The sequence below is a fragment of the Streptomyces sp. NPDC059169 genome (assembly GCF_042755225.1).
Taxonomy (GTDB): Bacteria; Actinomycetota; Actinomycetes; order Streptomycetales; family Streptomycetaceae; genus Streptomyces.
Genome location: NZ_JBHZCF010000012.1, coordinates 61,981 through 119,651 on the forward strand (window position 1 = coordinate 61,981; position 57,671 = coordinate 119,651).

General features: G+C 69.2%; 50 protein-coding genes and 1 pseudogene (1 of these 51 running past the window's edge). 27 read left to right on the plus strand and 24 right to left on the minus strand.

The window, feature by feature from the left end; translation table 11 throughout:
* Positions 1-49: 49 nt before the first annotated feature.
* Positions 50-808 (minus strand): SDR family NAD(P)-dependent oxidoreductase, encoded by a 759-nt coding sequence (locus tag ACFXOM_RS22320; RefSeq protein ID WP_384939931.1) that lies wholly within the window; start codon positions 806-808, stop codon positions 50-52.
* Positions 809-861: 53 nt separating this feature from the next.
* Entirely contained in the window at positions 862-2,061 is a 1,200-nt protein-coding gene (gene rocD, locus ACFXOM_RS22325; protein WP_384939933.1) for an ornithine--oxo-acid transaminase, read from the minus strand.
* A gap of 364 nt (positions 2,062-2,425) precedes the next feature.
* On the opposite strand from rocD, the gene ACFXOM_RS22330 reads away from it, so the two are divergent.
* The 4 genes from ACFXOM_RS22330 to ACFXOM_RS22345 all read left to right on the plus strand — a co-directional run bounded on the left by ACFXOM_RS22330 (position 2,426) and on the right by ACFXOM_RS22345 (position 5,277).
* Positions 2,426-3,301 (plus strand): diiron oxygenase, encoded by an 876-nt coding sequence (locus ACFXOM_RS22330; RefSeq protein ID WP_384939935.1) that lies wholly within the window; start codon positions 2,426-2,428, stop codon positions 3,299-3,301.
* 11 nt (positions 3,302-3,312) lie between these two features.
* Entirely contained in the window at positions 3,313-4,137 is an 825-nt protein-coding gene (locus ACFXOM_RS22335; RefSeq protein WP_384939937.1) for an aminoacyl--tRNA ligase-related protein, read from the plus strand.
* 11 nt (positions 4,138-4,148) lie between these two features.
* The gene (locus ACFXOM_RS22340; protein ID WP_384939939.1) at positions 4,149-4,379 is read left to right on the plus strand and encodes an acyl carrier protein; all 231 of its coding nucleotides are present in this window, start codon (positions 4,149-4,151) and stop codon (positions 4,377-4,379) included.
* Positions 4,380-4,566: 187 nt separating this feature from the next.
* Positions 4,567-5,277, plus strand: a complete 711-nt coding sequence (locus tag ACFXOM_RS22345) for a 4'-phosphopantetheinyl transferase family protein (protein ID WP_385038964.1) — start codon at positions 4,567-4,569, stop codon at positions 5,275-5,277.
* 108 nt (positions 5,278-5,385) lie between these two features.
* Here the strand turns inward: ACFXOM_RS22345 and ACFXOM_RS22350 are convergent, their stop codons facing one another.
* Complete coding sequence (locus ACFXOM_RS22350; RefSeq protein WP_385038966.1) at positions 5,386-6,168, minus strand: SAM-dependent methyltransferase; 783 nt, start codon at positions 6,166-6,168, stop codon at positions 5,386-5,388.
* Positions 6,169-6,416: 248 nt separating this feature from the next.
* On the opposite strand from ACFXOM_RS22350, the gene ACFXOM_RS22355 reads away from it, so the two are divergent.
* The 9 genes from ACFXOM_RS22355 (at position 6,417) to ACFXOM_RS22395 (ending at position 15,481) form a co-directional block, all read left to right on the plus strand.
* Complete coding sequence (locus ACFXOM_RS22355; protein WP_384944152.1) at positions 6,417-7,388, plus strand: alpha/beta hydrolase; 972 nt, start codon at positions 6,417-6,419, stop codon at positions 7,386-7,388.
* The gene (locus ACFXOM_RS22360; RefSeq protein ID WP_384944154.1) at positions 7,369-8,406 is read left to right on the plus strand and encodes an NAD(P)/FAD-dependent oxidoreductase; all 1,038 of its coding nucleotides are present in this window, start codon (positions 7,369-7,371) and stop codon (positions 8,404-8,406) included. Before ACFXOM_RS22355 ends, ACFXOM_RS22360 begins: the two co-directional genes overlap by 20 nt.
* Before the next feature lie 38 nt (positions 8,407-8,444).
* Positions 8,445-8,720, plus strand: coding sequence for a 2Fe-2S iron-sulfur cluster-binding protein (locus ACFXOM_RS22365; RefSeq protein WP_384939948.1), 276 nt, complete (start codon positions 8,445-8,447; stop codon positions 8,718-8,720).
* Between the two features lie 131 nt (positions 8,721-8,851).
* Positions 8,852-10,081, plus strand: coding sequence for a fatty acid desaturase (locus ACFXOM_RS22370; RefSeq protein WP_384939950.1), 1,230 nt, complete (start codon positions 8,852-8,854; stop codon positions 10,079-10,081).
* 31 nt (positions 10,082-10,112) lie between these two features.
* Positions 10,113-10,586 carry a cobalamin-dependent protein gene (locus tag ACFXOM_RS22375; protein ID WP_385038969.1) on the plus strand — a complete coding sequence of 158 codons (474 nt, stop codon included), beginning with the start codon at positions 10,113-10,115 and terminating at the stop codon, positions 10,584-10,586.
* Positions 10,583-12,052 (plus strand): methylaspartate mutase, encoded by a 1,470-nt coding sequence (locus ACFXOM_RS22380; protein ID WP_384944158.1) that lies wholly within the window; start codon positions 10,583-10,585, stop codon positions 12,050-12,052. The genes ACFXOM_RS22375 and ACFXOM_RS22380 overlap by 4 nt, the downstream gene beginning before the upstream one ends.
* Entirely contained in the window at positions 12,052-13,014 is a 963-nt protein-coding gene (locus ACFXOM_RS22385) for a quinone oxidoreductase family protein (protein WP_384939955.1), read from the plus strand. The genes ACFXOM_RS22380 and ACFXOM_RS22385 overlap by 1 nt, the downstream gene beginning before the upstream one ends.
* On the plus strand, positions 13,011-13,973 hold the full coding sequence (locus tag ACFXOM_RS22390) for a DMT family transporter (protein WP_384939957.1): 963 nt from the start codon (positions 13,011-13,013) through the stop codon (positions 13,971-13,973). Before ACFXOM_RS22385 ends, ACFXOM_RS22390 begins: the two co-directional genes overlap by 4 nt.
* Complete coding sequence (locus tag ACFXOM_RS22395) at positions 13,970-15,481, plus strand: pyridoxal phosphate-dependent decarboxylase family protein (RefSeq protein ID WP_384939959.1); 1,512 nt, start codon at positions 13,970-13,972, stop codon at positions 15,479-15,481. The genes ACFXOM_RS22390 and ACFXOM_RS22395 overlap by 4 nt, the downstream gene beginning before the upstream one ends.
* Positions 15,482-15,668: 187 nt before the next feature.
* Here ACFXOM_RS22395 and ACFXOM_RS22400 read toward each other — a convergent pair whose 3' ends face one another.
* The 8 genes from ACFXOM_RS22400 to ACFXOM_RS22435 form a co-directional block, all read right to left on the minus strand.
* Complete coding sequence (locus ACFXOM_RS22400; protein ID WP_385038972.1) at positions 15,669-16,994, minus strand: PLP-dependent aminotransferase family protein; 1,326 nt, start codon at positions 16,992-16,994, stop codon at positions 15,669-15,671.
* On the minus strand, positions 16,991-18,274 hold the full coding sequence (locus tag ACFXOM_RS22405) for an acetyl-CoA carboxylase biotin carboxylase subunit family protein (protein WP_384939963.1): 1,284 nt from the start codon (positions 18,272-18,274) through the stop codon (positions 16,991-16,993). Before ACFXOM_RS22405 ends, ACFXOM_RS22400 begins: the two co-directional genes overlap by 4 nt.
* Positions 18,275-18,303: 29 nt before the next feature.
* The gene (locus ACFXOM_RS22410; RefSeq protein ID WP_384939965.1) at positions 18,304-19,260 is read right to left on the minus strand and encodes a transketolase family protein; all 957 of its coding nucleotides are present in this window, start codon (positions 19,258-19,260) and stop codon (positions 18,304-18,306) included.
* The gene (locus tag ACFXOM_RS22415) at positions 19,257-20,099 is read right to left on the minus strand and encodes a transketolase (RefSeq protein WP_384939966.1); all 843 of its coding nucleotides are present in this window, start codon (positions 20,097-20,099) and stop codon (positions 19,257-19,259) included. The genes ACFXOM_RS22410 and ACFXOM_RS22415 overlap by 4 nt, the downstream gene beginning before the upstream one ends.
* Positions 20,096-21,391: a DegT/DnrJ/EryC1/StrS family aminotransferase gene (locus ACFXOM_RS22420; protein WP_384939968.1), complete on the minus strand. Its 1,296-nt coding sequence runs from the start codon at positions 21,389-21,391 to the stop codon at positions 20,096-20,098. The genes ACFXOM_RS22415 and ACFXOM_RS22420 overlap by 4 nt, the downstream gene beginning before the upstream one ends.
* A 43-nt stretch (positions 21,392-21,434) precedes the next feature.
* Complete coding sequence (locus tag ACFXOM_RS22425) at positions 21,435-22,487, minus strand: BtrH N-terminal domain-containing protein (RefSeq protein ID WP_384939970.1); 1,053 nt, start codon at positions 22,485-22,487, stop codon at positions 21,435-21,437.
* 1 nt (position 22,488) lies between these two features.
* Positions 22,489-23,058 (minus strand): hypothetical protein, encoded by a 570-nt coding sequence (locus ACFXOM_RS22430; RefSeq protein ID WP_384939972.1) that lies wholly within the window; start codon positions 23,056-23,058, stop codon positions 22,489-22,491.
* A gap of 134 nt (positions 23,059-23,192) precedes the next feature.
* Positions 23,193-23,924 carry a sulfotransferase family protein gene (locus ACFXOM_RS22435; RefSeq protein WP_384944167.1) on the minus strand — a complete coding sequence of 244 codons (732 nt, stop codon included), beginning with the start codon at positions 23,922-23,924 and terminating at the stop codon, positions 23,193-23,195.
* A gap of 249 nt (positions 23,925-24,173) precedes the next feature.
* On the opposite strand from ACFXOM_RS22435, the gene lysX reads away from it, so the two are divergent.
* The 5 genes from lysX to ACFXOM_RS22460 are packed head-to-tail and all read left to right on the plus strand — an operon-like array spanning position 24,174 to position 32,501.
* On the plus strand, positions 24,174-25,052 hold the full coding sequence (lysX, locus tag ACFXOM_RS22440; RefSeq protein ID WP_384939975.1) for a lysine biosynthesis protein LysX: 879 nt from the start codon (positions 24,174-24,176) through the stop codon (positions 25,050-25,052).
* Positions 25,049-26,173, plus strand: a complete 1,125-nt coding sequence (locus ACFXOM_RS22445) for a M20/M25/M40 family metallo-hydrolase (protein WP_385038975.1) — start codon at positions 25,049-25,051, stop codon at positions 26,171-26,173. Before lysX ends, ACFXOM_RS22445 begins: the two co-directional genes overlap by 4 nt.
* A 5-nt stretch (positions 26,174-26,178) precedes the next feature.
* Positions 26,179-30,261 carry an amino acid adenylation domain-containing protein gene (locus ACFXOM_RS22450; RefSeq protein ID WP_385039046.1) on the plus strand — a complete coding sequence of 1,361 codons (4,083 nt, stop codon included), beginning with the start codon at positions 26,179-26,181 and terminating at the stop codon, positions 30,259-30,261.
* 10 nt (positions 30,262-30,271) lie between these two features.
* On the plus strand, positions 30,272-31,426 hold the full coding sequence (locus ACFXOM_RS22455) for an acyl-CoA dehydrogenase family protein (RefSeq protein WP_384939979.1): 1,155 nt from the start codon (positions 30,272-30,274) through the stop codon (positions 31,424-31,426).
* Between the two features lies 1 nt (position 31,427).
* Positions 31,428-32,501, plus strand: a complete 1,074-nt coding sequence (locus tag ACFXOM_RS22460; RefSeq protein WP_384939981.1) for an acyl-CoA dehydrogenase family protein — start codon at positions 31,428-31,430, stop codon at positions 32,499-32,501.
* 4 nt (positions 32,502-32,505) lie between these two features.
* Here ACFXOM_RS22460 and ACFXOM_RS22465 read toward each other — a convergent pair whose 3' ends face one another.
* From ACFXOM_RS22465 to ACFXOM_RS22480, 4 genes are all read right to left on the minus strand, one after another.
* Positions 32,506-33,219, minus strand: a complete 714-nt coding sequence (locus ACFXOM_RS22465) for a response regulator (protein WP_384939983.1) — start codon at positions 33,217-33,219, stop codon at positions 32,506-32,508.
* Positions 33,220-33,364: 145 nt separating this feature from the next.
* Positions 33,365-33,538 (minus strand): hypothetical protein, encoded by a 174-nt coding sequence (locus ACFXOM_RS22470; RefSeq protein ID WP_384939985.1) that lies wholly within the window; start codon positions 33,536-33,538, stop codon positions 33,365-33,367.
* A 125-nt stretch (positions 33,539-33,663) separates the two neighbouring features.
* A complete protein-coding gene (locus ACFXOM_RS22475) occupies positions 33,664-36,669 on the minus strand; it encodes a BTAD domain-containing putative transcriptional regulator (RefSeq protein ID WP_384939986.1) in 3,006 nt (1,001 codons plus the stop codon).
* A gap of 173 nt (positions 36,670-36,842) precedes the next feature.
* On the minus strand, positions 36,843-37,811 hold the full coding sequence (locus ACFXOM_RS22480; RefSeq protein WP_384939988.1) for a phosphoribosylglycinamide synthetase: 969 nt from the start codon (positions 37,809-37,811) through the stop codon (positions 36,843-36,845).
* 554 nt (positions 37,812-38,365) lie between these two features.
* On the opposite strand from ACFXOM_RS22480, the gene ACFXOM_RS22485 reads away from it, so the two are divergent.
* Complete coding sequence (locus tag ACFXOM_RS22485) at positions 38,366-38,914, plus strand: DUF1062 domain-containing protein (protein WP_384939990.1); 549 nt, start codon at positions 38,366-38,368, stop codon at positions 38,912-38,914.
* A gap of 103 nt (positions 38,915-39,017) precedes the next feature.
* Positions 39,018-39,500, plus strand: a pseudogene (locus ACFXOM_RS22490) (carboxymuconolactone decarboxylase family protein); the annotation flags it as partial.
* Between the two features lie 185 nt (positions 39,501-39,685).
* On the opposite strand, the gene ACFXOM_RS22495 reads toward ACFXOM_RS22490, so the two are convergent.
* From ACFXOM_RS22495 to ACFXOM_RS22515, 5 genes are all read right to left on the minus strand, one after another.
* A complete protein-coding gene (locus ACFXOM_RS22495; protein ID WP_384939992.1) occupies positions 39,686-39,952 on the minus strand; it encodes a metal-sensitive transcriptional regulator in 267 nt (88 codons plus the stop codon).
* 55 nt (positions 39,953-40,007) lie between these two features.
* Positions 40,008-40,904 carry a sulfite exporter TauE/SafE family protein gene (locus ACFXOM_RS22500; protein WP_384939994.1) on the minus strand — a complete coding sequence of 299 codons (897 nt, stop codon included), beginning with the start codon at positions 40,902-40,904 and terminating at the stop codon, positions 40,008-40,010.
* Entirely contained in the window at positions 40,901-41,485 is a 585-nt protein-coding gene (locus ACFXOM_RS22505; protein ID WP_384939996.1) for a rhodanese-like domain-containing protein, read from the minus strand. Before ACFXOM_RS22505 ends, ACFXOM_RS22500 begins: the two co-directional genes overlap by 4 nt.
* Positions 41,486-41,655: 170 nt before the next feature.
* Entirely contained in the window at positions 41,656-43,044 is a 1,389-nt protein-coding gene (locus ACFXOM_RS22510; protein ID WP_384939998.1) for a rhodanese-like domain-containing protein, read from the minus strand.
* A gap of 101 nt (positions 43,045-43,145) precedes the next feature.
* Complete coding sequence (locus ACFXOM_RS22515) at positions 43,146-43,472, minus strand: rhodanese-like domain-containing protein (protein WP_384939999.1); 327 nt, start codon at positions 43,470-43,472, stop codon at positions 43,146-43,148.
* 190 nt (positions 43,473-43,662) lie between these two features.
* Here ACFXOM_RS22515 and ACFXOM_RS22520 point away from each other — a divergent pair, with 190 nt between their 5' ends.
* The 3 genes from ACFXOM_RS22520 (at position 43,663) to ACFXOM_RS22530 (ending at position 45,031) form a co-directional block, all read left to right on the plus strand.
* On the plus strand, positions 43,663-44,034 hold the full coding sequence (locus ACFXOM_RS22520; protein WP_384940001.1) for a thioredoxin family protein: 372 nt from the start codon (positions 43,663-43,665) through the stop codon (positions 44,032-44,034).
* Positions 44,035-44,221: 187 nt separating this feature from the next.
* A complete protein-coding gene (locus ACFXOM_RS22525; RefSeq protein WP_384940003.1) occupies positions 44,222-44,620 on the plus strand; it encodes a DUF302 domain-containing protein in 399 nt (132 codons plus the stop codon).
* A 201-nt stretch (positions 44,621-44,821) separates the two neighbouring features.
* Positions 44,822-45,031, plus strand: coding sequence for a carboxymuconolactone decarboxylase family protein (locus tag ACFXOM_RS22530; RefSeq protein WP_384944172.1), 210 nt, complete (start codon positions 44,822-44,824; stop codon positions 45,029-45,031).
* Here ACFXOM_RS22530 and ACFXOM_RS22535 read toward each other — a convergent pair.
* Positions 45,019-45,189 (minus strand): hypothetical protein, encoded by a 171-nt coding sequence (locus ACFXOM_RS22535; protein WP_384944174.1) that lies wholly within the window; start codon positions 45,187-45,189, stop codon positions 45,019-45,021. The genes ACFXOM_RS22530 and ACFXOM_RS22535 overlap by 13 nt on opposite strands.
* A 289-nt stretch (positions 45,190-45,478) precedes the next feature.
* Between ACFXOM_RS22535 and ACFXOM_RS22540 the strand changes: the two genes are divergently transcribed.
* From ACFXOM_RS22540 to ACFXOM_RS22550, 3 genes are all read left to right on the plus strand, one after another.
* Positions 45,479-48,514 carry a type I polyketide synthase gene (locus ACFXOM_RS22540; RefSeq protein ID WP_385039050.1) on the plus strand — a complete coding sequence of 1,012 codons (3,036 nt, stop codon included), beginning with the start codon at positions 45,479-45,481 and terminating at the stop codon, positions 48,512-48,514.
* Positions 48,515-49,299: 785 nt separating this feature from the next.
* Complete coding sequence (locus tag ACFXOM_RS22545; RefSeq protein ID WP_384944176.1) at positions 49,300-50,877, plus strand: MFS transporter; 1,578 nt, start codon at positions 49,300-49,302, stop codon at positions 50,875-50,877.
* Positions 50,878-51,346: 469 nt separating this feature from the next.
* Positions 51,347-53,374, plus strand: a complete 2,028-nt coding sequence (locus tag ACFXOM_RS22550) for a HelD family protein (RefSeq protein WP_385038978.1) — start codon at positions 51,347-51,349, stop codon at positions 53,372-53,374.
* A 40-nt stretch (positions 53,375-53,414) separates the two neighbouring features.
* Here ACFXOM_RS22550 and ACFXOM_RS22555 read toward each other — a convergent pair whose 3' ends face one another.
* Positions 53,415-53,882 (minus strand): hypothetical protein, encoded by a 468-nt coding sequence (locus ACFXOM_RS22555; protein ID WP_385038980.1) that lies wholly within the window; start codon positions 53,880-53,882, stop codon positions 53,415-53,417.
* A 743-nt stretch (positions 53,883-54,625) separates the two neighbouring features.
* On the opposite strand from ACFXOM_RS22555, the gene ACFXOM_RS22560 reads away from it, so the two are divergent.
* Positions 54,626-55,201 carry a LuxR C-terminal-related transcriptional regulator gene (locus ACFXOM_RS22560; protein WP_384943283.1) on the plus strand — a complete coding sequence of 192 codons (576 nt, stop codon included), beginning with the start codon at positions 54,626-54,628 and terminating at the stop codon, positions 55,199-55,201.
* Positions 55,202-55,908: 707 nt separating this feature from the next.
* Here the strand turns inward: ACFXOM_RS22560 and ACFXOM_RS22565 are convergent.
* Complete coding sequence (locus ACFXOM_RS22565) at positions 55,909-57,237, minus strand: class I SAM-dependent RNA methyltransferase (protein WP_384944179.1); 1,329 nt, start codon at positions 57,235-57,237, stop codon at positions 55,909-55,911.
* Between the two features lie 87 nt (positions 57,238-57,324).
* Positions 57,325-57,671 carry the end of an APC family permease gene (locus tag ACFXOM_RS22570; RefSeq protein ID WP_384938447.1) on the minus strand. Its footprint extends 1,702 nt past the window's final position, so the window shows 347 of its 2,049 coding nt (coding positions 1,703-2,049); its start codon lies off the right edge, out of view — the gene reads right to left on this strand; its stop codon occupies positions 57,325-57,327.

Genomic DNA, 57,671 nt, shown 5'->3' on the forward strand with positions numbered 1-57,671 from the left:
GGGGTTCTCTTCCCCTGCGGCCCGCGGCGGCATGTTCCGGCCCGCCGGCCTATTCCTGGCTCCGGGGTCGCAGCCGCAGGCCGTGCATGCCGTTGTCCACGGCGAGCACCGTGCCCACCGAAGCGCTCGACAGCGGGCTCGCCAAGTAGGCGATGGCGCCCGCCACCTCATCGGCCGTCACCAGCCGACCCGTGGGCTGGAACGCGTCGAGCGCGGCGCGGGCAGCCACCGGATCCGCCGCCTGCTCCAGCGACCTGCCGATCCACGGGGTGTCCGCGGAGCCGGGGGCGACGCAGTTGACCCGGATGCCCTCGCGGGCGTGATCCGCCGCCATGGCCAGCGTCAGCGCGTACGTGGCCCCCTTGCTGGCCGAGTACAGTGCCCGCTGCTCCACCCCGGCCCACGCCACGATGGAGCAGGTGTTGACGATCGACGCGGCGGGTGAGCGCCGCAGGTGGGGTATCGCGTGCCGGGCGACCCGGACCATCCCGACCACGTTGACGTCCAAGACGCGCAGCCACTCGGCGTCACCGTTCGCGGTGACGTCCCCAACGGCGCCGATCCCGGCGTTGTTCACCAGGACGTCCAGCCTGCCGAACCGTTCGACCACGGCATCGACGGCCGCTTTGACCTGGACGTCGTCGGTGACGTCTGCCTGGACGCCCAGGATGCCGTCCGGGAGCCCCTCAGGCTTCAGATCAAGAGCGGCGACCCGGGCTCCCCTGCTGCTGAGCAGATTCGCCGTGGCCAGACCTATCCCCGACGCACCGCCGGTAACGATCGCCACCAGTCCTGCGAAGTCACTCATGAGTTCTCTCCAGTCCACTCGATGGTCAAGTCGGCCCGAGACGGCGATCGGGTTCAGGCCAGCACGTCGGCGATCATGTCGATGCCGAGGTCGATCTCCTCGCGGGTCACGACCAGCGGGGGTGCCACCCGGAGGTGTCCCTTGGCCTCCTTGCACAGCAAGCCGCGCTCGGCCAGCCCCTCGGTCACCCGGCGCCCGGCCACCCGCTCTTCGCTGAGCTGCACACCGGCCCACAGTCCGCGCCCACGAACCTCGGTGACGCCGTCCAGTTCGTTGAGACGGAAGTGCAGGTGCGCGCCGAGTTCGCGGGAGCGCTCCTGGAACTCCCCGGTGGCCAGCAGCCGCACGGTCGCGCGGCCGACCGCACACGCCAGCGGGTTGCCGCCGAAGGTCGAGCCGTGGTCGCCGGGCGTGATCACACCGAGGACATCCGCACGGCCGATCACCGCGGACAACGGCAGGAGTCCGCCGCTCAGACTCTTGCCCAGGGTGTACATGTCCGCCCGGACACCCTCGTGGTCCAGCGCCAGGGTCGTGCCGGCGCGGGCCAGTCCGCACTGGACCTCGTCGGCGACGAACAATGTGTCGGTCTCGTCGCAGAGTTCCCGGACCTCGGCGAGATACCCCTTCGGCGGGACGATCACGCCGGCCTCGCCCTGGATCGGTTCCAGCAGGACCGCCGCCGTGTTGTCGGTGATCGCCGAACGCAGCGCCTCGATGTCGCCGAACGGCACCACCGTGAAGCCGGGCGTGAACGGGCCGAAGCCGGCCTGGTGGTTCGGCTGCGTGGAGAACGACACGATGGTCGTGGTGCGGCCGTGGAAGTTCGCGCCCGCGACGATGATCTCGGCGGCTCCGTCGGGCACGCCCTTCACCTGGTAGGCCCACTTCCTGGCGATCTTCACCGCCGTGTCGACGGCCTCGCCGCCGGAGTTGGAGGGCAGGACCATCTCGGTGCCCGTCAGCTCGGCCAGTTCGCGGCAGAACGGCGCGTACTGGTCGTTGTGGAAGGCACGGGTGCTCAGCGTGAGCCGGTCAAGCTGTGCCTTCGCCGCGGCGACGAGGTCGGGGGGCTGGTGGCCGAAGTTGACTGCGGAGTAGCCCCCGTGGAAGTCGAGGTAGCGCCGGCCGTCCAGATCGGTCATCCAGGCGCCTTCCCCATGAGTGAGCACCACGGGGAAGGTCACGGAGTCATGAGCCCCCCAGCGCGCGGCAAGGTCCATGTGGTCCTGAGAGGAGAGGTCCACGGTCATGGCGATACTCCTTTTACAGGCTCCCTGACGGGGCCGTTGTCGTCGACAATCTGTGCCACATAGGGAAACTACGAACTCACCCGCGACGCACGCGTCCGCGGCAAACGCACCGCGACTACCCACTCCGATTACTCGCGGCGAATACGTGGTGTGCGCCGGGACGGACCGGCCGCGCAGAGAGTGAACCGACGCCCACCACCGTAAGCGAGATGTTCAGTCGCCGGAGAGAAATGTCAGCGGGATGTGTCCCCGGGTATGGCATTGCCGCGGACGCACATGGTGTCGCCGCGGTCATAAGGTCCTTCGTGGCGCGGCAGACCGGTCGTGTCGGCCCATCAACTCATGGTCCTATTACGGAGGTCACGTGTCTGCAGTGTCGACGATCGAGTGGACCGAAGAATTCGCCAGGGCTGTACGCAGACTCATTGACGTCTCCGTCGACGACTACTACAACCCGTACCGGACCTTTGACTGGCCCGAGACCATCACACCGGACGGTCTGTGGATGAGCCGGGAGCTGCTGTCCGTCTACGGCACCGCCGCGGAGAAGCAGCTGAGCCACGAACAGCTCGTGGAGCTCTCGCGCTGGGAGAGCGTCAACCTCTACAGCCTGATCGCCCACGGCATCAGGGAGCTGCTCATCGAGGTGATGCGTCGCATCCACACGCCCGGCTATGAGATCCCCACGCCGTACTTCCACCACTTCATCGGCGAAGAGAACGAGCACATGTGGTTCTTCGCCGAATTCTGCCTTCGCTATGCCGGCCGCATCTATCCGGACCGGCGGATGGTGTTCCCGACGGAAGAGCGGGCGCCGGAGATGAACAACTTCATCGTCTTCAGTCAGATCCTCATCTTCGAGCAGATCGGCGACTACTTCAACGCCCACATGGCGGCCGACGAGAAACTCCCTGACACGGTGCGGGCGGTCAACCGGATCCACCACCGCGATGAATCCCGGCACATCGCCTTCGGCGGCAAGCTCGTGAAGGCGCTGTTCGACGAGGTTCGCCGGACTCACTCCGCCGAGGAGGTCGAAGAAGTCGGCCGCTATCTGCGCGGCTACATCGACCTGATCATCCAGATGCTGTACAGCCGCGACGCCTACCAGGATGCCGGTATCCCAGACTCGGCGCGTTTCCGTGCCTCCGTCATGGCCGATCCGGCGAGGGCGCCGATCAATGCTCGCATCATCGAACGAACCAACAACTTCTACCGACGCATCGGCCTGTTCCACTGACGGGAGATCTCATGCCGACGTTTGTCGCCCCTGGAATCGCGGTCCTCGAATCCGAGGAAGCCGCCCTGTTCGACGCCCTTGAGGCCCGATTCCAGGACATCGCTCTCGCGCTGGGGGCCCGACCGGTGGCCGGCCCGGCCCTACTCCCCGAGGAGGACCTGGTACGCCTCGACTTCTTCCGCAACTTCCCCCACCTCGGGCTGCCCGTGGCCACGCTCACGGACCAGGCCCGCGGGGAACTGGCGCGCGGGGAGGTCACGACTCCGTCCCCCGAGCACCCTCTCGTCTCGACCGGCTGCTACCTGCCCACGGCGACCTGCTACGGCCTGCTGGCGTCGCGGCAGCGGCGGGACATCGAGACCCCCGAGGTCATCACGGGGATCGGTCGCTGCTTCAGGAACGAGGAACACTACGACGGCCTGCGGCGGCTCCGTGCCTTCCACATGCGCGAAGCACTGTACATCGGCAGCCAGGACGGTGTGGTGGACCACCTGAGCCGTTCGACCGAACTCGTCCTGGGACTGGCCGACCGGCTCGGAATCAAGATGCGCAAGGAGCCCGCCACCGACCCGTTCTACCTCGGTGACGGCGCGCGGTCGGTGCTCAACCAGCTGGACCCGGTGAAGTTCGAGTTCGTGTCGGACGACGGTACCGCCATCGCGTCGGTCAACCGCCACCGCAACTTCTTCGGTGAGCGCCTGAACATCTCCTTCGGGGGCGAGCCCGCCTACAGCGGGTGTCTGGCGTTCGGTGTGGAGCGCTGGGTCCATGCGCTCCTGCAGGTGCACGGCGACGCTCAGCGGGCGCTCGCCGCAGTCAACGAATCAGCAGCCTAGGAAGGTTGGACATGGAGGAAATCGTCACCTGGATCCGGTCCAAGAACCCGGATCTGGACGGAGAGATCGCCTACGACACCGATCTCATCGAATCCCGGCTCATCGCGTCGGTGTCGTTCATGGAGTTCATCGGTCTTCTGGAGGAACTCACCGGAAGGAGCATCGACGTCAGCAAGTTGAGCGTGGCCGACTTCCGCACCCTCGATCGGATCAACGACAACTTCTTCGCACCGGTGGCTTGACCCGCCGACCCGAACGAGAGGAAACGGAGGAGCGTCGTGCAACGTGAGCCCTGGGGCCGGCTGGTGCGCTCCCCCGGTGCCTCGCCGTGGCGGCCCGGGTCGGTGTGCGAAGGAAGGGGCGGGATCGTCGGGTCGAGCGCCGGGCCCGGACCCGACGGTCCGCACCGCACGGTGGAGCTGAGCGTCCGTGACTGACGTCTGGTACGTCGGCGTCGACCAGGTGCCCGAGTCGCTCGCCGTACTCCTGGACGGGCGCGACCGCGCCCGCCGTCGACGGATTCTGCGGCAGACGGACCGCAACCGCGCTCTGGCCGCATGGGTGCTGGCGCGACTCGTCCTCGGCGAGAAGCTGGGCCGGGATCCGGCGGGCTTGAGCTTCGACCGGACCTGCGCCCACTGCGGTGACCCGGGGCACGGGAAACCGGTCGTGGAGTCCGCCGACCCAGGTCTGGACTTCTCGCTCTCGCATGCCGGAGGGCTCGCCGTGGTCGCCGTCTCGGACCGGACCGTCGGGCTCGACATCGAGGACGCCTCGGCCGGGGTGCGGCCGCCGGCTGCGGCGCTGACGGAGCGGGAACGCGCGGTCTGCTCGGACTATGGCGACTTCGCACGGCTGTGGACGTGCAAGGAAGCCGTACTCAAGGCCGCCGGCAAGGGACTTCAGATCCATCCGTCGCGCCTGGAGGTCCTCGGCTCCACGCTGCGTGCGCTGCCCGAGGAACTCGGCCGCCCGGAGGACTACACGCTCCGGGACCTCCCGCTGCCCGCCCCGTACGTGGGCACGCTCGCGTTGCTCGGACCCGCGCCCGCTCCTTCCGTCCGCAGCGGCGCGGATCTCGTCGGGGCCGCCGCGCAGGTGTTCCCGTCGCCGCGCCCTCGCCCGCCCATACACCGGTAGCCGTCCGTGGACGCATCCATCGCGTGGTCGCACGAAAGCACCGCGGGACGCAGGGAGGAATCCCTGCGTCCCGTTTCCGTGTTCCTGCGGCTCGTTCCGCCCGGCGGCTCAGATCTTGCGGGCGACTCCGCCGTAAAGGGCGGCTTCGGGAGACCCGGCGGTCTGCCCCGTGGGATGCCATTGCGACGCCGGCACGACGCCGGGCGCGACCAATTCCCAATCGCCGAAGAAGCGAGCGACCTGTTCACGGGTCCGCGGATACATGTCCTCGAAAGCGCGCTTCAGTGTCTCCTCGTTGTTGGAGTCCCCCCAGGGAATGTCGCCTGCGATGTGGGAGACGACGAGATAGCTGCCCTGGGGCAGGGCTTCGCGCAGGGTTGCGGTGATCCGGACCGGATCCGCGCTTTCCGGCACGAAGTGCAGGACCGCGCCCAGCACACAGGCCACTGGACGGCCGGAACGGATCAGCGCCTGGACGGCCGGCCGGGCCAGCAGCTCGTCGGGGTTCTGGATGTCGCCCGGGGCGAAGTCGACTCTCTCCTGGCCGGCGATGAGTTCACGCGTGCGCCGCCCGACCGCGGGATCGATGTCGCAGTAGACGACGGAACCCGAAGGGGACTCCTGCAGGACGATCTCGTGCGTGTTCGGCGACACGGGGAAGCCGGAACCGATGTCGATGAACTGGTCGACGCCCTGCTGGGCCAGCCGGCGCACCCCTCGTGACAGAAAGGCGCGGTTCGCCTGCATCGTCGTCAGCAAGTCGGGTGCCTGCATACCGATCCAGGTGCCTGCCGCCCGGTCGGCCTCAAGACCGTTCTCGCCGCCTATGAAGTAGTCGTAGACCCGTGCGGCGTGCGCATCCGGGCGTTTCTCAAGGTTGTCGATGGTCATGGCTCGGCGTACTTCCCCTCGATTCCGTATGACGCTTTGGACCGCTGCCGAGGAAAGGGTGGCAGGGAGGGAGCCCACACCGGAATAAGCAGCGCGCTTAGACACGGAGACAAAAGATCAACACGATGTGCCCCGCACCTGAACTTGTCGCGGACGCGCACGGTGTCGGCGCGATCATAACGTGCTTCTCGGTGCGGCTCCCGTACCTCGTTCTGCACCGTCAACACCGAAGAAATGGGGGCGCTTCAATGCCGCTTCATCCCGTCGTTGAGGGCATCAGAAACTACCGTCTGGCAACCGGCTTCACCCCGCTCTACACCATGTCGGTGGAAGAGGCCCGGAAAGCGGACGCCGCGACGGAAGCCTCGGTCTGGGACTGGATCGAACAACCCGAGGAAATATTCGACATGGATATCGCCGGTCCGGCCGGACCGATGACGCTCAGGGTTTACCGCCCGCCGACCGAAAGTGAGGACCCGCTCCCCGTACTGGTCTATTTCTTCGGCGGCGGTTTCGCCGTCGGCTCCCTGGACACGTCCGAGGCGTTCTGCCGTGCGCTGTCCAGCATGGTTTCCTGCGTGGTCGTCTCCGTGAGCTACCGACTGGCGCCCGAGCACCCGTTCCCGGCAGCCATCGACGATTGCTACGCCGCCGTGACTTGGGTGGCGGAGAACGGGTCCCGGATCGGCGTCGACGGTTCACGCATCGCCGTCGCCGGGGACAGCAACGGCGGCACCCTGGCCGCAGCGGTCTCCCTGATGGCCAGGGACCAGGACGGACCGGGGATCAGCGCCCAGGTGCTCGTCTACCCGGCGATGCGCTACGGCTCGGAGACGGATTCCATGCGTGAGAACGTGGATCCGATGTTCTTCAACGGCCACTCGGTCCCCTGGTTCTGGGACCTCTACCTCGCCGATCCCGCCGACGGTGACTCGCCCTACGCCTCACCGCTCAACGCGACCGACCACGGTGGACTCCCCCCCGCACTCATGATCACGGCCGAGTTCTGCCCACTGCGCGACGAGGGCAACGCCTACGCGGAGGCACTCGCACGCGCCCAGGTTCCGGTGGAGCACCGCCAGTACGCGGATCTGCCGCACGGTTTCCTGTCGATGGCGAGCGTACTCGACGTTGCGCGGGAGGCACTGGACGGGATCGTCGCATTCCTGCGCCTGCGGCTGGGACTGAACGAACGGGGAAGTGAGCACAGTGGCACCTGAGACACCGGCGCCATCCGGGCCGGAAGACGGCCTGGCCGCCGTCGACCTCGCCATCGTCGGTGCCGGCCCCACCGGCCTGTACGGCGCGTACTACGCGGGCTTCCGCGGCCTGAGCACCGCGGTCGTCGACGCGCAGTCCGAACCGGGCGGCCAGGTGGCCGCGATGTATCCCGAGAAGCCGCTGTACGACATCGCCGCGCACCCCGCCGTCACCGGCCGCGAACTCATCGACAACCTGGTCCGCCAGGCGGCGCCCTTCGAACCCCGTTACCTGCTCGGCCATACGGCCACCACCCTGGAGGCGGACGGCACCCGCTGGATCCTCGGCACCGACCACGGTGCCCGGATACACGCCGGGGCCGTCCTCGTCGCTGCCGGTCTGGGCAGGGTCACCCCCCGCAAGCTGCCCTGTGCCGTTGCGTACGAGGGCCGAGGCGTCGTCTACCACGTACCGCGCCTGGAGGAGCACCGGGCCCGCGACGTGGTGATCACCGGCGGTGGGGACAGCGCGGTGGACTGGGCACTTGCGCTGGCCCCGATCGCCCGGTCGGTCACCATCGTCCATCGCCGGGCGTCCTTCCGCGCCCATGAGCACAGTGTGCGGCAGCTGTACCGCTCCCCCGTACGCGTCCTCACCGACGCCCAGGTGGTCGCCTGTTACGGAACCGGCCGCCTGGCCTCCGTGGACGTCCGCACCGAGAACGGCGGCACCCTGAACCTGTCGGCGCACACACTGATTACGGCACTGGGCTTCGTCACCAACCTCGGTCCCCTGGCCGGATGGGGGATGGAGCTGGAGTACCGTCAGATTCGCGTCGACGCCACCATGCGCACCAGCCTTCCCGGGGTGTACGCCGTCGGTGACGGGTGCACCTATACGGGCCGTGTTCCCCTCATCTCGGTCGGCTTCGGCGAGGCCGCCACCGCCGTCAACCACGCCGCCGTGGCACTGCGCCCCGGCGCCCGCCTCGCCCCCGGCCACTCCTCTGACGCCCATCCCGCACTGGTCCCTGCGTAGGAGCTGAGACAGCGTTGGTTTCGCACAAACTCACCCTGATGCCACATGGCCTGGAGGTCCTCCTCCCGGCCGGCGCACCGCTCACCGACCTGGAGAACGAGACCTCTCACCGGGTCATCCCCTTCGGATGCCAGTCGGGCGCCTGTGGCGCCTGCGTCATTGAGGTGTTGGACGGGTCCGACTCGCTCGGGGAGATGAACGCCGACGAGCAGGACTTCCTGGAGGACCTGGGACGGACAGGCGGTGCTTTCCGTCTCGCGTGCCAGTGCCGCCTCATGGACGCCGCGACCGTCCAGGTCGCGGCGGAACAGTAAGGACCCGGCGGGGCGGCGGCACGGGTTCCGCTCCGCCGCGTCGTTCTCCGCGGCACGGTCCGCCTCGTCCGTCCCGGCTCGCACGACCACACCACCTTCACGTCTGATCTTCTGCAAGCAGAGGAGTTTCCATGAGTCTGCTCGACTCGTCGACCCCCAGGGTGGCCACCACCGCACCGCCGGCGTCGCCGCCGGCCACGTCGTCCGACCCCCGGGAGACCATGCGGCGCCTGCCCCGGCTGCTGCAGCTCCCGGCCACGCTGTTCACCGGCAAGGCGCTGCCGGAGCAGCGCTCCCCGGGCTGGACACCCGGCTTCCACCTGGTCACCGCCACGGTTTCGCTGGTGCTGGGAACGCTGGTCAGCGTACTCGCCTACACCCTCGGCCACGGCCTGCTGCTACCTGTTGGCTGGGCGGTGACCCTGCACGGGATGCGCAACCTGCGCATGATGGTCTACCACCAGTGCTCGCACCGGAACATGTACCGTCGGCGGCGAGTGGACCGGGCCATCGGCCACGCCATCTCCAGCGTGCTCATCATCCAGAACTTCCAGCGCTACAGCCGGGAGCACGTCCGCGACCACCACGCGGCGCAGCACATGACGCTCAAGGACCCCACCGTCCAGGCGTTCCTGGTCAGCCTCCAGATGCATCCAGGCATGACACGCCGGCAGATGTGGCGCAGGCTGCTGCTGAAGCTCGTCTCGCCGCGGTTCCACTTCAGCTTTGCCGTGTCCCGCGTCCGCTCCTTCTGGAGCGAGTCGGCCCGCAGCGAGCGGAGGTCGGCGCTCCTGCTGTACGGCACGACCGTCACCGCCACCGTGCTCACCGGCACGTGGCAGGCCCTGCTCGTCGTCTGGTTCGTGCCGCTGTTCCCGTTGTTCCAGGTCAGCAACACCCTGCGACTGTGCGTCAAGCACACCTTCCCCGTGCCGGGCACCGCGATCCGACACGGCCGCCCGTACTTCTCCAGCCTGACCAACGCCATCTTCATCGGTGACGCGCTGCCCTCCCCGGACCTGCCCCTCGCCCGCCGCGCCGGCGCCTGGGCCCGCTGGACACTGCGCCTGGTCTTCCTGCACGCCCCGTCGCGCTACCTGGTCCTGACCGGTGACACCGTTGTCCACGATTTCCACCACCGCTACCCGGCCGCCCCCCAGTGGGCGGACTACATCTTCGCCCGGCAGCAGGACATCGATTCCGGACACCAAGGCTGGCCGCCCTACCACGAGGTCTGGGGGCTGATCCCGGCGATCTCCCACGTCTTCGACTCGCTGGCGTCCGCCGATGCCGAGGAGTTCGACGTGAAGCGGCTGAAGGCGGTCAGCAAGCGCGAGCTGTTCGCGGCCTTCGACGACTGACGCATGCGACCCGGACGATGAGGAGCTCCTGATGTCTTCGGTACCGAACCAGCTCACCCGCTCGACAGCCGCCCGCAAGGTCATCCTGGGCGTGGCGGCCAGCGACAGCCACGCCGTGGCCAACCACCTGATCGCCTTCTTTCTGCGCGGCCTCAGCTTCGACGTCGTCAACCTCGGCACCTGCACCTCCGTCGAGGAGTTCGCCGAGGCGTGCGTCCGCCATCCCGAGGCCGAGGCCGTCATCATCGGCAGCCTCAACGGCCACGTCCACGAGGACCTGCGCGGACTCGACCGGGCCAAGCAGTCCGGCCAGATCACCTGCCCCGTGATCGTCGGCGGCAACCTGTCGGTCGGCAGTCACAAGGACGGCTCCTCGCACGACCGCCTCTACGCTGCCGGCGTGGACCACATCCTGGTCGACCCGTCCGAACTCCCGGACATCCTGGACACGTTGCACGCCGAGCGCGAGCGCGCCGCGGCGGCTCTCGGTCTGGCGGCGTCATGAGCCTGACGTCGCTCCCGGCACTCGGCACTGAGTCGCGCCCCGACCCGACGGCGGGGGCTCTGCCGACGCCGGCCGAGTCCGCTGCGTACATCACCTCGCTCGGCAAGCCCACCGCTGCCGAGGTCCTCGACCGGTGTCGCGCGCAGGGCAGGGTGGCGATCCAGCCACGCTGCGGCGTTGGCGGGCACGAGGAGATGAAGGCCCTCCTCGCCACACTGGAAGCCGAGGTCGCGCCCGACATCCTGACCCTGACCATCGACTCGCACACCCGGCTGCTGCGCTTCGAGGAGGCGCTGCGCACCCTCAACCTCCGCCCCGCCGACCTCAACGGATACCCGATGGTGGCGCACGGCTGGCGGCGCGGTCGCGAGCTCAACGAGCTGATCGTGGCGCCGCTGGAGATACGGCACGGCTCACCGGACGCCCGCGTCCTGTTCGACGTGTCCGTGGCCTCCGGCGTCACCTCCTTCGAGGGCGGCGGAATCTCGTACAACCTGCCCTACTCGAAAGCCGTGCCGCTCGCCGCGTCCCTCGGCGCCTGGCAGGACGTGGACCGGCGATGCGGAGAACTCGCCGAGCACGGGGTGGTCATCGACCGTGAACTGTTCGGCACGCTCACCGCCGTACTCGTACCCCCCTCCATCAGCCTCGCCATCAGTGTCCTGGAAGCGGTGCTCGCCGCCCGCGCAGGTGTCCGCTGCATCTCCGTCGCCTATCCGCAAGGCGGCCATCTCGCCCAGGATGTCGCGGCCCTGCGGAGCATCCCCGTGCTGGCCGAGCGCTACCTCCCCGCTGGCAGCACCGTCCACGCGGTGCTCCACGAGTTCATGGGCGTCTTCCCCCGGCAGCGCGACAACGCGGAGGACCTGATCTTCTACGGCGCGCTGGTCGCCCGGCTCGGCGGCGCCTCCAAACTGATCACCAAGACCCACCAGGAGGCCTACGGGATCCCCGACACGACCGCGAACGTGGAGGGCCTGCGGCTCGCCGCCCGCGCCAACTCACCGCTCCTCGACTTCATCACCGTCGACGAGGACCAGGTGAGCCGGGAGATGGAGTGGATCCTCGACGAGGTCGCCGACCTCGTCGAGCCGCTCCTCAGACAGCCCGATCTGATCGGGGCGATCGTCGAGGCGTTCGCGGAGGGACGCCTCGACATCCCCTTCAGCGCCAGCCGGTACGCCCGCTCCGACCTCATCCCGCGACGCGACCGCTCCGGCGCCATCCGCTACCTGTCGACGGGGGCGCTGCCGTTCTCACCGGCCCATGTCCGCCGCAACACCGAGCTGCTGCAGGTGATCGACGGCCCGGAATCCGGCCTGGAGGGGTTGATGGGGGGCCTCACCAACGACATCAACCACTTCCGCCGCGTGTTCCAGGAGCAGGAGCCGTCCACCGCTCCGTCCCGTTCCACCCCCGCGCCCGTCTCCGCCCTCCACACCCCGCGAATCGAGGAACAGATCTGATGCGAGCCGTCCACGTCACCGAGGCCGGTGCCCCCTCCGCCCTCGCCCCGACGCAGCTCCCCGAACCGGTCGCCCGGCCCGGCCAGGCCGTCGTCCGCAACGCCGCCATCGGCCTCAACTTCATCGACGTCTACTACCGCAACGGCACTTATCCTGCCCCGTACCCGCTCGTCCCCGGCCAGGAGGCCGCCGGCGTCGTCACCGCCGTCGGCGAGGGCGTCGACGACGTCGCCCCGGGCGACCGCGTCGCCTATGCGACCCAGCTCGGCGCCTACGCCGAGTACACCGCTGTCCCCGTGGCCAAGCTGGTGCCCGTCCCCGAGACGGTGCCCCTCGAAGACGCGGCCGCCGTCCTGCTCCAGGGCCTCGCCGCGCACTACCTCAGCCACACCACCCACCCGGTAGCACCCGGCGAGACCGTCGTCGTCCTCGCCGGTGCCGGCGGACTGGGCCAGCTCCTCGTTCAGCTGGCCGCGCACCGCGGCGCAAACGTCGTCGCCGTCGCGTCCAGCAAGCAGAAACGGGAGACCGCCCTGGCTGCCGGCGCCCACCACGCCGTCCCCTACGAGGGGTTCGCGCAGGCCGTGCGTGAACTCACCGGCGGCAAGGGCGCACACGTGGTCTACGACTCGGTCGGCGCTGCCACCTTCGAGACCAGCGTCAGGGCCCTTCGCCGGCGCGGCACCCTCGTCGTCTGCGGCCTGTCCAGCGGCCCCGTCCCGCCCATCGACGTGGAACTGCTGCGTACCTCCGGGTCGCTCTACCTGACCCGTCCCACACTCGCCGACCACGTGCCGGACGCACCGTCCCTGCGGGCCGCGGCCGCCGACCTGTTCCGCTACGTCGCCCAGGGCGTCGTACGCCCGGACGTGCGGGCGCGGCTGCCGCTGGCCGAAGCGGCTCGGGCCCACGAGCTGCTCGAAGGCCGCGGTACCACCGGCAAGGTGCTGCTCACGCCATGAACGTGGACACCGCAACGCGCGCGAGTGCTGTGACGAGCCCGAACGCGGGCGTGGGAACGGGCGCCGTCGCCCGCCCGGGCATCGGCGTGGTCCCGGCGCCGGCGCTGATGCTGATCGGCATGGTCAGCACCCAGCTGGGCGCCGCCTTCGCCAAGCACCTGTTCGGCACGGCCGGCCCGGCAACGGTGACCCTGATGCGGCTCGGCTTCTCCGCCCTGGTGCTCCTGCTGTGGTGGCGGCCCTCCGTGCGCCTCGACCGGCGTACGGCGGGCGCCGTGGCCGCCCTCGGCGTGGCCATCGCGGGCATGAACATCTGCTTCTACCTCGCCATGGCCCGGATGCCGGTAGGGGTGGCGCTCACCGTCGGCATGGCGGGACCGCTCGCGGTCGCGGGCCTGTCCTCGCGCCGGGCCGGCGACCGGCTGTGGATCGTGCTCGCGGCCTCCGGCATCGCGCTCCTCGGCTGGCAGGGTGGCGCGGCGGGGCTCACCGGCCTGCTGATCGCCCTCGCCTGTGCCGTCTTCTGGGGCTCGTACGTGCCGCTGTCAGCCAGGGTGGGGGCGGTACTGCCCGGCGGGGGGCTTGCGCTCGCCATGGCCTTCGGCACTCTGTGCTCCCTGCCGGCCGGGCTCGCGGAGGGGGCTCAGGCGCTCGCCCGTCCCGAGGTGCTCGCCTTCGGCTTCGGTGTCGCGATGCTGTCCTCGCTCGTCCCGTACACCTGCGAGATGGAGACCCTGCGCCGGGTGTCCACCCTGGTCTTCGGCGTGCTGCTCAGCCTGGAACCGGCGATCGGCGCCCTGGTCGCCCTGGTCGTCCTGCGCGAGACCCTCTCCCCGGCCCAGGTGACGGGCCTTGTCGCGGTCGTGGCCGCCTCGATCGGCGTCATCCGCGGCTCCCCCGCCCCCGACCCGGCCCTCACATCCTCTCCCACCCTCAGCGAAGGAACCCGGAAGTCATGATCTCCACTGGCACGAACGCAGCCCTCGCAGGCCGTCCGGAGGGTCTGGAGCAGCTCAGGAGCCTCCTGGACACGGCCCTGTGCGCGCTCGGCGACGCCGCTCTCAAGCGGAACGGCCCGGTGGCACCCGGCGGGCCCGAGGCGGCCGTCGCCGCGGTGCGCGAGGTGCTGGGCGGCGGGCGCTTCCTCGCCGACGAGCCCAGCGCACAGCGGGTGCAGGCGCTCTTCGAGGCGTACGCGACGTGGTCCGTCGACCTCACCCACCCCTCGGCCGTGGCCCGGATGCAGTGCGCGCCCACCGCCGCGTCCGCCGCCGCCGAACTGCTCGCCGCCACGCTCAACCAGTCCCTGCACGCCTGGGAGAGCGGCCCGTTCGCGCTGGAACTGGAGCGGCGGCTCATCCAGGAGATGGCCTCCTGGATCGGCTTCGACGCGCAGGCCGACGGGACGCTGACGCCCGGCGGCTCCATCTCGAACCTGATGGGCCTGCTGTTCAGCCGGGACCGTGCGCTGAAGGACACCGGAGAGGTGTCGGCGACGGGGCTCGCGGGGCGACCGGTCCGCCCCCGGATCCTGTGCTCCGAGGCCGCTCACTTCTCGGTCGCGCGGGCCGCCGGTTTCCTGGGGCTCGGCCGGTCCGCCGTGATGAAGGTGCCGGTGGACGACCGGGGTCGGATGCTCGCCGCCGAAGCCCGCCGGATCGTCGAGGGCTTCGACGCCGACGAGGTCCCCGTCGCCGTCGTCGCCACGGCCGGTACCACGGACCATGGCTCCTTCGACCCGCTGCCCGAACTGGCGGACCTCGCCGCCGAATACGGGATCTGGCTGCACGTCGACGCCGCGTACGGCATCGGCGCGCTGTTCTCGCCGAGGCTGGCCCCGCTCCTGGACGGCCTCGACCGGGCCGACTCGATCGCCTTCGACCTGCACAAGTTCGGCTGGACCCCGGCCTCTTCGAGCGTGATCGTGGTCCGTGACCGCAAGCACATGGAGTGCCTTGACGAACAGGCCGTCTACCTGAACCCGTCCGACGACGAGACGTTCGGCTTCACGTCCCTGCTCGGCACCTCGCTCCAGACCACCCGCCGCTCCGACGCCTTCAAGATGGCCGCCACGCTCCTCACGGTCGGCCGGGAGGGCATGGGCGACTGGGTGGACACCTGCCACGAGCTGGCGCGCTACGCCGCGAGCCGGATCGCGGCCACCGACGGCCTGGAGCTCGTGGCGGAGCCGCTGCTCACCACGGTCATCTTCCGCTGTACTGCCGAGGACGGGACCACGGCGGCGGACGAGAGCGCCTTCAACGCGGCGCTCCGCCGCAAGCTGATGACAGACGGCCGCGCGCTGCTCGCCCGTACGAAGATCGCGGGACCGGACGGCACACCGCGGGTCCATCTGAAGCTGGTCTTCCTCAATCCGACAACGACCGAGGCCGACGTCGACGCCCTGCTCACGGACGTCACCGCCATGGCCCGGGAGCTCGGGCGGCAGGAGACGGCGGAGCGTTAGCGGCACACGGACGGGGCCGCGCCGGAAGGCAGGGCCGGCACCGGACGCATCGCCGGCCGGTCCTGTTCACCACCGCCCGGTCGCGGTCACCAACCGCGGTACGTGCACGACGCGGAAGCCCCGGAGGTCGTAGACCTGCGGGGCTTTCCGGTGCAGGGGGTCGCCGGCGGGACCCGCCGCCGGACGATCAGGCCGTGCGGTCGCGGACAAGGGCGGCGAGCCGTGCGAGACCCTCCTCGATCCGTTCGGGGGTGAGCACGCTGAAGGAGAGGCGGATCTGGTGCGTACCTCCGCCCTGGGGATAGAAGTAGCGCATCGGGGTCCACAGCACCCCGAACCGGCTCGCCGAGTACTCGAGCATCGCGGCGTCGGCTTCGAAGGGCAGGGAGACCACCGCGAACATGCCACCGCCCGGAACGTTCCATGTCGTTCGGCGACGCGAGCCGTCGTCCGGAGCGGGGAAGTGCCTGTCCAGACCCGCCAGGACCGCGGCGAGGTTGCGGCGGTAGATCTCCGCCTCGCGCTCGGTGGCCCTGGTCATGCTGCAGTCGTTCGCCAGCAGCTTTCCGCCGATCACGGCCTGGGAGACGGTCGACGTGTTCAGCGTGAGCATGCTCTTGAGCTTGGCGAGCTGGTCGGCCAGCAGCGGGCCCTCGCCTGCGCCGGTGCCCGTGACCGGTTGGTCGGCGACCAGATAGCCGACGCGAGCACCCGGGAAGGCCGTCTTGGCGAACGAGCCTACGTAGACCACGCGTTGAGCGGTGTCCAGCGACTTGAGCGAGGGCGGGCGCCGGCCGTCGGCGTTGAACAGGGAGTACGGGTTGTCCTCGATGATCAGGACGTCCTCCCGCTCCGCCACGTCGAGGAGCCGCCGGCGGTCGGCGAGGCTCATGCTGAGCCCACTGGGATTGGCGAAGTCCGGCACCACGTAGCAGGCGCGCGGATTCAATCCCCGCCGCCGGGCCCGGCCTATCTGTGTCACCAGGTCCTCGACGTCGATGCCCCCGTCGCCCTCCGCGACGGGCAGGACCGGCATGTCCATCAGGCGCGCCGCCCCGAGGAAACCCACGTAGGTTGGTGCCGGAGCCAGGATGACGTCCTCGCTGCCCGTACACAGGGCGCGCAGCAGCAGGATCATCGCCTCCTGGCAACCGGTGGTCACCACGACGGACTCGGGGACGACGCGCACCCCCTCGTCGGCGGCCAGGTGCCGCACCAGGAGGTCCGTCAGCAGCCCTTTGGTGTGTCCGTACTGGAAGAGCGCTGTCCGTACCTGGTCGGGGTCGAGGCCGCGTTCCACTTCGAGATACTTGCGGAACCGCTCCAGGTGGTCGTGGATCTGCAGCGGATCGTAGAACTCCTCGTAGGGCCGCCCGGCCGCGAAGGAGACGGCCTCCGGGAATCGCCCCGTGATCTCGTTGAGGAGCGTCATGGAGCTCAGTACCGGGTCGGACAAGGAGCCGTGCAGATCCTCCAGTCGCAACGTGGCACCGCTGGCAAGGCCTGTGCTCATGATGGGATCCTCCGGGGAGTCGTCTCGAGGGAGTAGGAGGCGGCCAAATGCCGTATGTCCCGCTCGACTTCCGCCGTGGTCGCTCCGGCGAACGCGAATTTGCCGGCGGTGGGGAAAACCGTGATGTCGTCGTTGAGCGTCTGGCCGATGTTGGGAGTGTCGGACAGCACCACGGACTCCGGGCACGTGTCGAGGCCCCGGATGCGCCTGACCACGCAGGGATCGCTCTCCGGCAGTGCCGAGTACAGCCAGCCGGAGGCGCCGACGCCCTCGTGGTCCAGGATGCCGGTGACGGCCCCGACCTCGGACGCCAGGCCCATGCAGGCGAGGACGGATTCGCGGACCAGATCGACGCCGTAGGCCGCGCGGATGGAGTCGCTGATGTAGGCGCCGCCGAAGCGGTTGCCGACCTCGAGGAAGACCAGTTCGTCGTCGGGGGTGAGAAACAGCTCCAGGTGGAAGGTGCTGTTGTGCAGCCCCAGTGATTTCAGCACGCGTGCGGTGAAATCGGTGATCTGTGCCAACGTCGAGGCGTCGTCGAAGGTGACGGCCGAGAGATGCTGCTCGCCGTTTTGGAAGGTCAGGCAATCGCCGATGTATCGGGAGGCGCTGATGAAACGGATCTCGTCATCGCGCACCACTCCGTCGACGTGGCAGACGTCGCCTTCGATGAACTCCTCGACCTCGTGATCGTCGGGGATCCCGTGGGCCCGGGCGTGCGCGAGGAAGTCCGTTCCGTCGCGGAAGACCAGGATGCCGAAGCTACCGGCCTGCCGTTGCGGCTTGAGCACGATCCGACCCGGCACCGCCTCGGCGATCTTCTCGAGGTCGGCGTACGGAGTGCTCGCGTCCACCGCCCAGAACGCGGGGACGCGTATGCCGCCGCTCCGCATGGCCTTCTTCATCCGGACCTTGTCACGGCAGAGCAGTGCGGTGTCGGTGTCGACTCCCTGCACACCGAAGTGGTCGCGCAGGCGCGCCGCGGGCAGAGTGACCTGTTCGTACATGGCGACGACGGCGGTCGGCGTGCCGAGTTCCGTGGCGAACTCCTCGACCAGACGGATCATCTGGTCAAGGGCCCGGTCGTAGTCTTCGAAGTCCAGTGTGTGTGGCACGTCGAGAACGCCGATGCGGGCGAACCGCTCCCGCGCCGCGTGTGACATGCGCTCGGCGACATGCCGGTGCACCAGCAGGGACACCTGGTGCTCGCCGAACTCGATCGAGTCGATGTGTTGCTCGGCGAAACCGATATGGACTACATGGCTGCGCGTGGTGTCCACGGCACTTGCCTCCTTCGGGTGTCCACGTGTCACGAGGGGGAGGGGACGAGGTCGGCGCGGCCGTGGTCGAGGGCGGTACGTACCGTCCTCACCACCCGCTCCGCGGTGAGGTCATAGTGGTTGACGAGGTGTTCGTGGTTGCCGACCGTGTCGACGAACTGATCCGGCATGCCGAGTCGCAGCACTCTCGTGGGCACCGTCTCCGCCAGCGCTTCGGCCACTGCGCCACCGAGACCGCCGCCGCGCCAGTGCTCCTCCAGCGTCACTACGAGCGAGGCCGGTCGGGCGGCCGCCACCAGCGTCTGCGTGTCGAACGGCCGCAGGGTGTGCATGTTCAGCACGGTCGCCTCGACCCCTCGTGCGGCCAGGACTTCCGCCGCGGCGAGGCAGGCGAGCACGGGGTACGGACCACAGCTCGCGAGCACCACGTCGCCGCCCTGCCGCAGCGTCTGCGCCTTCCCGATGACCGGCGGCGGGGCCGCGGGCAGGTCCGGCGTCGGTTTGCGGCCGAGTCGGACGTACAGGGGTCCGGGCAGGTCGAGGCTCTGCTCGACGAACGCCTCCGTGGCGGCGGCGTCGGCGGGCACCACCACGGTCATCCCTGGTAGTACACGCATCACGGCCAGATCCTCCAGGGCCTGGTGCGTCGGACCGAGATGGCCCGCGGCGAGACCGCCATGGGTGGCCATGACGCGGACCGGCAACCGGTTGTAGGCGATGTCGATCTTGATGGCCTCCAGCGCCCGGGACGTGGCGAAGGCGGCCATCGTGTTGACGAAGGGGACCCGCCCGCACGCCGCCATCCCGGCGGCGATGCCCATCAGGTTGTGCTCGGCGATGCCGAGGTTGAGGTACTGCTCGCCCGCCGCCTCGGCATACGCGGAGTTGAACAGGCCGGTGTCGGAGTCCAGGCACATCAGCTCGGGATGCCGCTGCAACAGCGGCACCAGACTGTCCCGGTACGCCTCCCGGGTCGCGCGGCTCATCCCGTTGCCTCCGTGTCTCGCAGTGCGCGGACCGCACGCGCGTGGTTGCGCGCCGACAGCGTCACGTAGTGGCTGACAGGGCGGCCCGCGAGGAATGGCAGTCCGTGGCCCTTCACCGTGCGGGCGATCAGCACGCTCGGCTTGCCCGGCTCCCACGGCGCAGCGCTCAGGTGCTCCGCCAGCCGGTCCGGGTCGTGGCCGTCCGCGTCGCGGACCGCCCAGCCGAAACTGCGCCAGCGATCGGCCAGCGGTTCCATCGGCGCGATGCCGTCGGTGGAACCGGTCAGCTGCAGACCGTTGCGGTCCACCACCACGACCAGCCGGTCGAGGCGGAGCGACGCGGCCGCGATGGCCGCCTCCCAGACCGAGCCCTCCTGGAGCTCGCCGTCGCCGAGCAGGACGAAGGTGCGCGCGTCCCGTCCGGCGTACCGGGCGGCGAGCGCGAAGCCGCAGCCCAGCGCGAGTCCGTGGCCCAGCGATCCGGTCGGCAACTCCACACCGGGCACCGCGCGCACCGGATGGCCCATCAGTCGGGAGCCGGGGCGGCCGTATCCGGCGAGCTCCTCCACCGGGAGGAAGCCGCGTTCGGCCAGCGTCGCGTAGAGGCCGACGGCGGCGTGGCCCTTGCTGAGCAGGAAGCGGTCGCGGTCCGGGTCGTCCGGCTGCAGCGGATCCACGTTCAGCACCGAGAAGTACAGCGCGGCGAGCACGTCGGCGCAGGAGAGCGCACCGCCGAGATGGCCGCCTTCGGGCCCCGCGCACATGTCGACGACATGGGAGCGGATACGTGCGGCGACCGTGCCCAGGGTGTCCCTTTCCAGGACCGGGGTGACGGTCATGAGGCCGCCTTCGCGAGCGTGGCCACCATGTCCCTGCTCGCCCACACCTTCTCGAAGGCGTCCGCGTACATGCCGAGCAGTTCGCCGGCCGCCGGGTGGAGGTGACGCTTCTGGATGGTCAGGGAGTCGGCGATGACCGCCCGGGTCACCGGGTAGCTCGCACCCGCGACCGTTCCGGGGGCACCGGTCACGGACCACGGGTAGCCCGAGCCGAAGCCAACGCGTTCCACGAACACGTTCTGGTCGGGCAGCGGCATGAGCTGGTACTGCGACACCGGTACGCCCTCGGCGCGCAGCAGTCGTCGCAGCGCCGAGCGCAGCGCCTCCGGCCGCACCCCGTCGAGGCCGAACGCGGCCGGGTCGAACCGGAAGCGCAGGATGTGCCAGGCGTGGGTGGTGTCCGGCAGCGCGGTGGGCACCTGCAGGCCGGGCAGCCGTGCGAGCCGCGCGAGGAACTCGGTGACGTTGTGCTGCCGCGCGCGCTCGTAGTCGTCGTACCGGCCGAGCTGCGCGTTGGTGAACGCGGCCTGGAGGGCGTTCATCTTGTAGTTCCAGCCCAGGCCGTAGGACACGTAGTCGCGCTCGCGGCCGGCCTCGATCACCTCGCCGAACTGTCTGCCGCGGCGCACCGCCTCGGCCAGGTCGGCGTCGCGGGTCACGAGCAGGCCGCCCTCGCCGCAGGTCGGTATGTTCTTGCTGACCTGGAGGCTGAAGGTCCCCGCATCGCCGATCCCGCCGACCGGCCGCCCGCGGTGGGTGGCCCCGGGAGCCTGTGCGGCGTCCTCGAGCACCGCGAGGTCGTACCTGCGCGCGATCGCCGTGATCCGGTCCATGTCGGCGGGCGCGCCGTGCAGGTGCACGGGGATGATCGCCTTGGTCCGGGGTGTGATCCGGCGCTCCACGTCGTCCGGGTCGATGTTGAAGGTGACCGGATCGATGTCGGCGAAGACCGGAACGGCCATCTGGTGCACGGGGGCGAGACCGGTCGCGATGAAACTGAGCGCCGGCACGATCACCTCGTCACCTGGTCCGACGCCGAGCGCGGCGAGTGCCAGGGCCAGGGCCGCGGTGCCGTTGGACACCGCGACACAGTGCTCGAAACCGAAACGGCGGGCCCAGTTCTCCTCCAAGTCGGACACCGGATTCACTCCGTCGGTGTCGGACACCAGCCGTGCGCCGTCGAGCGCGTCGAGGACGGCCTTGCGGTCCTCTTCCTCGACCAACGGCCATGGCACACGGCGCCGGTCTCTCGGCACGGCCGCCGTGCCGCCGAACGCTGCCAGCTTGCTCATCACTCTCCACTCCACAGGGCCACGATGGTCGAAATGTGTGCGGTCACAGCCGCACCGCCGCCGCTCCGACGGCGGCGACCGCACGCTCGTACGCGCCGCGCAGCGTCCTGGCGTGGTGCGTGATGTCGGAGGCGGCCGCGCTCGGGTCCGCCAGTCCGTGTGCACCGGTGAACCGCAATCCGGTCCACGCGTGTGCGACGGCTTCGACCGCGCGTCCCGCTCCGGCGAGCGCCGGGTCGTCCCATGCGCGGCCGCAGCGGCGCAGCAGCTCGCCGTGGAGCGACGCCTGCGCCTGCATGGCCCAACCGAACGGGTACAGCTCGCGCAGCGAGCCGGCGTCCCCGGCCCTGCACCGCTCCAGCAGTTCCGCGGCGAACGCGTCGTATCCGGAGAGACCGGTACGGGCGGAGCCGGCCGTGGTGAAGCCGTCGACGTCGGTTCGCAGGTAGCCGCCGAGCAATTCGGGCGTCAACGGCGCCGGCGGGGTGCCGAGGCGGACGTCGAGGCAGCGCCGACCGATCCGTGAGTCGCTGAAGAACGCGTCCTGGACGTCGGTCGGGTTGGCCGAACCCCAGCTCAGCAGGAACTTCTCGATCGGGACGGCACCTCGGAACGCGGGCGGCATGGCGTCCGAGACGTAGACCACCCCCCGGGTCTCGTCGAGGCCGTAGACCACCACCAGGTGCGCGGCGTGCACGTCTCCGTACGCGGGCCGGAACGGCAGGTGGAAATTGTCCACGGCGGCGATGACCAGACGGTCGTCGGCCAGCGCCGCACGCATCTCTCGCCAGACGTCGTTCTCGTCGGAGGGCTGCCACCAGCGCGCGTGCAGGTCGTGGTGGGGTGCCAGCGCGGCGCCGAGGTCGATGTCACCGGATTCGTCGGTGGGGCACGGGTAGTAGAACTCCTCTGACCTGACGTCACCCGGCAGGTGCAGGAACCGCCACCCTGCGCCGAGTACGGCCAGCGGGTCGGCGCCCTCCCGTATCAGGACCGAACCGAACGTCGACTGGAGGCAGCTGACGAGGTCGCGGTACCACCACTCGGGTTCCGGACCGGTGATCATGTAGGTCCTTGTCGTCACGTCGACGGCCATGTCAGGTCTCCGTCCGCTGGAGGGTGACCGCGAAGATATGCACCGCGACGTTGCGGGGCAGCAGGATGCCGGTGAGGCCGGCTCGCCGGGTGACCGGCACCCGCTGCGCCCACATCACTGCTGGAACACCTCGTTGCACGTGGTGCGGGTAGTGCATGACGAGGCTCTCGAACGCCTTGACCTCGCCGAACCACGCGGGTGCCGCCCAGAAGTCGGAGACCCGCAGCGGTTCCGTGTCGACCGAGCCGTCTGCGAAGCTCAGCTCGGCGGTGTCCTCGCAGCGCCGTTCGGACGCCGCCAGAACATGGATCCAGTCGTAGCGGCCCTCGGGGACACGGATGAACTGTCCGGCGCAGCGGACGTTGTCCGGCCCGTCGCAGACCGGTGGAAATTCGAAGGGCACACCGTCCACGTGGACGAGGCTCCCGCCGACGGGCAGATATTCGGCCGCGAACGAATTTCTCCATACATTGAACGCGCCCGCTCCGGTCTCCGTCGCCGCGGAGATAGCCGTGTTGTTGCGATGACCGGAAATGTCGACCGGTTCGTACATGCTTGTTCTGACACTCACTGAAACACCGCCTTACATTCCAAACCTAGCCCGGTCGTCCAGACCCTTCGTCCGCGCGGTAACTACCCTGAATAGCCGAATCCCCGTCAGGCGCATCCGCCGGGTAATCATGTCGACTATTCCGGTCCGAGCGGTCATGGCCGCAGCGCGAAGGCGCGCAGCTTCTCGTAGTACGGCTGGTGGTAATCGCGGTAGGCGCTCAACACCGGGTCCGCCGCGACCGTCTCGGCTCCGGCGCTCCCGTTCCGGGTGAAGCCGGTGGTCTCACTGGTCGACCGGTGCCACTTGCTGGTCGATCGCCATTCGGACCGCATGCCCGACTCCCAACTCAGGGCGTCCGGAAGGAAGGGGATGCCCACCGCCGCGCAGTACGCCCGCACCGTCTCGGCCGGCCGGTCAAGCAGGTCGTCGCTGTCGATCACCACCGGCGTGGTGCCGGTGGCGGCCTGTACCGCGGTGAAGATCTCGTGCAGGCGGACGAAGCCGATCTCGTCGCGGCCGAGGTCCGGGTTGAGCGCATGGTGCGATGCGATGGCCTCGGCCGGGTCGCGGACGATGAAGGTGTGCGTCGCGGCCGAGAGGAACTCCTCGTCGGCGAGGAGCGCCGGGTAGTGGAAGTCCGTGGTGTCCTTGAAGAACACCGGTTTCTCGGCCGCGGTGGCACGCAGCGCCGCGAGCACCTCCCGCTCGTTGCGCGCGATCCGGTCGCCGACCTCCACCTCGCCGAAGTCGACCACGCGGGACAGCGGTTCGTGTACGACGACCCGGTCGTCCCGCTCCGTCATCATCCGTGCGAACGCGGTGGAGCGGCAGCGTGGTGCGCTCCACAGGGCGAGCACCGGGATCCGCTCCGATTCGTGGCCCATATTTGCCCCTCTTCATCTGCCGGCAGCGAACTATTGCGGCAAGTATTCGAAACCACTCAAGAGTGGCACGGCGACCTCCGGAGCCAGGTAATCAGAATTCGCAGCAGCAGCGAGAGGAGCCAACGCTCTGAGCACCCGTGCATAAACTTCCCGCGGACGCACCCGGTGCCGGCTAGCGCGTAATTTCCTTTCTACGAGGAAGGCCGGTCATGCCGTCCGACCAACCAGTGATTCCAAAACGGAGGTCACGTGACAGCGACACCGGAGCGCCCAGGTGACCGCAGGATCGCGGTGCTCGCCAGCAGGGTCGGCGCGGACGAGAAGAGGTTGTTCGACGCGTTCGACCGGCGAGGCGTCCCCTTCGACCATGTCGACACGCGCCAGCAGTGGTTCCTGGCCGGTCAGCGCGACCAGCCCTGGAGTCTCGCACTGAACCGGGAGATCGGTCAGGTCCGCGCGGCGTACGCGGCCCGCTGCCTCACCGCCACGGGGGTCGACGTGGTCAACAGCGCGGACGCGACCGAGGTGTGCGGCGACAAATGGCGCACCACCGTGGCCCTGGAGGCGGCCGGGGTACCGACTCCGCGCACCGCGCTCGCCCTCACCCCGCAGGCCGCGCTGGCCGCCCTGGACTCCATCGGCTACCCGGCAGTGATCAAACCGCTGGTCGGCTCATGGGGACGGCTTGTGGTCCAGTTGCCCGACAGGGCCAGTGCGGAAGGGGTGCTGGAGTACGCCGCCGCGCTGCCCGGCCCACAGTCGCACCTCGGGTACGTGCAGGAGTTGATCCGGAAGCCCGGCCGGGACATCAGGGTGATCGTGGTCGGTGGCCAAGTGCTGGGCGCCGTCTACCGGACCGGCGAGTCCCTACGCACCAATGTGGCACTCGGCGGGCAGACCCTGCCGTGCGAGGTGACACCGGAGATCGACAAGCTCTCCCTCAACGCGGCCGCCGCCGTCGGCGCCGACATCGCCGGGGTCGATCTGATCGAGGACCGCGACGGCCGACTGCTGGCCCTGGAGGTCAATCACCGGGTCGAGTTCTCCGGTTTCCAATCCGCGCTCGCCGACCGTGTCGACGTCGCGGACCACATCGTCGACCACCTACTGGAACGAGTGCAACGATGAACTGGGCGTTCACTTCTTCCGGCACCGTCACCGAGACGTACGCCGCCGGACTGCTGCGCGAGATGCTGGAGATCCCCTCCTCTTCCTACCAGGAACGCGAGCTGGCCGACTACCTGGCCGAAGCGATGTCGGGCCTGGGCTTCCGGACGCACATCGACGGCGTGGGCAACGTGATCGGCGTGATCGAGCGCGGCGACGGCCCGACCGTGATGCTCCTCGGGCACCTGGACACCGTCTCGGGCCAGTTCCCGGTCCGCTCCGAGGACGGCCGACTCTACGGCCGCGGCGCGGTGGACGCGAAGGGACCGCTCGCGGCGATGATCTGTGCCGCGGCCGGCGCGGTGGACTTCCCCGGCCGGATCGTGGTGGTCGGCGTGGTCGAGGAGGAGACCCCTCGCTCGCGTGGCGCGATGGCGATCCGCGCGACCCACGCCCCGCCCGACGCGCTGATCATCGGCGAGCCCAGTGGCTGGTCGAGCGTTGTACTCGGCTACAAGGGCAAGCTGGACCTGCGCTACACCGTCAAGTGTCCCGCTACCCACCCGAGCAACCCGGTGCCCAAGGCGTCCGAACTGGCCGTCGCCTGCTGGGACACGCTGGTCGATCTGCTCGGGCCGGACGCGAGCCACGGCGTGTTCGACCAGCCGGGTGCGACCCTGTGCCGGCTCAACGCCGATCTGACCGCGGCGTCGGCGGACCTCAGCATCCGCATTCCCCCGGGATTCGACGTCGACAAGCTGGTGAGCGGGTTGCGTGACCGACTGCCGGCCGGTCACCTCGACGTGGTGAACGCGGTGGCAGCCTGCCGGGTGGGCCGGGCCGACCCGGTGGTGCGCGCGCTGGTGTCCGGCATCCGGCAACTGCACGCCCGGCCACGCCTCGTGGTGAAGACGGCCACATCGGACATGAACACCCTCGCCGAGGTCTGGGACATCCCGATGGCGACCTACGGCCCGGGCGACAGCAGCCTCGACCACACCGACGACGAGCACATCGTGCTCTCGGACTACCTGCGCGGCATCGACGTACTGACCACCTCCATCTCGGAGTTGGCTCGCGTGCCCGTGCGCTCGGACGACCGGGTGGCCGACGCACCGCTGCCCGTGAGGAGTCTCAGGTGACCGACATGACCCAGCGTCTCGCCGCGCTGCCCGCAGAGCGCCGCGCGCGCTTCCTCACCCGACTGAGGGAGCATGTGCAAGCGGGGTCGACGCGAGGCCCCACGTCGCGGGGCACCACAGGTCCGGCGCCCCTGTCGTACGCCCAGCAGACCCTGCGGTTCTTCGACGATTCCGTGCCGGACCGCCCGGCCTCCGGCACGCCGCTGTGCCTGCGTCTGCGGGGCGGACTGGACACGGCCGCGCTGCGCTCGGCGTTGGCCGCGGTCGTGTACCGGCACGAGGCGCTGCGCACCACGATCACGGCACGTGAGGGCGCCGCGATGCAGGTCGTCGCCACCGAGGTCCCGGTCGAACTGCCGGTGGTCGAGATGGCGGGGGACGACCACGCGCAGCGGCTGGCCGCCGCGCGAGCACTGGTCGAGCGACGGGTCGACGAACCGTTCGACCTGGGCCGGACGCCGATGTGGCGTGCGATGCTGATCAGAGTGGCGCCGGACGACCACCTCTTCCTGTTCCACGCACCCACCCTCGTCTGCGACGCCTGGTCGCGCGGCGTGCTGGTGCGTGACCTCGCCGAGTTCTACCGGTCGTCGCGCGACGGCGACGCACCACGGTTGCCCGGCCTTCCCGTGCAGTACCCGGACTACGCGGTGTGGCAGCGCGACCGGCTCGGCGGCCTGGAGCTGGACGAACTCGCCTCGTACTGGCGGGACAAGCTGGCCGGGGCCGAGGTACTGGAGTTCCCGACCGACCGGCCACGGGGCGAGACCCGGACCTACACTGCCGACACGGTCCGATGCACCGTCGCACACGAGGCCCTGGAGCAGGCGGGGGAGCTGGCCCGGCAGGAGGGCACGAGCTCCTGCGACGTCCTCCTCGCCGCCTTCTTCACGCTGCTGCACCGCTACTCCGGCCTGGACGACCTGGTGATCGGTTCCCCTGACGCGAACCGGCGGCACGACGCCGTGTCCTCGACGATCGGACTCTTCACCGACATACGGGTGCTGCGCGCCGACGTCTCCGGCAACCCGACCTTCCGCGAGTTGGTCCAGCGGGTCAGGCATGTCTCGTCCGAGGCGTCCGAGCGGGGCGGCCTGCCGTTCGACAAGCTGGTCGACGCGGTGGACCCGGTCGTCGACCCTTCGCGCTCTCCGGTCTTCCAGATCGTGTTCAGTGCGGAGCCCGCAGACGCCGCTACCTGTCTGCCCGGTGTCGCCGCCTCGCACGAGGACGTCCGGACCGGCACCACCCCGTTCGACATGAGCTGGCACCTGGTGGAGCAGGCCGCCCCCGGAGTCGACGCCTCCCTTGCCGTCGAGTTCAACGCCGACCTGTTCGATGCCGAGAGCATCGCGCGATTCGCCCGGCACTACAACGGCCTGCTGCACACCCTGACCGCCGCCCCGGATGCCCCGCTCTCCTCCGCCGAGGTGCTGAGCGCGGCGGACAAGGAGTTCCTGGCCGACGTCGGCCAGGGTCCGGTGCGGCCCCTGCGCGAATCGACGGTGGTGGCGGAGTTCGAGGCGCGCGTTCAGGAGTCCCCGGACGGCGTGGCGGTCGTCGTCGCCGGCGTCGAGACCGGCTACGCCGAACTCAATGCCCGGGCGAACCGGCTCGCTGCCCTGCTGCGCGAGCGCGGCGTCGAGGCGGGCGATCGGGTCGGCCTGTGCCTGCGCAGGAACGTGGACGTGCCGACCGCGATCCTCGCGGTGCTGAAGACCGGCGCGGCCTATGTGCCGGTCGATCCGGCGCACCCCTCCGGGCGGGTCGCGGAGATCGCCGCCGACGCGGGCGTGCGGATGGTGATCGCCCACGCCGAAGCGGACAAGGCCCTGAGCGAGGTCGACGCGCCCGTCCTCACCCTGGACGACGTCCGCGAGGAACTGACGGCGCAGCCCGACCACGATCCCCCGCTCGCGGCCCGGCCCGGCGACGTCGCGTACGTCATCTACACCTCCGGCAGCACCGGCAGGCCGAAGGGTGTGCTGCTCGAACACCGAGGTGTGGTCAACTTCATCGACTCCACCCGGGAGTTGTTCGACCTGACACCGGCCGACCGGGTGCTCGGGTTCGCCTCGATGACCTTCGACGTCTCCGTGTTCGAGACCTTCTCGGCGCTGATGACCGGAGCCCGCCTGTGCCTGGCGACCGACGACGAACGGCTGTCCGTCGAACGGCTCCAGTCGCTCATGGAGCAGGCCGGCATCACCGTCATCGACCTGCCGCCCACCGTGATGCCGCTGCTCACACCCGAGAGGTTCACCAACCTGCGGATCGCGTTCGTCGGCGGCGAGGCATTCAGCGGTGAGCTGGTGAACCGGTGGAACCCGGGCAGGCGACTGTTCAACGGGTACGGGCCGACCGAGTGCACGGTCACGATGATCGTGGAGGAGTGCCCGGGCAGCTGGGACGCCTCACCACCGATCGGACTGCCCATGGCCAACCACGTGGCGCACGTGCTTGATCGCGAACTGCGCCCGGTACCGGTCGGTGTGCCGGGTGAACTGGTCATCGGCGGGGCCGGGTTGGCACGCGGCTACCTCAACCGGGAGGAACTGAACGCGGAGAAGTTCATCGTCGACCCGTTCGGCACCGTACCCGGCGGGCGGCTGTACCGGACCGGAGATCTGGTGAAGCGCCTGGCAGACGGACGGCTCGTCTTCCTCGGGCGGATCGACCAGCAGGTCAAGATTCGAGGACTACGGATCGAACTGGGCGAAGTGGAGTCGGCGTTGACCGGCTTCGACGGAATGGGGCCGGTCAGCGTACGGGCGTGGACCGACGGCAACGGGGACAAGCACCTGGTCGGCCATCTGACCGGGGTCACCGAAGAGCAGGTGCCGGCGGTGCGCGAGCATCTGGGCACGCTCCTGCCGTCGTACATGATCCCGTCGTACTTCGTGGTCCTGGACGAGCTGCCGCTCACCAGCAGCGGCAAGGTCGACTGGCGCAGGCTGCCCGCACCAGACCCGAGCCGTGCGGGCGAGGAGGTCAGCGACGAGACGCTCACCGCGACGGAGCGCCGGCTGCTGCGCGAGGTGATCGCTCCCCTGCTGCACGACGACCGGATCGGCGTGCACGACGACTTCTACCTGGCCGGCGGCAACAGCCTCCAGGCCGTGCAGCTGATGTCCGCGATCAACCGCAGGTTCGGGGTGGAGATCGCGCTCGGCGACTTCTTCGCATCACCCACCGTCGCCCACCTCGCCACCACCATCGACACCGTCCGCGCCGCACGGCACGCTGACGACGGCGATCCGCTCCGTGCGCTGGAGAGCCGGTCCGGACGGCAGGCCGCGCCGGACGCCGACCGGGCGCCGGTGGTGATGCGTGCATCGGGTCCGGCTCAGGCGATCCTGCTGCACCCGTCGGGCGGTGAGCTGTTCTGCTACATGCCCCTGGCCAGGGCACTGCGCGAGGACATCGGAGTGGCGGGTTTCGCCGCCGATCCACGCGACGCCCTCGTCGCTCCCCAGGACGGACTGGCGGCGACCGCCGCCAGGATCGCGCACTCCCTGCTGGAAGCCGGCCTGCCCCCGTCGTGCTGCCTGGCCGGCTGGTCCTACGGCGGTGTGCTCGCCTTCGAGGTCGCCCGGCAGATCGAGGGGAAGACCGGGGAACGACCGCCGTTGGTCCTCCTGGACGCCGCCTACGACGAGGACTCCGTCCCCCTCGACGAGGCGACGGTACGGCAGCGGTTCGTGCACGACGTCGCCAGACTGACGGGACGGGACGGCCCTGAGGTGCGCGCGGTCCTCGACGATCCGGCCGCCGGCGTGGCCGACGTCAAGGAGACGCTGACCAGCCTCGGTATCGAACTGGACCTCACCGAGCAGGAGTTGTCCTCCCGCTTCGCGACGTTCCGGTCCTCCGCCCTGTCCATGCAGGCGTACCGCCCGCCGGGCACGTACGGCGGACCGGTCACCATGCTCACCGCCTCACCCCACATCGCCATGGAGGAGCAGTGGCGGACGGTGTGCACGGGCCCGTTCCGGACCGAGAGCGTGCCCGGCGACCACTACACCCTGTTCACGGAACCGGCGTTGAGCCGGATCGTCGCGGCGATCGAAGAGACGCTTGCCTCTTGAGGAGACGTACATGCGGTTCGGATTCACCGAGGATCAACAACGGTTCCGGGCGGAGGTGCGCGAGGCCCTGCGCTCCGCCGAGGTGCGTGCCGCGGCGGAGGAGGCCACCGGCGCCGACGGTGTCGAGCCGGACGCGCGTCCGCTCTACCGGTTGCTCGGCAAGCTGGGCCTGCTCGCCGTGCACTGGCCCGTCGAGTTCGGCGGTGAGGGCCGTCCCCTGACCGATGCCGCGATCGTCGCCGAGGAACTGGTGCGCGCGGGAGTGCCGGACACCTTCCACGTCAACACCATCCAGATCGTCGGCCAGTTCCTGCTGATGGCGGGCAGCGACGAGCAGAAGCACCGGTATCTGCCCGCGCTGGCGCGCGGTCGGAGCTTCGCCTCGGTTCTGTACACCGAACCGGACGCGGCATCGGATCTCGGCGCGCTGCGGGCCGTGGCCGAGCCCGACGGAGACGGCTACCGGATCACCGGCACGAAGGTGTTCAGCCTCAAGACACGCTTCGTCGACCTCGGGCTGTGCGCGGCCCGTACGACGCCAGGAGCCGGGAAGTACCAGGGAATCAGCTTGTTCCTGGTCGACATGGGCGCCCCCGGTGTGACCGTGTCGGTCATACCGGGCGTCGGCGACGAGCACTTCCACCGGGTGGACCTCGACTCGGTTCTGGTGCCGGGCGACGACCTCCTCGGTCCGCGCGACGAGGGATGGCCGCTGCTCAACGAGGCACTGGCCATCGAACGCACCGGTCTCGACTACCACCTCAAGGCGGAGCACTGGCTCCAGGCCGCCCTCGACGCGCTGCTCGACGGCGACCCCGGCTCTTCGCACGACGACCGCCTGGAGCGGATCGGCCGCTGGTACGGCGCGCTGACCGCCGACCACGTCCTCGCCTGGGAGGTCCTCACCGGCCTCGCGTCGGGCCGGGTCGACCAGGTCTCGACGGCCGTCGCCAAGTACCACAGCAGCGAACTCGCCCAGAGCATCGCGGCGTGGGCCGCCGACATCCCCAGCCCCGAGCAGCGGGCGAACCGCAGCAGGGCCGCCGTGACCCTGGACTCCGCCTACCGGGAGGCGCCCGGGCTGACGTTGTCGGCGGGGACCTCCGAGGTGATGCTCCAGATCATGGCCACCGCCTTCGACTCCCTCGGACAGGAAGACCACTGACATGGACCTCACCCCCGATCCGCTCGCCCTCCGACTGCGCAAGGCGGTGCGTACGGGCCTTGCCGGCGTCCCCGCCCGGATGGAGTTGCACGGCGCACCGGTCACCGACGGAGCCCTCGGCCCCACCCGGACAGTGCTTGACGAACTGGGCGCGGCCGACCTCGAACGGCCGGCGTCCGTCGGCGGCCTGGACCTCGGCCTCACGGCCGGGGTGTTGGTCAGCGAGGAGCTCGGTCGCGCGGCCTGCGGAAACTCCTACCGGGCCGATGCGACGGCAGCCGACGTGGGCGGTCCGGCCGGCGCGGCACTGGCGGGTTGGGAAGCGCTGCCGGTCGGCAGCGGGGTCACCGCTATCCCGCGAGCGGGTGGCTGGGAGCTGACCGGCACGGTCACGGTGGACGTTGCGAGCGCCGGGACACTTCTGGTGGCGACCAGGACGGGCGGCGAGCCGGTGGTCGTCGCGGTGGAGCGCAGGTCGCCCGGCTGCACCACGGAGAGCGGGTGCTGGCCGCCGGTAGCCAGGTTCGATGCCACGCCGGTCACCTCTGTGGACGTGCTCGGGACTCTGGACGACTCGCCCACCGGTCCGCTCACCCGGGCGCGGCTACGGCAGGCCGCCTACCTGCTGGGCATCGCCGACGGCGCGCACCAGGCTGCGGTGGAATACACGGGCTTCCGACGGCAGTTCGGCAGCCGACTGCGTGATCTGCCCGCGGTCGCGTTCCCGCTGGCGCGAGCCTTGGTGGCGCTGCGCGCGACCCGGGCGGCGGTGTACCGAGCGGCTTGGACGGTCGACGCGGAGCCGGACGCCGTCGGCACCGCGCCGGTCATGGCGCTGGCGATGGCTGCCGAGACCGCGCGCGACGTGGTGCGGCTGTGCATGCAGAGCTGCGGGGTGCGCGCCATGACGGCGGAATTGGGTCTGCACCGGTACTTCCGGCTAGCCGCGGCCGAATCCGTCCGGTACGGCGTTCCCGCCGCGCTCTGGCGCATCGTCGGCGCCGACCGCGTCCGAACGGCGCGGCGAGCCGCGGCCGGCACGGAGCTTCCGACCGCGGCGACGATCCGGGCCTAGGGGATCAACTGGCGCGCAGGCTGCCCGTCGACATCATTCTCTCGTCGCCGAGGGGCCGGTCGGCCGAGTGGGTGAGTCCGGTGCGGAAGGCCAGTGACACCAGCTCGGCGCGGTCGCGGACGCCGAGCTTGGTCCGCACTCGGTAGAGATGGGTACGGACCGTGGCCTCACCGATGATCAGTTCGCGAGCCACCTCCTCCGTGGACATGCCCAGCGCGACCATCCTGGTCACCTCCCGTTCCCGCGCGGTCAGTTCGGTCAACTCCGGGCACGTCACGGCCTCCTGGGGCTCCGGCTGCGCGCGGAACCAGGTGACCAGGCGTTCGGCGATGTCGGGCGCGAGCATGGTCTGGCCGACGGCTGCCGCTTGAATCGCGGTGATCAGCTCCTGCGGGCTCGCGTCCTTGCCGAGCAGACAGCTCGCGCCGGCGTGCAGTACGTCGCTCACCGTCTTGTCGGTGGTGGACGCAGTGAACACGACGACGTTGGGCGGTTCGTCCTCCTTGCCGAGTCTGCGGATCATCTCAAGGCCGGAGATGGTCTGGAGGCTCAGATCCGTGACCACGACATCGGGACGCAGGGTGCGCACGAGAACGATGGCTTCCATGCCGTTGTGGGTCGTGCCGATCACGTCGATGTCCGGCACTGCATCCAGGAGGGTCTTGAGACCGTCCGCGATCACGGGCAGCTGATCACAGATGAGCACCCGAATAGTCATTATGTTCCCCCGTGAGGATTAGGTAGAAGCCTCGCTGTCACGAACGGGATCGCAGCGCCCCGATATCGCGAGGCACGCCCCAGAACAGTGACTCTTTCGGGTGGCTGGACGGGTGGGCCGCAACCACTGGTTGCGGCCCACCCGCTCAGCCGTTGCCGTTGTTGTCACCCTCGGAAGCGGTCAGGTCCGCCGGCGAGACGAAGGCGACGGTGCGGTGCTGGACCGTCCCCGGCGCGACGGCTTCGGAGGAGATCGTGAACTCCCCCAGAAGCACTCCGAGAGCAAGGGCAGAGGCGGAGGCGATAGGGGCGAAGCGCATCAGTGAACTCCCGTGGCAGAGATGGGCCTTATGACTCCATCGATATTCGCGACTCGCCTTCCCGGCCCGTTCCCCTCCGGACACCCGCCCGATCCCTCTGGCGCAGGCCACCGGATTCACCGGGCTCAGCGTGCGCTCTCCGGCACTTTCATGAGGGAGAAGAGGCTGTCCGCCGCCGCGCGGTGTTGCCGGGCCAACCGGGTATCGCCCTGGGCGTCGGCGGTACGGCCGAGGCCCCACAGCGCGCATGCCTCTTCGTAGCGCAGCTCCATCCGGCAGGCGATCTCGTGAGCCAGGAGCTGCTGGACCTGGGCCGTGTCGAGGTCCCCCTGCGCGTACCGCACGCGCCCCACCGAGAGGTGCACCGTGGCACGGTGGATGTCGTCGGTGCTTCTGGTGGCCTTGGCGAGGGCCTGGTCGGCGCTCTCCGCCGCCTCGTCCGCCTCCCCCATGCGCGCCAGTACGTCGGCTCTGCGGGCGAGCACGAGCGGCAGCACCGAGGACATGTTCATGCGCTGGCACCGCTCCAGCGCCGCGTCGGCCCAGGCGAGCGCCTCCTCGAGGCGGCCGAGGCGCTCCATCGCCTGGGAGAGATTGCTCAGCGCGTCCACGGAGAGCTGTATCTCCTTGATCGAGTCGAAGATGGCCAGCGCCCTCTCCGCCGACGCCGCCGCCTCGTCGAACAGCCCCAGCCGCACCTGGACCAGGCTGAGCGTGCTCAGCGACGAACCGTCGAGCCGGGTGAAGCCGAGCTCCTGCGCTCGCGCGTTGGCCTCCTGGCACAGCTGCAGGGCGCGTTCCAGCTCACCCATGCTGTTGCACGCCTGTCCCAGCCGGGCTCGGCACTCCGCCTCGCTGTGCATGTCGGCCATCTCCCGGGACAGTTCCACGGCTTCCTCCAGCCGGGCGACGGCCTCGCTCAGCTGCCCCAGCCGCCACTTGCCCATGGCCAGATTCATCAGGTTCAGCCGGGTCAGCGACGGGTCCCCGAGTTGCCGCGACGCGCTGACCCCCTTCTCCAGCGCTGCGTTCGCGCTGGCGTCGTAGGCGCGGATACTGGAGTGGAAGCCCAGCTCACGCGGCAGCCGCGCGGCATGCTGCAGCAGTCCCTCGTCGTACGCGGCGTCCACCGCCGCCAGCAGACTGTCGCGGTGCTGGTCGAGCCACTGGAGCGCCTTGTCCTTGTGACGGAACTCGTCGCGCTCCAGACCGTTCGAGTCGACGTCCCCGAAGTGACGCCGCCCGGGGAACAGCGTGTCGCAAGCACGTTCCGCCGAGGTCAGGTAGTGATCGAGCAGTCGTCGCATCGCCTGCCCGTCCTCCGGCTCTTTCTGGCTCTGCGCGACGCGCTGAACGAAACTGCGTACCAGATCGTGCAGCGCGTACACTCCCGGCTCCCTGGCCTCCAGGAGCCGTATGTCCACGAGTTCTTCCAGCACGTCCTCGGCCGCCAACACGTCGGTGTCCAGCAGTGCGGCGGCCTCCTCGGCGTCCAGATAGCGTCCGGGGTGATGCCCCAGCAGCCGGAAGGCCGTTCGCTGTTCCCGGGGCATGGACTGGTACGACAGCAGCAGGGCGCCCGCCACTCCTCTGCCCTCGCTGGTGAGTTCGTCCAGGCGCCGGTCGTGGTCCCGCAGCCGTTCCACGAGTCGCTGGACCGTCCACTGCGGGCGGTTCGCCAGCCGGGCGGCGGCGATCCGGACCGCCAGCGGCAGTCCACCGCACAGGCGCAGCAGCTCACGGGCAGCGGCCGGCTCCCTCTCGACGCGCTCGGCACCGAGGGTGTTGCGCAGGATCTGGTGACTCTCCGGCTCCGGAAGGGGCCTCAGGGAGAGCCATTCGGCTCCGTCCAGACCGGTCAGCCGCGGGCGGCTGGTGATCAGGACCAGACTGTCGGACGAGGCGGGGATCAGCTCCCGCACCTGCTCCGACGCGGCGGCGTTGTCCAGCACCAGAAGCATGCGACGGCCCCGCATGTACGACTGCCACCGCGCGGCGCGTCCCGCCGGCACCGTGGGCAGCTCGTCGCTGGGGATACCGGCGGCGGCGAGCAGGTCCCCTTGTGCCTGGAACGCGTTGAGAGGCGTCTGACCGGGTGTGAAGCCATGCAGGTCGATGAAGAGGCTGCCGTCGGGATACTGCTCGGCCAGTTGATGGGCGGCGCGGATGGCCAGTGCCGTCTTGCCGCCGCCGCCCATGCCGTCGAGGGCCAGGACTGCCGGTGCCCCCTCCACGGAACGCCTCGCCGCGTCGCAGACCCACTCCAACTCCGAGCTGCGGCCGGAGAAGTCGGGCACGTCGAACGGCAGCGCGTGCGGAACCTCCGTCGCCTGGTGCGGAGCACGGGCCACGGCGGGTTCCGGTCGGGTGAGCGACGGGTCCTGGCGCAGGATGCGTTCGTGCAGTCGGGTCAGCTCCGCACCGGGATCGATGCCCAGTTCCTCCGCGAGGTACCGTCGCGCACGGGTGAACTCATCCAGTGCGGCTGCCTGTTGGCCGGAGTGGTAGAGGGCGAGCATCAGCCGGCTGCGCAGCGTCTCGCGGAGCGGATGCTCATCCACGAGGACACGCAGCTCGCTCGTGATCTTGGCGGACTCGCCCGCGTCGATGCACAGGTCATAGAGCTGCTCGGCGGCGGTCAGCCGCTGCTCCTCCAGCGCCGTGGAGGCGGCGTCGATCACATGGCCGCCGGAACCGGACAGCACGGGCCCCCGCCACAGCGCCAACGCCTCACGTAACTGTGCCGCGGCCCGCTCGGTCTGTCCCGCCTCCTGTGATGCCCTGGTCTGCCGCAACAGCTGCTGGTGGCGCAGGAGGTCCAGTTGCTCGGTGTCGACGACCGCGCGGTATCCGGGTCCGTCGGTGACGATGATGTCGTGGCCGTGCGGAATCCGGCTGCGCAGTTTGGCGACCGTCTTGCGCACCTGGTGCTCGGCACTGTCCGGCGGTTCGTCGTTCCACGCGGCCGCCACCAGGCGGGAGACGGGCACGACGCGTCCCGCCTCCAGGAGCAGCATCACGAGGACGCGCCGCTGAAGAGTCCCGTTGACCGGTACGAATGCGCTGCCACTACGTACTTCCAGGGATCCCAGAACAGCGAAATCAAGTCCGGGATCTCTATCGTCTTCCATTTCACTCGATGTCGCGGCCCGCACCTTATCCTCCCCCGATCAGCGATGAGATGGGACGCACGCCACAGAGGGTAGATCATGTCACGGAGCACACGCACCAGGCATATCAGATCTCGCCTCTCCTCCCTCCGCCTCCGCGTCGCGCAGAAGGGGCCACGCCTAGCCGGCGCGCGTCACCCGTCCGCCGGCCGGATGTCGGTGACGAGATCCTGTCGCGCCTTGGCGACCCGTTCACGGGTGACCTCAGGTGTACTCCCCTCCACGACCACGTAGGCGCGCCGGGCGCGCGGATCTCCGATTGACGCGATCCGGTCACCGGCCGAGTACGGGAAACGCGCTCCGCGGACCCATGGCGTCACGGCGATGTCCTCCGTGCCGGTGTACGTCTCCAGCCGCCCTTCGGGCAGCAGCATGAAGCCGACCTCCGCATACTGGAAGGCCTTCGGCACGACCGGGCGGCCACCCAGGAGGGCCGTGAACGTCGCCGCCTCCAGGTCGAACCCGCGCGCGATCTCGACGAGCAGGGGGATGCGGTCGGCGCCCAGGTGCAGGCGGCAGGACACGATCCGCGGCCCGTAGGGCAGCAGCGCCACCTCCGTGTGAGCCGGGCCGAAGCGGTATCCGCTCACCGTCAGCCGCTCCTCGACCACCGCCGAGATGATCTTTTGCTCGTCTTCGGTCAACGGCGCCGGATGGAGGTAGCCCGTCACGACGAAGTCCGGTGGGCCCGTGGTGCGTTGAGCTGTCATCCCCACCACGTGGTGGGTCCCGTCCACGGTCAGCGTCTCGACGCCCACCCTGGGAGCCTCTGCGGGAGCCCGGTCTTCTTCTTCCCAGGACTGCAGCCGTTCGTACACCGCCAGGGGGTTCGGAGACAGACCCAGCCGCGATGCCTCCCGGACCACCGGCAGAACGGAACTGCCGTGTCCGCAGTGCAGAACAGCGTCGATGTCGTGGCGCCGCGCCGTCCGGGCGACGGTATCGCGCAGTCCGGCCTCGTCCGTGAAGTCGGTGAGCAGCAGTTCCTCGGAGGCTGATTCGAGGTGCGGCGCGAAGTCGACCTCCAACTCCGACTCATTCCACAGCGACCAGATACGGAGCCCCCGCTCGGCTCCTTTGCGCACGAGCTGGTGACTGGGCATCACCAAAAGCAGCCTGAGCTGCGAACTTCTCGGGGAGTATGCATACATACGGCCACTGTGCCGTGCGGTCTTCCCTCTCTGGTCCCCTCCCCTTCCCTCCCCGGCGTCAACCTCCGCCGGCTCGGTGCCAAGGCGACCGGTGTGCGGCTCCAGCCGAGAGTGGCACGGGTGACTCGGTGACGGGTAGGCGAGATGTGCAGCCGCCGCGGAGGAAGGTCAACGCTACGCGTACCGCCGGTTGAACCTGTCGCTGACGCGCGGAGTGACCGGGTTCCGTAGCGTCCGTTGTACTCGCCGGGGCGGCCGAGCAAGTCGCCCCGTACTACCGGCGATGACACGCCGGCCCGACATAAAAATCCTGGCGGTGAGATGTCCGAAAACCAGTGGGACGGTGTTGCCGTTTATCACTACCTTGGTCCCGAGCCACGTCGTCTAGCCAAGGACACGCCGTTGTACACCGTGTGAAGTCTCCCGAGCGCTAATTCGTCGCCCGTCGCGCCTCTGCGCCGCGCTTCTTATTGCTGCGAGCTTCTCACTGGAACAGGTGTACCTCCGTGCTCGAAAACTGGGTAGTTGAACCCGTCTGTCTTCCGCTCATTCGCCGCCGTTGCCATGTATGTGCATCCGACAGCTTCCGGACGAGCGGCAAGTTCCGCGTCAACGCGAACCACAAACTCATCGACGTCTGGCTCCTCGCGCTCTGTACCGGTTGCGGGGAGACCACGAAGCTCACGGTCATGGAGCGGATGAACGTGCGCTCCGTACGGCCCGAGTTGCTGGACCGACTGCACGACAACGACCCCCGCCTGGCGGCTGAGCTGCTCCAGGACCCGGTCGTGCGGCGCCGCAATCGCATCGCCCTCGACTGGGACAACGCCTGGCGTCTCGACACCGGCGGATCGAGTCAGCTGGATCGCGACGTGATCGACGTGTCGGTCCGCTTCGCGGCGCGGATCCCCGTCAGACCGGTACGACTGATCGCTGAAGGCTGCGGTCTTTCACGGGCCGAGGTCGAGAAAATGATCACCGACGGGAAACTCGTTTCGTCGGTCCGGCTGAGCGGCAAGCTCTCCGGCGACTTCGCCTTCACGCTCAAGCGCTGAACGCTGTCGTCCGCCTGACCCTGCAGGCAGTCCCTTCAATGTGGTCTGTCAAGCCGCGAGAGCGGTTTGACAGACCACATGAGGAAATCACGAACTCGTCGCGCCGGCCATCGCGGTGGACAAGCACTGCGACGGCTGCACGGCCCATCACGCCCGGCCCGCTGTTCGGCACGGCGCTGCGGAGCAGGAGGCAGCTGAGGCGATAGGGGTCGCCATCTTGATGAACGGTGGGCCGGGCACGGTGTACGGCCCGCGCGCCTTCGCCGCCTTCCGCGCCTTCCGCGCCTTCCAGGCTCCATGCACAGAATCCGGAACCGACCCCCTCCTGCGTCCGGGGGCCCGGGTCCCGCAGGATCGACAGGGCCCGGGCCTCCACTCCCTTGCGCCAGGGGGTGACGTGCGGCATCCAGCCACGCCCGTCCTGGTCGCGCAATGCGTCGACCATCTCATTGATCGGACGTACGTGGAGAGGTGTGGCGCCCCTACTCCTGCTCTATCCGGAACCCTCGTCCCGCATTCGTCGCGCCACATTTCCTCCAGCACGGACTCACCACACCGTCGCGAGGACCCTACCGGGATCATCTGACACTGCAGAATGCCCGATCGCCCCTCACTGCACCGGCCTTTGTGATGACGCTCGGGCAAGCCAGTTGTTGGTTCGGTCTCCGTAGGGAACTGATGACCGAAACCGGCGGAAGCTGAGCACCCACGCGTCCGCCCGCGGCGTGAAACGACGGCGGCCGGCAGATGCCCGCCGACCACCGTCGCGTCTCACGCGAGCGTGAGGAAGAGCTTCTCCAGTTCCTGCTCGGTCATGGGGGGTGCGCCTTCCTCGCTCTCGGCGAGACACTGGCGCATACCGCTCGCGACGATCTTGAAGCCCGCCCGGTCGAGGGCGCGGGAGACGGCGGCGAGCTGCGTGACGACATCCTTGCAGTCGCGGCCGGCCTCGATCATGGCGATGACGCCCGCGAGCTGCCCTTGAGCGCGCCGCAGCCGGTTGAGGACCGCGGTCGCTGCCTCTTCTTCCACCCTCACCGGGTTCCTCCTTCTCACCGACCATCGACTCAAGAATACCCCTTGGGGTATAACACTAGGGCTGTGCGGCCGATTCCCGGGAGCCTACCCGGGGCGCTTCCGCGGCGGGCCGCGGGCGACGCACCCGCGCTGTGACCCAGGTCGCGGCAATCGCTGCCGCCAAGCCGATGCCGGCCCAGGTGAGCGGGCTGGCCCAGACGGCGTGCGGCAGTTGCTGGCCGAGGACGAAGACGCCCATGACGACCACGAACCAGCCGAAGGCCTTGCGCAGGGCGTCCTGGGGGATGCGTCCCGCGAAGCGGCTGCCGATCAGGCTGCCGACGACGGCCGCGCCGGTCACCATCAACGCGACGTTCCAGTCGATCGTCACGCCGGAGAGGTGGCCGGCGAGCCCCGAGAAGGACTTCATCGCGATGACCAGCAGCGACGTGCCGACGGCGACGCTCATGGGCAGCCCTCCGAGCAGGGCGAGGGCGGGGACGACGAGGAAGCCGCCACCGGAGCCGACCAGGCCGGTGACCGCGCCGACGACGAGACCCTCGACGATCACGTGCTTGACGGGGAGTTCGGTGTGGGCGGGGCTGGCCGCTTTCGCCTTGCGGGACTTGCGGAGCATGGCGGCGGCGGTGGCGAGCATCATCAGCGCGAAGGCGACGAGCAGGACGGTGCCGGGGATGTACTCGGCGAGGCGTCCGCCGCCGTAGGCGCCGACCATGCTGACCGCGCCGAAGATCAGGCCGGTGCGCCAGCGCACCCGGCCCGCCCGGGCGTGCGGGATCAGTCCGACCAGGCTGGTGACGCCGACCACGAACAGGGAGGTGGCGATGGCCTCCTTGGTGTCCTGGCCTGCCAGGTAGACCAGGATCGGCACGGTCAGGATGGAACCGCCGCCGCCCAGGATGCCCAGGCTGACGCCGATCAGTACGGACCCTACGAGGACGAGCGTGATCACGAGCGGTCCCGCAGGGAGGCGATGACCGTACGGATGTCGGTGCGAGGGCCGCGGTTGTAGGGCAGCTTGGACAGCATCATGCCCATGGCACAGGTGTTGCTGAGCGCGGCGAAGGTCAGCCCGGCGCCGATGGCGGTGCCGATCAGGTGCGCCCCGGGCACGAACACGCCCAGGACGCCGGTGACCAGCACGACCGATCCGGCGACCAGGCGGACCTGACGCTCCAGATCCCAGCGCGCCTCGCCCCGGTTGACCAGAGCGCCGGCGGCCTCCCAGGCCATCATGCCGCCGTCCAGGACGCGCAGGTTGGGCAGACCGGCCTCGGCGAGGGCCTGCTCTGCCTGGGCGGCGCGGGCACCGGAACGACAGACGAGGACGACGTCCTGGTCGAGGTGGGTCAGGAGTTCGGCCCGGTGCTCACGCAAGGTGTCCAGCGGGACGTTGTAGGCGCCGGGAATGTGGACCGTCCGGAACTCGCCCGGCGTGCGCACGTCCAGCAGACGCGGTCCGCGTCCGTCCTTCATCAGCTGCTGGAGGGCGGCGGGGGTGAGGCCGGTGATACGGAAGGCGTCGGTCTTCATGAAAACTCCGTCGTGGTGAGATGATTCCGTACGCAAATACGGGGTGGGGTATACCTGGGGTCGAGGTCGAGCCGGTGCCCGCGCGAGGAGGGCCAGAGGGTCTCCCCGCAGGGGCACCGGCGGTTCGTCCCGACCCTGAAGGACCGGTCTGTGGGGGTGGCGGCAGCCGGTCAGACGGCCGCAGGGGTACTCAGTAGCGCCCAGGCGGTGTAGCCGCCGAGGATGTCCGAGACATCGGTGAAGCCGTGATGGCGCAGCATGCTCGCGGCGATCGAGGAACGGTGGCCGCCGGCGCAGTGCAGGACCAGGGAGCGGTCGCGCGGGATCTCGTCCAGGCGGCGGGGCAGCTCGCCGAGCGCGATGTGCAGGGCTCCGTCGATGAAGCCGCTGTCTCCGCGCTCGCCGCAGTTGCGGACATCGATGACGACCGGCGGGTTGTCGCCCGACAGGGCGGCACGGACCTGCGCGGCGGTCAGACGACTGGCCGGAGCGACCCCCTCGGCCAGGGCGGTCAGGGCCTCGCCCGGGGAGCGCAGGTAGCCGGCCACACGGTCGAAGCCGATCCGGGCCAGGCGCGTGACGATCTCCTCCTCTCGGTCCTCCGGAGCGACGACCAGCAGCTCCGCGTCGGCGGGCAGGACGGTGCCGGCCTGCTCGGCGAAGCGGCCGTCGGCCGGCACGTTCACCGAGCCGAGCAGATGTCCGGCGGCGAACTCCTGCGGATCACGGGCGTCGACGACCACGGCGCCGGAGGCGCGGAGGGCGGTGAAGTCCTCGACGCTCAGCGGCCTCGGTGCGGCGGCCGGGTCGAACAGCGGGCGCTCACTGCGGTTGAGGATCGCGTCGTAGACGAAGTAGCCGGGAGCAGCGGACTGGCCGGCGGTCACGAGGGCCACGAAGTCGTCCTTCGACATGGGCGCGCAGGCGTAGTTGGTGGCCCTCTGCTCGCCGATGGTGGACTGCTTCTCGGTCGAGAGGTTCTTGCCGCAGGCGGATCCTGCGCCGTGCGCGGGGAAGACCCGCACCTCGTCCGGCAGAGCCATCAGCTTGTTCTGCACGCTGTCGTGGAGCATGGCGCCGAGCTCGTCGGCGGTGACACCGATGGAGGCGAGCAGGTCGGGGCGGCCCACGTCGCCGACGAAGAGCGCGTCGCCGGTGAGCACGCCGTACGGCACGCGGTCCTCGCCGTGCTCGTAGACCAGCACACTGATCGACTCCGGGGTGTGACCGGGCGTCTCCATGATCTCCAGAGTGACGTCACCGAGACTGATGGTCTCGCCGTCGGCGAGCTTGCGGATGGGGTACTCGGTCCCGGCGTGGCGTCCGTAGCCGATCCAGGCACCCGTCTCGGCCGCCATCTCAAGGTGCCCGGCAACGAAGTCCGCGTGGAAGTGGGTGTTGATGACGCCGACCACGGTGAAGCCGTGGGCCTCGGCGTCCGCCAGGTACTCCGAGACGTCCCGGCGGGGGTCGACGACAACCGCGTTTCTGGTGGTCTCGTCGGCGATCATGTACGACGCCTGGGAGAGGCAGTCGAGGTAGTACTGGGCGAAGAACACGGGAAACCTCCGTAAGCGATGACTTAAATACCCCTGGGGGTATCTGAGAGGTCAAAGGGTGGCCCGCTCCCTGGGGGGCGGGCGCGTGAGTCGGGGAAGGATCAGACCGAGCCGGAGGCGGGCCCCGTCACGGCCGGGCGGCTCGTGCCGACCCAGCCCCGGGTCCCGCCGGCTACGGAAAGGGCGTCCGTCCCGGCATCGGCGAGACGGTCCGCGGCCCACTGACCGCGGTTGCCGCTCGCACAGATCACAGACACCGTTCGCCCCTTCGGTACGCGGGGCAGTGCGGCGGCCAGGGTTGACAGCGGGGCCGGGTGCACACCAGACACGTGGGCCGGCCGGCATTCCGCCGGTTCCCGCACGTCGAGAACCACGACGCCGACACCCCAGGCCGCGGCACAGGTCTCCAGGTCGACTTCACGAGCCATGGGCGAGATTCCCTCCAGATACCCCCCTGGGTATTACAGCTTCGACGATAAGCACCTCCCGCCAACGCTGTCAAATACCCCCCCAGGTATTTGAGAGTCGATCGGTCACGGGAGCGTGGAACAAACCCGCCCTCACGCCGGTTGAAGCTCCCATATACCCCACCGGGTATACGAGAGGAGAGTGGAACCCATGCCGACCGTCGAGCTGACCAAGGAAAACTTCGAGGAGACCGTCACGGGCTCGGAGATCGTGCTGATCGACTTCTGGGCCGGATGGTGCGGCCCCTGCCGCATGTTCGGCCCCGTCTACGAGCGGGCGGCCGAGCGCCACCCGGACATCGTCTTCGGCAAGGTCGACACCGAGGCGCAGCCGGAGCTCGCCGGCGCCTTCCGCATCTCCTCCATCCCCACCCTGATGGCCGTCCGCGACCGGACCGTGCTCTACGCACAGCCCGGCGCACTGCCGCCACAGTCCCTGGAGGAACTGATCACCAGGATCCGGTCCACCGACATGGAAGAGGTCCACCGGCAGGCCGTCACTCCCACGGCCGAGCGAACCTGATGGGCCGGAGCGTCAGCACAACGTCAGACCGAAGGACCGAACGGTCTTCCAGTGCCTGTCGTCCGCCTCCGGCGACGCGTCAGGACATCATGCTGTTCGCGGCCCGATCCTGGGCCGCGAACAGCAGCCCGACGACCGGGTCGGCCGCACACCGAGGCGGCCGCCGTCCGAAGAGTGAGGTGAGGACATGCACCACGACCGCACCGTCAAGGTCGCCAAAACCTTCCAAGAGACGGTGGAGACCGTCCGGCGCGCCCTCGCCGACCAGGGCTTCGGCATCCTGACCGAGATCGACGTCCAGGCCACGCTCGAGGCAAAACTCGGCCACGACATGGAGCCCTACCTGATCCTCGGAGCGTGCAACCCCCAACTCGCCCGTCGGGCACTGGACGCCGACCGATCGATCGGGCTGCTGCTCCCCTGCAACGTCGTGGTCCGCGCCGACGGCGATCAGGTGATCGTGCAGGCGATCGACCCCGCGACCATGGTCACTCTCACCGGCGTCGACGCCATGGCTCCGGTCGCGGACGAGGCGGCGCGCCGCCTCGACGCCGCACTCGCCACCGTCGCAGAAGGCGGTACGTGAGCCTTGAGGATGCCGCGCAGGGCTGACCACCGGCCGCACCCGAGGCCGCCGCTTGGTGCGCCCCGACGAGCTGTCCCTGGGGCCGCGTCGAACCGGCTCCCGGCGGAATGCGGCACGACGATGGAGGCACGGACCGGCCGTCGGCTCGACGGGGGAACCGTATCCGCAACATGCCGACGGCCATCAAAAGGGAGACTCATCGTGTCGTACGGCACCCAGGTACGGGACGTACTGCGGGCGCCCGCACGCGAGCTGCGGCGCACTGTCCCGCAGGTGTACGAGGGCTGCAAACAGCTTCACGACAGCGTGTTGGGATCCGGTGCGCCGGACGCCAGGACCAAGCAGCTCATCACGCTGGCCATCGCGGTGAGCAGGGAGTGCGACTACGGCATCGCCCATCACGCCCAGTAGTCCGCGAGGAAACGACCGACGAGCAGGGTCTGCACGACCCGCTGCGGGAAGGCCCCCTCCCCGGCGGTCAGGCACCGGGCTGTGGCGAGGTTGTCCTGGGACTGACGGAGTACGTGAGCGCCGTACGCACCCGGGTCGAGGCCATGCCCCCGGGCCACACCAGGACCGAAGCCGAAGCGTGGATCGACTGGGAGGCAGCCCGCGTGGAACGCCTCGACCCTCTGAGCACACGCCCGGCAGTCGCCAATCCCACACGACGACCCATCAGAAACCGCGCGGTCCGCGCGTCAAACGTGCGTCACGTGCGTCACGTGCGTCAAACATGCGTCGAGTTATGGCATCTCACGCACGTGACACCCCTACCGCACACTCGGAGAAGCAGCAGGTCAGCGGCCCTTCTCGATGGGCCGGGAGGTGCTGGGAGGTGCGTCGGATCCGGTGGCCGGGATGGACAGCGCGGCCTCCACCCACCGACCCGGGTCGGGGTCGGTGAACGGGCCCGCCGCGCCGACCGCGGCGCCGGACTGGTCTCGGGTGTGGCCTCCGGTTGCGGGCGATGCGGTCGACGGGCAGCAGGTGTACCGCGCGCTCGGCGACCTCGGCCTCGCGTACGGCCCGGTTTTCCGGGGTGTGCGCGCCGCGTGGTCGCGTGGGGAGGAAGTCTTCGCCGACCTGGCGCTCGACACCGACACCGCAGCGCGCGCCACCGCCTTCGGACTGCATCCGGCACTGCTGGACGCGGTGTTTCACGCGGCTGTCGGCCATCTCGCCGAGGGCGGGGCCGACGGCCGGGTGCCGCTGCCTTTCGCCTTCGACGGTGTCCAGCTGGCACAGTCCGGCGTGGGTGCCCTGCGCGCCCGCATCGCCCGCACCGCACCGGACACCTTCTGCGTGGAGGCGGTCGACGCGACCGGCGCCCTCGTGCTGAGCATGGAGTCGGTGCGGTCCCGCCCGATCGTGGGGCGGGCGCTGGCCCGGCTGCGCGGCGCGGCGCCGTTGTTCGACCTCGAGTGGGTCGCCGTGCCTGCCGTCTCCAAGGCGGACACCGGGCGCATCGTCGTGCTCGGCGAGCCGGCGGCCGTCGAGGCCCCTGAGCCCCCGACATGCTGTGCCGATCTCGCGGAACTAGCCGTGCTGCAGGATGTTCCTGACACGGTGGTCTGGTCGGCGCCCCGCGGAAACGGTACCGGCGCGTCGGACATACACGCTGGCGTGCTGACGACGCTCGCACTGTTGCAGGGCTGGACGGCCGCCGAACACCCCGGCCGGCTCGCGATCGTGACGCGCACGGCCGCCGGACTGCCCGGCGAGGAACCCGATCTGGTCGGAGCCGCCGTGGCGGGCCTGGTGCGCAGCGCACAGTCCGAGCACCCGGGCCGGTTCCTGCTCATCGACCACGACGGCGATGCCCTGCCGATCACGTCGCTCGCCAACGCCCTGGCCCAGGACGAGCCGCACCTGGCCGTTCGCGAGGGTCGGCTCCTGGCACCGCGATTGCAGCAGCTACCCGCCACCGAACCGGGTGTGCCACCGTCGTTCGACCACGGCACGGTGCTCATCACCGGCGGCACCGGCGGCATCGGTGCGATCGTCGCCCGGCATCTGGTCACAGCGCACGGCGCGCGACGGCTGCTGCTGGCATCGCGGCGCGGTGCCGCCGCGGACGGCACCGCCGAACTGATCGCGGAGCTGACCGACCTCGGCGCCCACGTCCGGGTCGTGGCCTGCGACGTCACCGAACGCGCCGCCGTCCGATCCCTGTTGGCCGACATCGACACCGACGCCCCGCTGACCGCAGTCATCCATGCGGCGGGCGTCCTGGACGACGGCACGCTCGACACCCTCACCGCCGCGCAGACGACACGGGTGCTGGCACCGAAGGCCGATGCGGCACTGCACCTGCACGAATTGACCCGCGACCTGAATCTGTCGGCGTTCATGCTGTTCTCTTCCGCGGCGCCGTTGCTCGGCGGACAAGGACAGGGCAACTACGCCGCCGCGAACGCGGCGATGGACGCGCTGGCACGCCTGCGGCGCAGCGCGGGCCTGCCCGCGCACTCACTGGCCTGGGGGCTGTGGACCGTCGGCATGGCAGGGATGCTCGGCGGGGACGGCGCCGAGCAGTACGTCCGCCAGATCCGGGCCAGGCTGGGCCTGATCCCGATCGACCCGGAGTCCGGGATGGCGCTGTTCGACAACGCGCTCGCGACCGATCGGGCGACACCGACGACGGCCCTGCTGGACACGGCAGCGCTCACCGACCTGGTGCGTGCCGGCACACTGCCCGCGGTACTGCGCGGCATGATCCGGGTTCCCCCGGCCACCGCGAGTGCCGGTGTCGGCCTGACGCGGCAGCTGGCCGCACTGCCCGACGCCGACCGCGACGGTGTGATCCTGCAGGAGGTGCGCAACGTCGCCTCGGCGGTCCTCGGCCACCTGTCCGGCGACGCGATCGACCCGGACGCGCCGTTCACCGAGCTCGGTTTCGACTCCCTCGGTGCCGTCGAATTCCGGAACCGGCTCGCCCAGCTGATCGGGCTGACGCTGCCGTCGACGCTGATCTTCGACCACCCGACCGCCGCCGACGTGGCGAAACTAGTGCGATCGCTGATCGAGGAATCCGACACCGGCGTGGTCGAGCAGGCACCGGCTGGCGTGCGCGGCACGATCACCGACCTGGTGTCGGCGGCGCATCGCCGCGGTCAGCTGGAAGGGGCGATGCCCCTGCTGACCGCGAGCTCGGCCCTGATGACCACGTACTCCGTCGGCGAGGCCGCCGAACACCGCCCGGATGCGCAGCTCCTGGCGCGCGGCGCCGCGGCACCGGCACTGGTGTGCATCCCCTCGTTCCTGGCGGGATCGGGCCCGCACCAGTTCGCCCGCCTGGCTCGCGAACTGGGCGGCGAGCGGCAGGTCAGCGCGTTGCGGCTGCCCGGCATGCGCGCGGGCGACGACCTGCCGGCGACATGGGCGGCGGCGATCGAGAGCTTCGCCACGGCCGTCGCGAGGGAACTCGAGCGAGGCCCGGTTGCGCTCATCGGCTATTCGGCCGGTGGCGCGCTCGCCCATGCGGTTGCCCGGCGGATCGAAGACGACGGCTGCGAGCTCGCGGGCGTCGCGATGATCGACACCTACTCTCCGGAAGAGCACGAACTCAATCGCCTCGTGCTCACCGACGCGCTGGGGCAGATCCTGTCCCGGGACAACGCGCTGACCCCTGTCGACGACCACGGCCTGGTTTCCATGGGCGGCTACGTGCGGATATACCCCGAGCGCGAGGCCGGGTCGATCGCCGCGCCGACGCTGGATCTGCGGGCCACCGTGACACTGAGCAGCTTCGGGGACGTCGACCCCGTCCCCGACTGGCAACACCGTGGACCGGCCGAGTACATCGAGGCAGATCACTTCTCGATCATCGAGGAACGGGCGGCAGAGACCGCCGCACACCTCCGGCGCTGGCTCGATTCGCTCAGCAGCCGGTGATGTCCTCACCGTCAGTCGCCTTTTCGGGTTGTTGGCAAGATTCTCGGCTCGTTCTCGTGAACGGCCGGGGTCCCCACGGGCGTGCCGGTACCCGACTTGGAGGTCCTGGCCTCTCGGAGCCGTCGAGGTCCCTCGACGGCTCCGAGAGTCCGACGGACACACCAGATGGCCAAAAGAACATGCGCCGTGGCCGACAAGAGCTGGTTCCCGGGCCGGCACGCCTGGACCGCAGTGCACGCGGATGCGTACCGCTTCTTCGGCGGTGTCCCGCGGCGTCTGGTGGCGGGCAGGCTGACGACAGGGGTGGACGAGCCGCACCTCCACGACCCGCAGACCAACAAGTCGTGCGCTGAACTCGCCTTTCAACAGGGCGCACTGGCGCAGGTGGGAGTTCGTAGGGGCCTGGCTCGGTGCTTCGCTGACACCAAGCACGCCTTGAGCGCGCAGTCGTTGGCGGTGGCTGCGCGGCTGGTGGACCATCCACGCCCCCGCCGAAGCAGGTGGTGCTCGATGGTCAGGCACGTCGCCATAGGGGGCGCAGAGCGCGGTGCGACAACTCAGGTGAAGGCACGGAATCCACTCAATCGCAACCCCTCCCCGGAGCGAAACCTTCGACTCGGAAATCTACCGGGGGCACAAAAATAATCAATTCGCAAATCCAGCGGAGGCATACGGTTCGCTTGCTCGCAATGGCTTTGTAGAGAAATTCTAAGATTGACAGCGTTGTGGGGTTTGCCTATAGTCCCGTCGTTCACGCTCTCGCCGATCGATATTCGAAGGTGGCCATGACTGCGCCCCCAGCGTTGCCGAAGTCCAGGCAGCGGTTAGTCCTTGCCGTTCTCATGGTGTGTTCGCTGCTGATTTGGCTGGACAACACCGTTCTCAGTATCACCCTGGAGACCCTTGCCGACCCGGTCCGCGGACTGGGCGCCAGCCCGGCCGAACTGCAATGGGCCACAGGCGCGTACACCCTGGTCTTCGCGACATTGATGTTCACCGCCGGCGCACTGGGCGACAGCTTCGGCCACCGGAATGTGCTCGCGGTCGGCTTGGTGGTCTTTCTCGGTGCCTCGATCTGGGCCGCGTACGCAGGCGACGCGGGCCAGCTGATTGCAGCCCGGGCCGCGATGGGAGTCGGCGCCGCACTGATCATGCCTGCCAACTTCGCCATCCTGCTGTGGACCTTCACCGGTCCTGCGCGGGCGACCGCGATCGCCATCTCTTCGACATCCACCGGTGTCGGCATGGCGGCGGGCCCCGTGCTGGCAGGACTTCTGCTCAGCCATTTCTGGTGGGGTTCGGTCTTCCTCGTCAACGTCCCCATCATCGTGCTGGCGTTGGCCGGGATCGTCCGGCTGGTCCCCAACTTCCGCAGCCCTACTGTGCGGCCGCTGGACCCGGCCGGGATCTTGCTGTCGATCAGCGGACTCGCGGCCTTGACCTACGGCCTGATCCGCGCGGGGCAGGTAGATGCCTGGAACCGTGGGGACGTCTGGGCGCCGATCGCGGCCGGACTTGTCCTGCTGGCCGCATTCGTGCTCGTCGAACTGCGCGTCAAGGTGTCGAGTTTCGATCCCCGGATGCTTGCGCAGCGCATGTTCGGCGGTGGCAACGCGGCCATGGCGTTGCTGCTCTTCTCCGTGGCCGCCATCACGTTCTACAACGCGTTCTACATGCAGGGCGCATTGGGCTACTCGCCGATGAAGGCCGGCTTGGCCAACGTTCCGACCGCGGCCGGCGCTGTTGTAGGTGCGCCCCTGGGCGCACGTCTGGTCAGCCGATGGTCGCTGCGCCCCGTCGCGGTGCCGGCGCTCACGGTGGCGGCGTTCAGCTTCGGCGCGGTCGGACTCCTCGGTCTGCACACCTCACTCGTCTGGATCGAGATCCTGCTACTGGTGCAGGGCCTTTCCGTCGGCATGGTGATGGCCCCGGTGACCGGAGCACTGATCAGCAGCCTGCCGCTGGAACGGTCTGGTGCCGGGTCGGCCGTCACCAACACGGCGCGGCAGGTCGGCAGTGTGATCGGGATCGCGGTGGGCGGCACGATCATGTCGGTCGCGTATCGAGGCGCTATCGAACCCTCGCTGAGCGATGTCCCTGAGTCGCTGCGGGACAGCGCCCGGGTTTCCGCGGAACAGGCTCGGCATGTCGCCGCCACCCTCGACCAGCCCACTCTTACACAGGCTGCCGATCATGCGTTTATCCACTCCATGCACGTCGGTGCGGTCTGGATCATGCTCATCGCACTCTTCGCGGCAGCCGTGCTGCTCCTTGCCCTGCCCGCTACCGGGAAGGAGAAGAGCCCGGCACCGGAGCCGGAGTACGAAGAGGCCCGCAGCGCCGAGCCCCGCTCCGCCGCGTGAGGGGCCGTCGGCGCCCAGGGAAGAGAGAGACGGCGCTGGGAGTTTCCACGCTTCCACCACGCTCGATCGGCAAGGTAACTCTTAGGTGAGAGCTCGCCCGGGCCCGTGGAACTGTCTGCCGCGCTCGTTGGTTTCCGATGACTGGTCGCGCATACCGGGTTCGATCCGACGTTCCCGGGGGGCCGAGCGCCGTGCTTGGCCAACCGGGAACGTGGAGCTCAGCGCCGCCGAACCTTCCCCTTTTCCCGAGCTCGGCAGAACATTGCGGCAGCCAAGGGCTGGCTCGACCACCGGCATGCGGGCATCGGGAGCCCAATGAGCGACATGTCGAAGCAGCGACAGATTTCACCAAATAAGTCAAGGCCCTTCCTGTAGGAGGCTTTGACCGTATGCCTCGCATCGAAGGAGCGCCTTGTTGTCGGAAATGAATGATCCCGCTGTGCGTGAGGTTGAATCGGAGCAAGATTATGTGTCCTCCTTGTACGCGTTGCTCACTGAGCGGCTTTCCGAGGCTCGAGTGCACCGGGCGAGTGCGCTGAAGGCCACGACGGACAGCGCCGCCGAGGCATACGAGAGGGAAACCTCCGTCGAGCGTCTGACCAAGGAAATAGGCCGGCTGGAGGGCGCCGAAAAGGGGCTGGTCTTCGGGCGCATCGACTGGACGGACGGCACGGCCCTGCGCATCGGGCGGATCGGACTGCACACGGAGGAGGACGACCTGCCGCTGCTCGTGGACTGGCGCGCGAACGCGGCGCGGCCCTTCTACGAGGCGACACCGGTCCACCCGATGGACCTGCGGCGGCGTCGGCACCTGCGCCTCGAGGAGCGCACGGTCGTCTCGGTGAGCGACGAACTGCTGGACGGGACCGCCCCGACCGACGAGGACGTCGTGGGGGACGGCCCGTTGGCCGACGCTCTGTCGGCGCGGCGTACGGGCAGGATGCACGCGGCCGTCGCGACCCTGCAGGCCGAGCAGGACGAGATCGTCCGCTCCGCCCACCGCGGAGTGACCGTGGTGCAGGGCGGCCCCGGCACCGGCAAGACGGTGGTCGCCCTGCACCGGGCGGCCTATGTCCTGTACGCGTTCCCGCGCGCCACGGAGGAGGGTGTCCTGGTGGTGGGCCCGAACGCCCGCTTCCTCGACTACATCTCCCAGGTCCTTCCCTCGCTCGGCGAGAACGACGTCGTTCTGACGACCTGTCAGGAACTGGCCGGAGTATCCACGGACACGGTGGGCCCGTTCGACACCGCGCGCCTCAAGGGAAGGTCCGACCTCGCCGACGCCCTGGCCGGCCTGCTGCGCGTCCACCAAGCCCCCGCCGGTGACTTCACCGTGCGGGTCGGAAAGGAACGGGTTCAGCTTTCCGGCGAGGAGGTCGCCACGGCGCGCGATGCCGCCTTGGCGGCCGTATCGGGGCACAACCCCGCGCGCCAGGTGTTCAAAGAGCTCTTGGTCGACGCCGTCACCGACGCGATGCAACGGGACATGGGCGACCTCCTGGAGCAGATCGACGCCGATGCCGAAAGGATGACGGGCCTGAACCTCGACCGTTTCACGGGAGTCGCCCAGCGCCGTGCCGAAGGTGCGGCCGCCCCGGGACCGGTCCACGAGCTGGACCTGGACGCCATCCGGGCCGATCTCCTCGACGACGCCGGCGCCGACCGAGCGGTCGAGGTGCTGTGGCCGCGGCTGGTACCCGGTGACCTCGTGAAGGCACTCCTGACGGACGCCGAGGCTCTCGCCGAGCGCCTGCCCCGCCTGACCGCGCAGGAGCGGTCCCTGCTGCTGCGCGGTCCGGACGACCCGTGGACCGATGCCGATGTGCCGTTGCTGGACGAGGCGGCGAACCTGGTCGACGGCCCCCCCGAGCGGACGTACGGGCACGTCGTCGTCGACGAGGCGCAGGAGCTGACCGCCATGCAGTGGCGGATGATCGTCCGCCGCTGTCCGGCAAGGGCGATGACGCTGGTGGGTGACTTCGCCCAGGCAGGCCCGGTCGCGACGGCATGCGACTGGAAGGAGGCACTGAGCCCTCACGTCGGACCGCGGTTCAAACTGCACAACCTGACCGTTAGTTACCGCACCACGCAGGAGATCCTGGAGAGCGTCCGGGACCTGCTCACGCGGATCGCTCCGGACCAGAAGCCCACACGGTCGCTGCGAAGCGGTGAGAGCCCTCGCACCGTGACCACACCTCCGGACGGATTGGTCGCCGCCGTCGTCCAGGAGCTCCGCGCCCAGAGCACCGCGCACCCGGGCGAACTTCTGGGTGTGATCTGCGCGGACACCAGGGTGAGCGAGCTGACGGCCCAGGGCGTCGCTCGCCAGGCACGCATCGTGCCGGCGTCCGAAGCACGCGGCCTGGAGTTCGACGGCGTCGTCGTCGTGAACCCCGAGGAAATCATCACGGCCCGCCCCGGTGGGGAACGGGACTTGTACGTAGCCCTGACCCGGGCCACCAAGCGCCTCTGCACCATCACCGTCCAGCCCGCCTGACGACTCGGCGCCCGCGTCGTCACCGCGGGCGCCGCCGGCATCACGCGGCCTGGTCCAAGCCGACGACGTTCAGATCCCCTTCGCGCAGCAGGGTGAAGTCGACGTCGAGCTTCGGGTCGTACAAGTCGGGTTCGATGCAGAGTCCGTGCGTGCTGTACTCACCGCCCGGACGCCCCGCGGATGTGCCTGGCCGCCTCGTACAGGCCCACACTGGTGCCCTTGACGAAGGTGATGCGCGCGTCGCGGCCGAACGGATCGTCAAGCTCGGGTCGTTGCCCGAGGGCGGACCGAAGCGGCGCCCTGCTTGGACCAGTTGCACGGCGTCGTGCCGTCGCTGTCGCGATCGGCCGGCAGCCGTAACGACCCCTCCGGCTGGGCAGCACTCATGTTCCAGCTTCTCCAGCGCCATATCGATCAGACCGGCAAGCCGGTTCTTCGCCACGGCCTCCTTACGGATCGTCGCCTCCGCGGCCTGCCGGGCCCGGGCCTGCTGGCCCTTCGTCCCCACTCGTCGGCGAACCTCTGTACCCGCCGATCAGCGGTACGGCCCGTCGCGTACGCCAGGAGTGTGCCCTCCGGAAGCTCGACTGTACGGCGGACGAGGTCGACCACCGTCTCCGGATAGTCGTCTGCCTTCGGAACCCTTCCGTCCGCTGATACGACGTCAGCGCCAGCAGCAATGCGGGCTGATGGCCGTCGGAACCCATCCATGCGACGGCCCACGCGCAGGCCGCCGGACAGACATGACAGGCCATCGTGGCGTAGCGCGTCCAGGTCGTCGATACTGTCCGCCCCGGTCACCATCCCCGTGCACGGCTCGGCCAACCGGATCGTCGGGATGAACCCGGCATACGCGATCAGGTCGGAGCCATCGAACGCGGCAAACAGTTCCGCGGGCCTGTGTGAAGTTTTTACTTGAAATTTTTTTCCAGAGATGCCTTGTCGACAGTTCCCGTCACTCCGTGCCATGCTCATCTATCAGGGGGGTGAACCTTCCAGATTTTAATGCAAGGAAACGGGGGGCACTGATATGAGTAACGGGGGATCGCTGATATGGGCAGCGTGAAGAACGGGTTAACCTGGCAGCCGGTTTCGAGCAGCGAAGATCACGAAAACTATAGTAGTCGGATAGGCGACTTGACGCCTGACATATCTGGCGGACGAGCTTCCCTGAGGGCTGGACGATCCCTGTCGCAGGCTGGGATAGCACTGATAGTCGAAGATGACATTCGTCGATACAGTATCGAGGGAATGCTTCGTTCGCTCGGCATCCAGTTGACAGTTCAATCCGTCACGGACGCCGAAGAGCTTTCGACGTTCTGCAACGGTTGGCTGGTCATCTCAGACAGCAATGCTTTGGGGTCCGTACCTGGCGAGATCGCTGAAAAGCTGCGCATCCAGAAAACGCGTGTACTGATCCTGATGGATTCAGCGGACGTTGTTGAGCAATCCTGGGCCGATCATGCAAACGGTTTTCTGCACTGGGCAGATCTCTGCCCCGAGTCCCTGCGCGAAGCGATCGCCGACGTGAAGGCCGGACGATTGCACGTGTCGGCGACTCTGGCACGACGGTCCGTGACGGCATCCGACCAGGCCGGTGATGACACCACCTCGAAGCGCGCGTCGATGATTTCACTGTCGGCACGTGAACACCAGGTGCTGCGCCTGATTGCCGAGGGGCTAAGCAACCGACAAGTCGCTCGATCGCTGAGTATCTCCGAACATGGAGCCAAGCGCACGGTCGGAATCATTTTGGCCAAGCTCAACTGCCCAAATCGGACTCTTGCGGTTGTTCGGGCCATGGAGTCGGGACTCCTCGCTATGTGAGAAGTCAACCGACTAGCGAAGTTCTGTCCGTCGACACGGCTAGTCCAGAAATGACTTCTTGATAGGCCGCCATGAGGCAGGCTGTCCTCTCTCAGTCGCGGCCTGCCGCTGCTTGACGAACAGGCTCCAGAGGGCTGGGGTATTCGCGAATGCCCCAGCCCTTGAGTCCGTGAATTGCAGTCCCGAATCTCCCCTGGGACTATCGATTCCGGTTGGGAATAGGCCTCCTGAGGTCAGGCACCTTGTTCCCCTTCCGCGTCGACCGTACCCGGGTTGCAGCGAACACCTCGAATCAATACTTAACGCTTCGCTACTGATCTCGCCCGCGCTCCAACTGCTCTTCCGATCTCGGCCAACTTGTCGACCTGCTGCCGCAGTTGACTTCCCTTTGGTTGAATTTACCAGGAGCAAGCACGACTGAGCTGTTTCAGCATTGCCGCTCCAGAGTGAGGACGGCCGCGGTAATTGACGGCATTCGCCGACCCACACAACGACGTCGAACCCCGCTCGCCCAATGTGATGGTCTCTCAGAACGAGCGTCACACGAGCGTCAAGAACCTGCGGGACGTGCAGCCACGGCTTGCGCCGTCGTCGTCGGCCCCCGATGAAACCGCAGGTCAGGTTCGTGTGGCCGACCAGCCTGGCGCTTCACCTGTTGGACTGGCGGAAACAGGTGAAGCGGATGACGAACATCACAGAATCGCAGGTCAGCGGCCCTTTTCGGCAGGCTCGAGGATCGCGACACACTCCACGTGGTGCGTCATCGGGAACAGGTCGAACGCCCGCAGCGTCCGTACCCGGTAGCCGTTGTCCCCGAAGTACGCCACGTCCCGGGCCAGCGCCGCCGGATCGCAGGCGACGTAGGCGATGCGCCGGGCCCCGAGGCCCGAAACGTACTCGACGGTGGCCCGGCCCACGCCCGCGCGCGGAGGGTCCAGGACCACGAGGTCCGCCTCGGTGATGCCGGTGCGGGGCAGGACCGACTCGACCTTGCCGTGTTCGATCCGGACGCGCGGCAGGTCCTGGAGGTTGTGCCGGGCGTCCTCGACGGCCCGCTTGCCCGACTCGATGCCGAGCACCGCGCCCTTCTCCCCGACGCGCTGGGCGATGGCCCCCGCGAACAGGCCGACGCCGCAGTAGAGGTCGAGGGCCGTGTCCCCCTTGCGCGGCATCAACCCCTGCATCACCGCCGCGACGAGGGTCTGCGCGGCCTTGGGGTGGACCTGCCAGAAGCCGCCCATGCCGACGCGGTAGGTGCGGTCGTCGGCGCGTTCGCGGACGAAGGGACGCCCGTGGACGCGATGGATGCTGCCGTCCTTCTCGTGGACGCGGAGCACCGAGACCGGCTTGTCCAGCTCCACGATCGGCAGCCGGGCCCCGGGGCGCGGGGTGAGGATCACCTGGTGGTCGGACGAGCCGGTGGCGGCGATGGCCTCGATCGAGGCCATGCCCTCCCAGCTGCGCTTCTCAATTCCCAGTTCGGTCACCTCAGGCGCCGCGATCATGCAGTGCTCGACCGGCTCGACCTCGTGCGAGCGGTGGCGCCGCAGGCCCGCCCGCCCGGAGGCGTCGACGGCGTACTGGACGCGGGTGCGCCAGGCCGGCACCTCGCCGGCGGGCAGCTTGTCGCCTTCCGCGGGCATCACCGTGCCGTCCCAGCCGGCCTCTTCCGGGGAGAGGCCCGCGAGGCGCTTCAGCTGCTCCGCGATCACCTCGCCCTTGAGCCGTCGTTGGGCACCCGGCTTGGCATGCTGCCAGTCACAGCCACCGCACTTGCCGGGCCCGGCGTACGGGCACGGCGCCTCGATCCGGTCCTTGGACGCCTGCAGGATCCGCACTGCATCCGCCCGGAGGTAACGGGAGCCCTCCTCGCCCTCCGTGACCCGGGCGACGATCTTCTCCCCGGGCAGCGCGTGCCGGACGAACAGGACACGGCCCGCGTCGGTGCGCGCGATGCAGTGGCCGCCGTGTGCGACGGGGCCGACCTCGACCTCGTACTCCTCCCCGACGAGTGAGGACTCAGGTGCGTTCTGCATGGCGGGGACGGCTCCAGGGATACGTGAGAGGGGGCTGCCGCCCGTTGCGGACGACAGCCCCCCAGTCTACGTGCCGGCCGGAGCGCCTCAGCCCCTGCTGCTGGGCTCCTTGGGTCGTTCGCTCACGGGGCCGCGGCGCACCGAACCCGGCGCGTTCCAGTCCTGGCGCTTCTTGGCCCGCTTCTTCGCCAGTTCGGAGGACTGCAGCTGATACGGCACGGAGGTCACCATGATGCCCGGGGTGAACAGCAGCCGCCCCTTGAGTCGCAGGGCGCTCTGGTTGTGCAGCAGGTGCTCGTACCAGTGGCCGACCACGTACTCGGGGATGATGACGCTGACCGCGTCGCGCGGGCTCTCCCGCCGCAGGCCCTTCACGTACTCGATGATCGGCCGGGTGATCTCTCGATAGGGGGAGTCCAGGATCTTCAGCGGCA

Bases quoted from the DNA above. Each gene is read 5' to 3' on its own strand.
- ACFXOM_RS22320 (WP_384939931.1), bottom strand. From the start codon at position 808: ATGAGTGACTTCGCAGGACTGGTGGCGATCGTTACCGGCGGTGCGTCG.
- rocD (WP_384939933.1), bottom strand. From the start codon at position 2,061: ATGACCGTGGACCTCTCCTCTCAGGACCACATGGACCTTGCCGCGCGC.
- ACFXOM_RS22335 (WP_384939937.1), top strand. From the start codon at position 3,313: ATGCCGACGTTTGTCGCCCCTGGAATCGCGGTCCTCGAATCCGAGGAA.
- ACFXOM_RS22340 (WP_384939939.1), top strand. From the start codon at position 4,149: ATGGAGGAAATCGTCACCTGGATCCGGTCCAAGAACCCGGATCTGGAC.
- ACFXOM_RS22350 (WP_385038966.1), bottom strand. From the start codon at position 6,168: ATGACCATCGACAACCTTGAGAAACGCCCGGATGCGCACGCCGCACGG.
- ACFXOM_RS22355 (WP_384944152.1), top strand. From the start codon at position 6,417: ATGCCGCTTCATCCCGTCGTTGAGGGCATCAGAAACTACCGTCTGGCA.
- ACFXOM_RS22365 (WP_384939948.1), top strand. From the start codon at position 8,445: ATGCCACATGGCCTGGAGGTCCTCCTCCCGGCCGGCGCACCGCTCACC.
- ACFXOM_RS22370 (WP_384939950.1), top strand. From the start codon at position 8,852: ATGAGTCTGCTCGACTCGTCGACCCCCAGGGTGGCCACCACCGCACCG.
- ACFXOM_RS22375 (WP_385038969.1), top strand. From the start codon at position 10,113: ATGTCTTCGGTACCGAACCAGCTCACCCGCTCGACAGCCGCCCGCAAG.
- ACFXOM_RS22380 (WP_384944158.1), top strand. From the start codon at position 10,583: ATGAGCCTGACGTCGCTCCCGGCACTCGGCACTGAGTCGCGCCCCGAC.
- ACFXOM_RS22385 (WP_384939955.1), top strand. From the start codon at position 12,052: ATGCGAGCCGTCCACGTCACCGAGGCCGGTGCCCCCTCCGCCCTCGCC.
- ACFXOM_RS22390 (WP_384939957.1), top strand. From the start codon at position 13,011: ATGAACGTGGACACCGCAACGCGCGCGAGTGCTGTGACGAGCCCGAAC.
- ACFXOM_RS22395 (WP_384939959.1), top strand. From the start codon at position 13,970: ATGATCTCCACTGGCACGAACGCAGCCCTCGCAGGCCGTCCGGAGGGT.
- ACFXOM_RS22400 (WP_385038972.1), bottom strand. From the start codon at position 16,994: ATGAGCACAGGCCTTGCCAGCGGTGCCACGTTGCGACTGGAGGATCTG.
- ACFXOM_RS22410 (WP_384939965.1), bottom strand. From the start codon at position 19,260: ATGAGCCGCGCGACCCGGGAGGCGTACCGGGACAGTCTGGTGCCGCTG.
- ACFXOM_RS22415 (WP_384939966.1), bottom strand. From the start codon at position 20,099: ATGACCGTCACCCCGGTCCTGGAAAGGGACACCCTGGGCACGGTCGCC.
- ACFXOM_RS22420 (WP_384939968.1), bottom strand. From the start codon at position 21,391: ATGAGCAAGCTGGCAGCGTTCGGCGGCACGGCGGCCGTGCCGAGAGAC.
- ACFXOM_RS22425 (WP_384939970.1), bottom strand. From the start codon at position 22,487: ATGGCCGTCGACGTGACGACAAGGACCTACATGATCACCGGTCCGGAA.
- ACFXOM_RS22435 (WP_384944167.1), bottom strand. From the start codon at position 23,924: ATGGGCCACGAATCGGAGCGGATCCCGGTGCTCGCCCTGTGGAGCGCA.
- ACFXOM_RS22445 (WP_385038975.1), top strand. From the start codon at position 25,049: ATGAACTGGGCGTTCACTTCTTCCGGCACCGTCACCGAGACGTACGCC.
- ACFXOM_RS22450 (WP_385039046.1), top strand. From the start codon at position 26,179: ATGACCCAGCGTCTCGCCGCGCTGCCCGCAGAGCGCCGCGCGCGCTTC.
- ACFXOM_RS22455 (WP_384939979.1), top strand. From the start codon at position 30,272: ATGCGGTTCGGATTCACCGAGGATCAACAACGGTTCCGGGCGGAGGTG.
- ACFXOM_RS22460 (WP_384939981.1), top strand. From the start codon at position 31,428: ATGGACCTCACCCCCGATCCGCTCGCCCTCCGACTGCGCAAGGCGGTG.
- ACFXOM_RS22465 (WP_384939983.1), bottom strand. From the start codon at position 33,219: ATGACTATTCGGGTGCTCATCTGTGATCAGCTGCCCGTGATCGCGGAC.
- ACFXOM_RS22470 (WP_384939985.1), bottom strand. From the start codon at position 33,538: ATGCGCTTCGCCCCTATCGCCTCCGCCTCTGCCCTTGCTCTCGGAGTG.
- ACFXOM_RS22475 (WP_384939986.1), bottom strand. From the start codon at position 36,669: ATGGAAGACGATAGAGATCCCGGACTTGATTTCGCTGTTCTGGGATCC.
- ACFXOM_RS22480 (WP_384939988.1), bottom strand. From the start codon at position 37,811: ATGCCCAGTCACCAGCTCGTGCGCAAAGGAGCCGAGCGGGGGCTCCGT.
- ACFXOM_RS22505 (WP_384939996.1), bottom strand. From the start codon at position 41,485: ATGAAGACCGACGCCTTCCGTATCACCGGCCTCACCCCCGCCGCCCTC.
- ACFXOM_RS22515 (WP_384939999.1), bottom strand. From the start codon at position 43,472: ATGGCTCGTGAAGTCGACCTGGAGACCTGTGCCGCGGCCTGGGGTGTC.
- ACFXOM_RS22520 (WP_384940001.1), top strand. From the start codon at position 43,663: ATGCCGACCGTCGAGCTGACCAAGGAAAACTTCGAGGAGACCGTCACG.
- ACFXOM_RS22525 (WP_384940003.1), top strand. From the start codon at position 44,222: ATGCACCACGACCGCACCGTCAAGGTCGCCAAAACCTTCCAAGAGACG.
- ACFXOM_RS22540 (WP_385039050.1), top strand. From the start codon at position 45,479: ATGGACAGCGCGGCCTCCACCCACCGACCCGGGTCGGGGTCGGTGAAC.
- ACFXOM_RS22545 (WP_384944176.1), top strand. From the start codon at position 49,300: ATGACTGCGCCCCCAGCGTTGCCGAAGTCCAGGCAGCGGTTAGTCCTT.
- ACFXOM_RS22560 (WP_384943283.1), top strand. From the start codon at position 54,626: ATGCTTCGTTCGCTCGGCATCCAGTTGACAGTTCAATCCGTCACGGAC.
- ACFXOM_RS22565 (WP_384944179.1), bottom strand. From the start codon at position 57,237: ATGCAGAACGCACCTGAGTCCTCACTCGTCGGGGAGGAGTACGAGGTC.